The organism is Spirulina sp. LEGE 11439, from assembly GCF_059821285.1.
Genome location: NZ_JCAMRX010000013.1, coordinates 3,005 through 60,675, shown reverse-complemented (window position 1 = coordinate 60,675; position 57,671 = coordinate 3,005). Strand labels below are relative to the sequence as shown.

Genomic DNA, 57,671 nt, shown 5'->3' with positions numbered 1-57,671 from the left:
CACAAAAGCGATCGCTTGAATTAAGCCAATATCTGGCTGTGCTAAAATTCCGAACTTAATAAATAACCAATCCAACCATCTTGTAATTTGGTTAATGACATAAAGCCAAGCATTTTCTCCAAGAAAAATCGAAATTAAAACAACGCGAAAAAAAGAACCAAATGTTCCTAAAATCGTTCCCAATAAAATTGAAAAATACCAACTTCCTCGCCGCTTCCAAACCATCCCCAATTGAACGCCCATGACCGCATAAGGAATGGTATACATAATACTGCGCGTCGGTCCCATCAAAACCGATAATAATAATCCCGAAATGAGGACCCCCATCCAAGCGGCTCTATTTCCGCGACGCAAATAGAGTAAAGCGATGGGAATGGGAAACAGAAGTTGCAGAATGGGACCGAGAGGGAAATAATAATTAATCAGCCACATTAAACTCGCCGCACTGGACAAAAAGGCCGTCTCGACCATCACCAGAGAAGTGGCGTGGCGATCGCGAGACTGAGAGGGAGGCAATCGCCGCGATCGCTCCTTTACCGACACATTTTGCGCTTCCTCTCCCGCATCAACCCAGTTCGTTTCGTCCATACAAACAAAAAACAACCCAATTATTAACTAATCGTTTTTTCTAATCTTTGCTTGTCCGGAATTCTGAGAATATCGTGATCGCGCTGAATTACCCCTTTTTTCTCTAACTTAGTGAGAACGCGAGTCACGGTTTCCCGTGCCAAACCGCTCAAACTACTTAATTCTCGGTGGGGAAGGTTGGGAATTTCAATCCCTTGCTTGCCTTCTTTGCCTTGTCCTTCCGCTAAAAATAACAGGGTATCGGAAACCCGAGACATACTATCGGCTTCTCTGAGTCTCAAGCGGCGGTTGACTTGACGCAACCGGGTGGCCATGAGTTGAGCCAAACGCACTCCGGCTAAAGGCTCTGTGGTGATGAGTGCGACAAAATCTTGAGCGGGGACGCTGCTAATTTTGGTGGTCGTCAAGGTAATCACATCCGTAGAACGCGGGACTTCTTCCAAAGCGGCCATCTCGCCAAAGACTTCTCCTTTGCCGATAATGTTCAGGGTCACTTCTTTGCCGTCGATATTGTAGGTGCGGATTTTCACCCAACCATCCACGATAAAATAGACTGAGCCGCCCCAGTCATTTTCTAAAAGAATGACTTGGTTGGGCGGGTGGCTGCGGATGACAGCATGATGAACGAGCTTATCGAGAGCATTATCCGGTAGCCCTTGAAAGAAGGGTGCGGCATCAATAAGTTCTTGAATATCGGGGTTGGTTTCGCGGGAATTAGTTCCGTCCATGAGGCAAGAGTTGAACGAGCGTAAACGTTTCGGTTGTCCTGCCCGAGGGCGAGGCGATCGCAAACGTTCACAAGTTATTATGCGCTAATTGCGCGGTTAGTGTTGCAAAAATCTGAAAATTCTCCATTTTTTTTGGAGATCTCCACCAATTCAACTTAACTTTCCTTGCTAACAAGGGATTGAATAGTATAAGAAGAGTAGCATAAAAAACAAAACGCCGAGTTTATCGATCGTTTTTGCTGAGGCTGTTGCCTTCTTTGCAGTGCTGTGAGCGATTTAATTTAAGGATTTGCGGTGATTTCATACAACGATATTCAAGCTCTTATCGCCGAAATTGACGAGGTTCTGCCTCGGCAGTCGGAACGGGTCGAGACCGCCGAGGGGTTGTTGACTGAGGATAATCGTATTGAGAGGAGCAGGCAACAGGCCGTGTTAGAGAAAGTTCGCGGGTACTTGCTGTCCCTGCGAAATCAAATCGAGGTCGCGCCTTCTGGCTCCTCTCAACTGCAAGGAGAAGAACAACAGACAGCCAATGCGATCGCTTCTGCGGTGATGGCACAGTTAAATATTCGCCGCCAAGATTGGCTGCAACCCCTCCACGCTGAAGTCGCAGACCTGCGACGGCATCGCGAATCCCTTGTACAGGAAATTCGCGCTTTAGAGGGGCAGCATTTGCAGTTAATGTCGGATTTCCTGCAAATTCTTCTCGGACGGTGTAGCAAGGCACTCCAACATGAATTCTCTCTCTCTCTCGAAAAGTTTGAGGCTCAGTTATGGCAACTGCAAGATTCTCGCGACGAGAAGGCTGCTTTTACCCCGCTCAAACACCTCGATCGCCTGCAAAAAATGCGATCGCTCCAGCAACAGGCCGATTTCCTCGTACTTAATCTCGATCGCACCTTCCACAAGGTTTTTGAGTCGTTGGAGGGGGACATGCAAAGCTATCATCAATCTCTGTCTCGGGGGATTGAGGAAATGCACGCATTGGGACAACAAGGGCAAACCGTGCTAGCTGCTTATTTGCAACGCCTCAATCCGGAGCAGGTCGGGCCAATTCAGCCGTTAGAAGAAATTGAAACCCCATTCCGCGATCGCTCTCTGGAGGAACCTTCCCCGCAACCCAGCGATTCCGAAGAGACACAAACTGCGGCCATGGCCATGTTTCCCTTCGCGGGCATGGAAATTCCGCCCGCACCCACGACACAAGCATCCCTACGAGATTGGGAATTAGACGAGGAGAATGAGGCGCTAGAGCCTGTTGATGCTCTATTCCAAGTCGATCTCGCAGGAGAGAATGATGCTGATGAAGGTCTCGAGGCATGGGAAGCATGGGACGAACATCTGTTTCATTCCGATGAGTTGATGCAGGCAGGAGAAGAGGAGAAATCGACCTCGATCGTCCTGACTCTCAAGGAGGCAGAATTAGAGGAGTTATCCGCCGAAGAGCCGCCCGTTCGCGATCTATTTGCAGGCTTGGCAGATCCGGCGATCGCGACGGAAGAACCCTCTGTTATTCCTGTTCTCTCTCCAGATGCTCCACCTCCTAGTGTTGAGGTGGAACTATTCGGCGAACCAGCACAGGAGGAAAGCGACAGCATTGCGATCGCAGCAGAGATTGCTCCAGAATTAGAACAAGAGAACTTAGACGCTGACGCTCGATCTTTAGATGAGATTGTTGGCGAGACGATTGCCTCTTTGACGGAACTTTTAGACGAAAAATCCGAACAGTCGGAGTCAGCAGAAGCCGTTGTCGAAGAGGAAACTCTCGTCGTTGGAGCAGGGGAGACATTATTGGCAACTGATGAGGTGAAACCCCAACCACAAGAAGATTTAGAAGCACTGCTCGACTCTGGACAACTGAAAACCCTGACGGAGGATTTAGCCAATTTTGAAGGAAATTCTACAGTTTCAGAGGTTGATATCTCTCCGGTAAACATTGAAGAGACGACTCTAGAACCAGAAATTCAGCCGGCTATTGACTCGAAAGAAGCGATCGCGGATTCTTCCGAGTCAGAGATTGTTGTTGAAGTAAAAGACGAAGAAGCCAGTTTAACAAGATCGGGCGATCGCGAAATTCATCTCGATTCTCCCGAAATTGATGCGGCAATGGAAATTGACGAATCTTTCGAGGCAGCCTTTGAGGAGGAAATCATTAACGAAGGGGATGAAGATTGGATGCTTCCCGAAACTGCGATCGCCACAGAAACAGACGCGATCGCACTTCCTCCCTCAGCCATCTTGACTTCTCTGGCGGATTTGCAGTGGCAAGAACAGATATCAGTCACCAGTCACCAGTCACCAGTCACCAGTCACCAGTCAACAGTCACCAGTTACCAGTCAACAGTTACCAGTCAACAGTTACCAGTCAACAGTCACCAGTCAACAGTCACCAGTCAACAGTCAACAGTCACCCCTGCTTCGGCTTCTTCTCTTGGTAAGGAAAGGGTCAACCAACAACAATTAGAAATTGTGGTTGATGATGATTTTGAGTCATTATCTTCCAAACAGGTATTGACGGCTGCAAGGACAAGCAAAAATCCCGTACCTGCTATGCGTTCTCCTAAACCAGAAAAAACGTTCTCCTCTAATGAAGATTTGTGGGATAACCCAGAAACTCATCGGGATGACGTTTCTCGGCCTCAGGACGCTAAAGAATCTGCACAGAACTCTCAAGCGATTGAGAATACCAGTCCATCGGTCACAGAAATTGTTACCGATCCTTGGGGCGAAACCTCAAATTCTTCGGAAAGGAAACAGGACAAAGGTTAAAAAATTCAATCTTCCCAACGGCAAACCTTCGTATTCAACGATCGATATTGTTCATTGTTCATTGAAATGGCTCATTCTTGGTATTTGGGGATTGATTTTAGCGCGTCGGGCATTGCGGCAATTCTGTATGATTGTCAGCACGATTGCTCTTACTCTCTTTACTGGTTGCAGTCAGAAAAATTGGGCAACTCAACTGAATCTCCTACTTTTATTTTGCCTCTTGGATCGCCAAGAGAGAAACAAGAAACGGACAAGAAAATTCTCTCTTCTTCAATAGCGATCGCACCCATTCCATCTTATTTTCAGAAGGCAATTCCCTGTTACAATCGCCAGTCGCGTCAATGGGAACCCCAATTCGATCGGGCTGGAAAAAATGTTGTTTCTCTGTATCAGTTGCAGCAATCTTTGCAAGCACTTTTAGAAACACTCTCTCCCCACCAGTCCGCGTTTTATTGCGTTGGTACGGTGGAGTTATCAGAATATAACCTGAAAGCCGCTTTACTGGCACTAGAAGGCATTGTTGTGAATTGTTCTGCGGCTTGGGGCGACACTTACCGTTTTAATCTGCGAGAAGCCATTTTAAAGGCACAATTAATTGAGACTCCCGATCGCATTTTTTTCCTCGAAGAAACGATCGCGATCGGATTATCAGTCACCAGTCATCAGTCACCAGTCACCAGTCACCAGTCATCAGTCACCAGTCACCAGTCACCAGTCACCAGTCACCAGTCATCAGTTACCAGTTCGCAGCAAGGACTATTGATTCTACAGGGAGGCACGATCGCAACTGAGTTGGCATTAGTAGAAGATATGCCCTTGGAGAGTCTAAAACGCGAGGACTGGGCATTACGCGGGGTGGAGTACGGAGAGATCGATCTTTACCATGATATTTTTTTCCAGTTGCTTTATCCTCAGTGGTTGCCAGAACAAGCATTTTTACAGAATTTAAAGCTGGAGATTCCTCAACCCGGTGCAAGCGATCGCCCTAAACGCGATCGCGCGATGGTGGAATTAGAGAATTTTTCTGAAGGGCAATATTTATTAGAAACTGCAAAACGCGCTTTATTAATTTTACAGAAACAGACTGCTTTTGCAACTCATCTGGGTCATCAGGAATGGGGGGTGACGCGATCGCAATTAGAAGAAAAAATTCTCTTGCCTCTCTACGAACAATTGAATCGACAAATTAATGAATTACTCAGTCAAAAAGGTTGGCATTCCAAGGCGATCGTTCGCGTGTTTTGCAGTGGTGAAATGCTCGCTCTTCTGATGCCTTTTGGACAATCTTGGCTATCTCAGAAATTTCCGCAAGCTGCGATCGTTCCCCTACAAAGCAACAATAATAGTACGCTTATTGCTGAGGGGCTTTCACGCTTGCCTTTATTTCCTCAAATGCTCGATCGCTTGCACCATCAATATAGCGATTATTTTCTCCTCGCGGAATTATTGCGGGATCTGAGCGATCGCTCCCTTACTTTAGAAGAAATTATCAAATCTATCGAGCGTCGAGGGATTCCTCGTGCTTGTCTCTGGCGCATTCTGCCTTTTTTATCGGGACAATTGCCTGAAGGTTTGATTCCTTCTCCTCATGCCCAAGTCCGCATGACTGCGAAATCTCGAGAATTTCTCCCCTATTCGGCGATCGCTTCTGCTCCTCTTTTTTCCTCGCAACCCCCTCTCTATCATCCCAATGCTAAACAAGGAAAGCGCCTGCAACAATATCTGGCTTTTTTGTTAGCAACAAGCGTACAAAAGTTACAAGATCCTCTGGCGATTGATTTGGTGACTAGATTTGGAGTCAACAGCGAACTATAAAGTTTTGTAAAAAAAGTTCGCCACATTTCCCAAAATCCCCTCGATCGCCCCGAGAGAGATAACAGCAACTCTCTCGAACTTGTCATGAAAAACATCCTGCACAGAATTTACCACGCGATCTTCTGGTTGTGGAATCTGGTTTTCCTAATCGTCGTCTATGTCGGCATTTTACCTAAAATCGGCGTTCCTCTCGCGAAAGCCGTTATTGCGGGGGAAGTCGAACAAGAATTTCTCGTCACCTTGGTCGGTCTGCTTCTCATTCCTGCGATTTGTACTGCGATCGGCTGGCTGCGGTTTCGCAAGCGTCCTCTCGAACTCATGCGCTTATTTTACGGGGTAGAAGCGCCCTTAATTTTGTTCTGTCTCATTCGCTTATTTATTCTACGAGAATTAACTCCAGCCAGCACTCTTCTTCTGGGAACGGCGATCGCTTGTATCTTTGCGTTTGCAGGAGAATTATTATTTGGCTATTGCGGCAAATTAAGCGATCGCAATAAACTCTTGAGAAAATTTAAACAAAGCCTGTCATGGGTGCAAATTGCTTTTCACGGTTTAATGCTCTTTGTCGGGCTATATGTTGGCATTCTACTCTTATTTTACGCCCTTCCCGTCGCCGCCGCGATCGCCGAAGAAATCATTTCATTCCGTTGGGTTGGAGATATTTGGTATAGCCTCACCCATTACTTTTTTACGAGCTTGTGGACCCTGCCAACATTGGGACTTTTCTTCGGTCTTTCGGCAACGCTTTTCATTGCAATGCCTTCTGCTTTTGCTGCTTTATACGTGCATTCAGGACAGCGCGTTTTAAGAACTGCGATCGCCCAGCGAGGACGCATTCTCATTCTCTCGGTTGTCTTGGGTATTTTAACAGCATGGACATCAATTTTTCTGGCTTTTTCTCAACAACCACAGCTTGAAGCCTTTCAACTATTAGAAAATCCTGCTACTACTGATGCTCAGCGTCAAACTCTCTTACATCAGTCCGAAGACATTCGCAAGGGTTTACTCAATGCTTATCTTTTCTCCTATCGCTATTTAAGCCCTCAAGACAAGAGCAATATTCTTGCAGAAATTTATCGCAATCAATTCGATTTGTCCGAACCTATATCTCAAACTATCCAAAATTTTCATAATTTCCTGATTTCACCATTTCTCTATCAAGGAGAATCGAGCGATCGCAAAAAAGCCCAAAAACTTTATGCTCAGTTTTTCGATACGCCTTTACAAAAAAGAGAGCGTAAAGCGATTCAAAAAGCACTGCAATCGACAACGATGTTAGATGATGCTAAGGCTGGCGTTCTCAATATCAATCAAAAGAAAGTTTTGCTGAAAAAACAAGAAATAAATTTAACCGAGCATGGTGACTGGGCTGATGTTGAAATTCACGAAGTCTATCAAAATCAAACTTTTGATGAAGAAGAAATTTTCTATTCCTTTTCTTTGCCAGAAAGTGCTGTTTTAACTGGAGTTTGGTTGGGAGATACAGATAATTTATCTGCTCGCTTTCCTTTTCAAATTTCTCCACGAGGTGCTGCTCAAAAAGTGTATAACTCTCAAGTGAATCGCATTCGTCCTGTCGATCCGGCATTATTAGAACAAGTTGGACCGCATCATTATCGCTTGCGAGCTTTTCCGATTCCTCCTAAAGTTAGAACACGGGAATGGAACAGAAATCGCCCGACAAAAATGCACCTTTGGCTGACTTATCAAGTTCTCCGTCAAGAACAAGGATTTCCTCTACCACAGCTTGGAGAAAAGCGCAATATTTTCTGGACAAATAAAACCGATCGCTTTCGTAATGGTCAAGCAATTAAAGGCTTGGATAATGATTGGTTAGAAGAATTTTTAGCTGCATCTCCTTCAGAAGCAAAGGTGCATCAATCTTCTTTTGAAGGTTATAAAATTACAGCAGAGCCTTTAAGCGATCGCGATTATATTCTCCCTCAACATCAACAGTTTGCAATTATTGTTGATGGTTCTCGCAGCATGAACAAACATCGCGAGGAATTAGATCGAGCCTTACAATGGTTGCAAAAACAAGGGTTTTCTGATGGAAAAATAGAAAATAATGAGATTGATTTATATGTTACGGCATCGACGGGCAAGCAACCTCAAGAGTACGATCGCTTAAATCAATTCAATCTCAAACAACAAGTCTTTTATGGTACGTTGCCATTAAAAGAAATTCTGCGACAGTTTGCCACATTGCAAAGCGATCGCGTTTATGATGCCATTGTATTACTTACTGATGAAGGCAGCTACGAATTAGCCAAAGATAAAGGGGATTTGCCGACAATTTCTACACCGTTATGGGTAGTGCATTTGGGCGGTGAATTTCCTCCCGCTTACGAAGATAAAACCTTAAAAATCATTCAAGATAGTAATGGTGGAGTTGCCACTCAAATCCCTCAAGTTTTACGACGCATTGCAACCACAGAAACACTGCAAAAGGATACATCTTCACAGGTTGTTACTGTGGTGGATGGTTATGCGTGGATGATGGAAGAAACGATAGATTCTGCCAATAATGACGATCCTTTTGCTCCTTTAGCCGCGAGAATGTTAGTGCGAGGGTTGAGTCGAGAAAAAACCGACGATCGCCTTGCTCAACTCGATCGCATTCACGAGATCGCCAAACAGTATAAAATTGTTACGCCCTATTCTTCTGCGATCGTTTTGGTGAATGACGAACAGCGTCAAGCCTTGCAAGAAGCAGAAGCCTCCGCAGATCGCTTTAACCGCAGTGTTGAAGATGGCAAAGAACAATTACAATCTCCCAATAACCCGCTCTCGACTACCATTCCCGAACCGGGTATTGTTGTAGGATTGGGTGCGATCGCTTTACTTTTTCTTTCTCAACGCAAAATTTTGCGATCGGGTAACGGTTAATTGATTTTAGTAACAGAAATTTTGCGGTTAAATTGGAATAGTATGCTTTAAAGTCGGGGTGCGCGATCGCACCCCTAAACCCATGTCAGATAGTCAGAGTCAAGAACTCACCGCTAAACGCTTGAGCGTTCTAGCGGGAGCTTGGGGAAACCTAAGCTCCTAACCTGACCAGTCTAAGCGAGCAATCGCTACGTTATTTGAGTCAGGAAACCTACGAATGCGTGCCAGTTTGTAGCTCTTTCGTTAGCAATTAAACATCCGTAAAGAGTTAAGGAAGTGTTGTTAACTTAACAAGCCCAGATAACATTGACGAGGCAAACTTTACCCTGTTTTCAGGAGTTAACTCATGCGAGTTTTTGTATTAGATAAAAACAAGAAACCGTTAAATCCAACTCATCCAGCCAGAGCCAGAAAAATTCTCAAATCGGGACGAGCCAAGGTATTTAAACAGTTTCCATTCACCATTATTCTGCAAGATGTAGAAGGCGGTCAGACCCCGGTCGGGTTTCCCGACCTAGGGAATGCTGACCAAGAGAGAGGAGAAACCAATGGGTATCAGCTAAACAGGGTGATTGGACATGGCGAGGCAACCTCGCCGTCCCTCACCCTCAAGATAGACCCCGGTTCAAAAACAACAGGATTGGCGATTCTGCAAGGAAATCGAGTGATTTGGGGAGCAGAACTAACCCATCGCGGACAGCAAATCCGAGATCAATTAACCTCAAGACGACAGTTAAGAAGAGGACGACGTAGCCGCAAAACTCGGTACAGAAAACCCAGATTTCTCAACCGAAAGCGTCCGGAAGGTTGGCTTGCTCCGAGTTTAATGTCGCGAGTTCATAATATCCTCACGTGGGTTAAACGGCTTTGTCGAATCTGTCCGATATCTGACATTTCTCAAGAGTTAGTGCGATTCGACACTCAAGCATTACAAAACCCTGAAATCTCTGGTATTGAATATCAGCAAGGAGAATTATTTGGGTATGAAGTACGAGAGTATTTGCTCGAAAAGTGGAACAGAAAATGTACTTATTGTGGCAGAGAAAATATTCCCTTGGAAGTCGAGCATATTCATCCTAAATCAAAAGGAGGAAGTAATCGAGTTAGCAATCTAACCCTTGCTTGTCATCCTTGCAATCAAGCTAAAGGAAATCAAGAAATCAAAGACTTCTTATCGGGTAAACCTAATATTCTCAAAAGAATCTTAGGACAAGCAAAACGACCATTAGTAAACAGCACGGCAGTGAATTCGACTCGTTGGAAACTGTACGAGGAATTGAAGAAAACGGATTTACCTGTTGAGGTTGGAACGGGAGGATTGACCAAGTTTAATCGCACTCGCCAAAGTCTATCAAAGACTCACTGGCTGGATGCAGCTTGTGTGGGAAAATCCACCCCAGAGCAGTTAAAAATAGAGGTAGAAAAACCTCTGATAATTACGGCTAAGGGTCACGGAACGAGACAGCGATGCCGTCCTGATAAATACGGTTTTCCTAAAGCACATGCGCCCAAAGCTAAATTCTTTCAAGGTTTTCAAACGGGGGATATAGTTAAAGCCTCAATTCCTAAAGGTAAATATGCCGGCAATTATGTTGGTCGTATTGCCATTCGATTTCGTCCTTCTTTTCGACTTTCTACAGTTGGGAAGAAACCTTTTGATGTTCACCCTAAATATCTCAAAACGATTCACCATGCAGACGGATATGAATACACATTCAACCAATGATTCGCTTTGCTCAGTTTCTTCTCTTGGTGGCAGTTCCTCTCCCGCTAACCCTATCGGGTCTAACGGGAGTCCCCCTGCCACATCTTTGGATGGAACATCCCCCCCAAAATACACGGATCGTGATGAATTGACCCAAGCGATCGCGCGAGTCTTAGCGGATAAGTTTAATGTTATTGTTGGCTTAGATTCGGAAGCGATCGAGGTGATAGAAATGGCAACTTATCCTCATTATTCAGAACTGATTATTGCCCGTAAAGTGATTACAGTGATTGCCATTTTTTGTCTCATTTATTCAGCGTTTAATATTTTTGAATCGATTTTAATCGATCGCTTGCTAATTATCGGCTTTTGTGTTTCGCTTTTGACTATTTTAAGCGGTTTGGGTTTAATTGTATTTTTGGTGTTTGAGATATTTCAGGGAGCAGGAGAAGATGAGGTTAAGTTATTGAAGCAAGGAAAGCATCTTTTTAATGAATATCAGTTTATTCCTTCGTTAAATCAATTTTCTTTTGTTCTCTTTTTACTGGGATTGGGATTTTTAACGATTATTTTTGGTTTTGCCAGTCTGTACACGGATCTACTACGGCAAAACCCTGATAATTTTGTCGGTTTGCAAGCTGGTTTTTTATCGATTTACTTTTCAATTGTTACCTTTTCGACTGTGGGCTATGGCGACATTCATCCTACTTCTATGTTATCTCGATGTGCGGTGATTTGCGAAATCTTCATTGCCATGTTTTTTAGTTTAATTGTCATTTCGACCACTCTATCTTGGACAATTGCCCATAAGCGATCGCAGCAGGAAATCACGATTAAAAAGCGTATTTTAGAGAGAAAAAAACAAGTTATATCATAAGACATTAAACAAGGAATCTGGTTCTCACTTAATATCAAGACCGACAGCAGAATTCTTACTGTAAAGAAGCAAATCTATTGATTTCTTGCTATTTGCTCGTATTCTTCTGATTAATTTTTGTGAAGACTAGCGATCGCTATTCAGAATAGCGAGCGTAAGATTAAAGATACAACAAAAAAATAAGAATTATTCAAACTGGGAGAGAAAGGAGATATCAGCAAAATGAAACGAGGTGTTACTATCCAGCTTAGTTGAATGCCTTATGCTCTCCTTACAAAGTTATGTAACAAAAAATCTCCGTTTCCCAAAATTCCCTCAATTGTGTCGAGAGAGTAATAGCAAGAGGATTTTATTCAATGTTTAAACAATCATTATTGTATTTTGCGGGAAGCGCGATCGCACTGCTCGCTTTGGCAAAACCCGTGATGGCTGGCTCGTTTAGCTTCAGCCAAAAACTGACTGCTCCCGACGGTGCTAGTGGTGACGTTTTCGGTCTCTCATTAGCGTTTGATGGGAAATCGACCCTAATTGGTGCATGGGGAGATGACGACAAAGGTGCTGACAGTGGTTCAGCTTACTTATTCGATACCAATAGCGGCAACCTACTACACAAATTTACCGCTCCCGATGGTGCTAGTGGTAACCAATTCGGTTTCTCGGGCGTAATTGATGGGGACTATGCCTTAATTGGCGCGACTTTAGACAACGATAAGGGTCGTAACAGTGGTTCAGCTTATCTATTTGATACCAATAGTGGCAACTTACTGCAAAAATTTACCGCTCCTGACGGTGCTAGTGGCGACCAATTCGGTCGGTCATTAGCGCTTAATGGGGACTATGCCCTGATTGCTGCTTATGCAGATGATGACAAGGGTTTTGATAGTGGTTCAGCTTATCTGTTCGATATCACCAATGGCAACCTTCTGCATAAACTTACTGCTCCCGATGGTGCTTCTAATGCCCTATTTGGCCATCACTTAGTCCTTGATGGGGACTATGCCTTAATTGGCGCTGTTAGAGATGATGACAAAGGTGCTGAAAGTGGTTCGGCTTATCTGTTCGATACCATCAGTGGCAACCTACTGCACAAATTTACCGCTCCCGATGGTGTCAGTGACGACCATTTCGGTTTCTCGGTCGCGATTGATGGGGACTATGCCTTAATTGGCGCGAATAGAACGGACGATGACAAAGGTGCTGACAGTGGTTCAGCTTACCTATTCGATACCATCAGTGGCAACCTATTGCAAAAACTTACCGCTCCCGATGGTTCTGATGATGGCGCTTTCGGTACTTCGGTAGCCCTTGATGGGGACTATGCCTTAATTGCTTCCCCTAGGGATGATGACAAAGGCATTAACAGTGGTTCAGCTTATCTGTTCGATATCAATAGTGGCAACTTACTGCAAAAACTTACCGCTCCCGATGGTGCTAGCGGTGACGCTTTCGGTTTCCGGATAGCCCTTGATGGGGACTTTGCCGTAATTGGTGCTTTTGGAGACGATGACAACGGTATTAACAGTGGTTCGGTTTACCAGTACGAGAAACAATCCGTTCCCGAACCTGCCTCGATCTTGGGATTACTAGCCATTGCTGGACTCAGTGCGAGTTCGTTGCTTAAGCGCAAAGGGAAGTAAAAAAGCGATCGCGCGGTTTATTCACTAATCGGATAAGAAACGCGATCGCAATTTCTTAAAAGTTGACCGACATGGGACTAACCTTACGATGTCCTGTTAAAAATTTAGGTCGAACTAAACTTTTGAGTAATAGCCATAAAACGCGAAGTTCTCCGGCGCAATTGTTTCGTTTCCACTGACCCGGACGACAGAAAAGGAGTTGCACGAGAGCGCGATCTTGCTCTAAAGTTGTCTTCTCGAATGTAACTCGTAAAGAATCGCGATCGCCAGTTAATATCCCAGATAATTCTAAATCTTCTCCGACAATCTCCACCGTAACAAGAGTATTTTGATCGGCGATCGCAAAAGATTCTTTTAATTCAATTTCCGCGCCAATTTCCGATAGCGTTGTCGTCACTCCAGAAACAATGCGATCGCCAATTTTTAGACGAATTAAGCGACGCAACTCAAACCAAGGAAAAGAATCCGTTTGCGGCGATTCGAGCAAGCTCAATAAAGCTACACTCAAAATCAACAAATTATAGGATCCCCAAAATAAACTCAAAGCAAAGATTGTGCGTTCTTCAGGAGAATAATTGAGAACATCGGACAATGCAGTACAAAGCACGTATAAAAGATGACCGATCCCAGCAAGATTGATGAGAAAAATCGGAATTAAAGGAATCGCTAAACCCCAGTTAAACAGAAAACGATCTTTTGCCACACCTTTAGGGGTCACTTGAAACCCTTGAGAAAAAGGATTCAACATCGTTTGGATCGCAGTGATTGACAAAGGCACGCATTGAATGACCGCATAAACATCCGAAATTAACGCTTCTCGCGATCGCTGATTTAACCAAGCAAAACTTAAGAGGTGAGAGAGATAAAAAGGTAAAAAGAAATTAAACCACTCGGCTAAAGTAGTTTGTACGGGAATAGTATCGGTGAGAAAAAAAGCGACGGGTAAAACGAGAAATGCTAGTCTCGATATCGGTAAAAACCATTGAAAGATTCCCGAAGCGTGAACAATTCTTTGGCGTAGGGTTAAATTGGGAATTGTCAGAGGATTTTCAGGAATAAATAAAGCTTGTAATGTTCCTCTGCACCAACGCTGACGTTGCGAAATATACCCCGATAAATTCTCCGCAGCTAATCCTGCGCTCAGTTCTTCATCAAGATAAATGGTTTGATAACCGAGAGAATTGAGACGAATTCCGGTGAAATAATCTTCCGAGAGGGAACTTGTCACAAAGCCGTTACTTTCTTCGAGAATATCGCGACGAATAACAAAAGCACTACCGTAACAAAGAGAAGTATTCGTCCCATCACGCAGCTTTTGATAGTGGCGAGAAAAGAACTCAATTTCAGAGCTTATTTCCTTTTCAATTCCTAAATTAACGGGAATTAAATCGCGGTTATAAAAATATTGATGAGTTTGTAGGAGTCCAATATTGGGACGTTGAAAGAAGCCAATGGTACGGGATACAAAATTTTGAGTCGGAACGAAATCAGCATCAAAAACTGCAATTAATTCTCCTTGAGATTGGGTAAGCGCATGATTGAGATTGCCGGCTTTTGCGTAACGATTGTCCGATCTCGTCACGTAATGACATCCCAATTTATCAGCGAGTTGACGGATATTTTCCCGTTTGCCATCATCGAGAAGATAGATTTCTTTGCGAGGATAATCAATCCCTTGACATCCCATAATCGTGCGTTTGAGAACGAGTTCGGGTTCGCTATAAGTGGGAATAAAAATATCCACAGAAGGCTGATATTCTCCACTGAGAACCTGCTGTTCGCATCGATCGGCTTCTTGTTTGCGATCGCGTTTGTTCAAGACTAAAAATGTTTGTAAGCCATAGTCGAGAAAAATAAGAATTTCTAGCAAAAATAGCCCTAAGCTCAAAGTACCGATAAAAGGGTTTTCAAGATTGAGGGTTGAGAAAAAGCGCCACAATAAATAACGCAGTGCAAAAGCCAGAAGAATAGGAACGACTGCGATCGCAAGGATGCGATTAGGTCGGGGAAAAATTTTCACCAGTGCGAAAAATCCCGCAAATAATCCCACTACAATTAACGTTCCATTGCGATCGGGAGTCAGAAGTGCATGAAATATTAAAGGAAGCTCATTTTCGAGTTGATAAAGTTTAGTAAAGAATTGGCTGACTGGGGCAATATCGATCGCCCATGCTGCTAAAATACAAAAAGTGAAAGTAATACAACTCAAAAAAATAATCGTAGTGAGATAAGGCTGTTTTCTCCCTTTCGCTTTGGGTTTATTCTGGGATTCTTTTCTGCCTTTCGTGTTGGTGGGGGAAATCATAAGTTTTCTCAGAAAAGTTTGCCAAAATCAGAAATCAGTATTAGAAATCGGTATTAGAAATCAGTGTTTGTATCTCGAAGTTTTTATATAAAAGCTCGAATACAAACAAATGAGCAAGAAGTTTGCGCGAATAATATTAAATTAGAGTTTACTTTTGCCTAAACTCGCGAGAAAGTTAAAAGATTATCAGTGAACTGAATCGCGAATTTGCCAAATTAAGGTAACAAGGTCAATAGTATTGACAAAGTTCCCATCAGTTTCAATTGTAAGGGAGTTCTCTGAAAATTGACTGAGAGAAGCGAATTTAATTGAGACCAGATTTTCGAGAAGCACTGCAAACCCGAAGATTATCAATTTTCAAATTAATAAAGCGTCATCATCAATTCGGGTTGATATTTTTTGGTGAGAGGATGCTGAGTCCCTAAAATCGCAAAAATAGAAGTCATTGCCTTCCTTGCACCATCGTCGTTATATTTGCGATCGGTTTCAACAATTTCTAATAAGAATTTTAAGGAATCCTCATAATTTTCCTCTAATGCCAATCGACAAGCATGGGCGTATTTCCGTCCTAACTGGGTGTTTTCAGGGCGATCGACAACTTTTTTAAAGCCAATCAAGGCTTTACAAGATTGAGCCTTATTAAAATGATCTCGATCCTCAAAACCCACAGAATCTAATAATTCTCGTGCCTTATCTAATTTATTAACACGAATGAGAAATCGAGCCGCTTCAATAATCACGCGAGGACTATTAGGAAATTGAGAAAATAAGCGATCTAAAATTTCTTTGGCTGCTTTTGCATTTCCTGCGGCGATCGCATTTTTGACTTCTTCGATGCCTAATTCTAAATCCGATTTGAGATTGTATTGCGTTAAAAGTTCCCGTAGTTTAGGTTCGGGTAAAGCGCCTACAAATCCGGGCTGCATTTTGCCGCGATCGCAAATTCTTACATCGGGAACTCCTTCGACAGCAAATTGAGAAGCTAAGTCGGGATTTTTGTCAATATCGATTTTAACTAAAATAAAACCGTATTCCCGAGATAAATTTTCTAAAATAGGTTTCAAAATTTGGCAAGGACCGCACCAAGTCGCAAAAAAATCGACAATGACCAATCGATCGCGAGATTTTTCGAGAACTTCCGTCGCGAAGTTACTACTGTTAACCTCAATTGCAGTTTCCATTGAGAACGCTCCTAGCTCTGTTGGGAATTATACCCAGTTTACCCGAAATCGAACCGTCTCAATCTCGCAAAATTGGGAGCGTCATTTAGCTGGTCATTCTCTCAAAAGTCTCTAAGGGCAAAAATCAGGAAATTTCCCAGAGACTCTTGCTCATGCGATCGCAATGTCGATACAGATCGATTAAATGATAACCACTACGACGAAAAACGCGATGATGGTCGATCCAAACGACTAAAATAGTCAGCAGGAGAAAGAGATAATGACAAGCATTACTGGCTTTTTTTTGCCACAGTTTCCGATGTTGTTCTAATCGCCTTAAATGACCGATTTGAAAGTGCAGGTGTTGATGCTCATCTTTGAGAATTTGCTCGCAAATTTTGTCTAAAAGTGGCGAATGAGTTGCTTCTTGTAGGGCTTTATAGTAAATAGTGGCAATAATTTCGGCGGTGAGGAGAACTCGTAAGGCAATTTCTAAATTAACGCCGCGACGAAAGCGACGAAAAAGGCGATCGGACCAATGTTTTTTCCTTAAAGGAATGCCTTCACACTGCATAAAATTTCCTAAATCGCGAGCATGGCGTTGCTCTTCACCAATAAAGAGTTTCATGGCTTGTAAAAATGCCATATCTCCCGATCGCTTGACATAAACCCGTGCAGCTTTCATTAAGTTTGTTCCTTCTGATTGTTCCCCGAGTTGAAAGTTTTGAATAGAATGCGCGATCGCGGCTTTCTCGTCTGAGGTTAAAAAGTAAGGACTATTCCAAGGTAGCGTTAATAAATTATGGCGATTCTGCTCAAAATATACTAGCCAGTCAGCAGAAGTTTGCGGGGTTTTGATAGCGGAAAGGGTAATGGAAGTCATACAATCACCGATTGATGGGGTTGATAGCGAACTCGATCGCCTGGGTTAACTTCTAACTACTCTCCCTACGATCGATTTTCCCCACATCAGCGAAAAAATTTTCTCATCTTTCCCAATCTCTATGAATACTCGATTTTGGTATATCAAGATTTTTCTTCTTTTTTCTGCGATCGCTGCGGGAGAAATATCTCACTCTATAGAAAATAACATACAATTGTTATAGAACAATTAAACTTCTTGTGAAGCACAAAAGTATACTCCCAATTTAGCTTATGTCTGACGCAACACCTGCCTATCGTGGCTATCGCCTTCAAACTCTATATACTCTCGCACGCATCCTTGAACCTCGCGATACAACCGATTTAATTTTTCAGCCTGAAGGCGCAGAAGATTTAGCTATTTTTGACACTAACGATCGCCTTTTAGGAGTTATTCAAGCGCCGATTCAAAATCGATCGACGACTCAAAATTTCCGGCGCTCAGTGGAATTCTGACCATGTTCCTCAAGTGCTTAAACATCGATGTGCTTATCTGAATGATAATCTCTAATCTTTTTTAGTTTATCTGTTCTTACAAAACTGACATGCACCCAAAATAAGTACGGTAATCCTGTAAATTTTAGTTCTCAAAACCTCACTACTTTCTCTGTTTATCTTCGTTAACTTAGTAAATGAAGGCAGGTCAAACAAACGCCTGAAATTATAGACAAGAGAACTTAGGAGGAAACTGTTATGAACCTGATTCGCTTTCAACCGTTCCACGAAATCGATCGCCTACACCGAGAAATGAATCGCCTTTTTGATGATGCGCGGACAATTCCCGATCGCTTGAATGGCAATTTCGTTCCGGCTGCGGAAATCGAAGAAACCGATGAAGAGATTCTCCTCAAACTCGAAGTCCCCGGCATGGAAGCAAAAGATATTGACATTCAAGTCACGGCGGATGCCGTTTCCATTAGTGGCGAACGCAAATCGGAAACGAAATCGGAAGAAGGGGGTGTAAAACGCAGCGAATTCTATTACGGTAGCTTCCAACGCGTCATTCCTCTTCCTACTCGCATTCAAAATGCTAATGCGACTGCCGAATATAACAACGGCATTCTTAATCTCACTTTACCCAAAGCCGAAGAAGAAAAAAACAAAGTTGTCAAAGTTAACCTCAACTAAAGGCAAGCGAAAATGCTGGAAATAGCAGCATTTTGATGTCTTAGTTTCAATCCAAGGGCGGGCAATGCCCGCCCGAAAACATCCCCAAAAGAAAACCATTTGGAGAACTCATTACTATGTCCAAAATTGTTGGAATTGACCTCGGAACCACGAATTCTTGCATCGCTGTTATGGAAGGCGGACAATCCACCGTTATTGCCAATGCAGAAGGAAATCGTACCACTCCTTCTGCTGTCGCTTATGCCAAAAATGGCGATCGCCTCGTGGGACAAATTGCCAAGCGACAAGGGGTCATGAACCCAGCCAATACTTTTTATTCTGTCAAGCGCTTTATCGGGCGCAAATATGACGAAATTCAGCAAGAAAGTCAAGAAGTTGCTTATCAAGTCGTGCGCGATCGCAATGGGAATGTTAAATTAAATTGCCCGCAAGCTCAACAAGAATTTGCCCCAGAAGAAATTTCCGCCCGAGTGTTGCGAAAACTGGCCGATGATGCTAGTACCTATCTCGGTGAGAAAGTTACCCAAGCTGTCATTACGGTTCCGGCTTATTTTAATGATTCCCAACGCCAAGCGACTCAAGATGCCGGGAAAATTGCTGGGTTAGAAGTCCTTCGCATTATTAACGAACCCACTGCCGCCGCCCTCGCTTACGGATTAGACAAAAAAAGTAATGAAACCATTCTCGTTTTTGACCTCGGAGGAGGAACTTTTGATGTTTCTATTCTGGATGTTGGCGAAGGGGTTTTTGAAGTGCTTTCCACTGCTGGGGATACTCACCTCGGGGGAGATGATTTCGATAAAAAAATTGTCGATTGGTTAGCACAAGAGTTTAAAGCTAGTCACGGCATCGATCTGCGCCAAGATAAGCAGGCATTGCAACGATTGACGGAAACGGCGGAAAAAGCCAAAATCGAACTCTCTAGCGCCACGCAAGCATCTGTGAGCTTACCTTTCATCACCGCAACTCCAGAAGGTCCCCAACATATCGAGACCACTCTAACGCGAGCAAAATTCGAGGAGATGTGTGCGGATCTCTTCGATCGCTGTCGCATTCCCGTCGAACAAGCTCTCAAAGATGCCAAACTCTCGGCAGACAAAATTGATGAAGTCGTTCTCGTGGGGGGATCCAGCCGTATTCCTGCCGTGCAGAACCTTGTAAAAAGAGCGATCGGTAAAGATCCCTGTCAGGGGGTAAACCCGGATGAAGTGGTTGCGGTGGGGGCAGCAATTCAAGGGGGTGTTCTCGGAGGAGAAGTGAGCGACATTCTTTTGTTAGATGTTACGCCACTTTCTTTGGGAGTAGAAACCTTGGGCGGTGTAATGACTCCGATTATTCCTCGCAATACCACCATTCCCAGCAAGAAATCGGAAGTATTTTCGACGGCGGTGGACAATCAACCTAATGTCGAAATTCACGTTTTGCAAGGAGAACGAGAATTTGCTAAAGATAATAAGAGTTTGGGAACATTCCGTTTGGATGGCATTCCCCTCGCCCCTCGCGGCATCCCGCAAATCGAAGTCACTTTCGATATCGATGCAAACGGTGTTCTGGCGGTTTCAGCGAAAGATAAAGCCACGGGTAAAGAACAATCGATTACGATTTCTGGGTCTTCCACTTTAGCTGACAAAGACATCGATCGCATGGTCAAAGAGGCAGAAATGAATGCAGTCGCAGACAAGCAACGCCGGGAACAAATCGATGCGAAAAATATGGCCGACTCGCTGGTATATCAAGCTGAAAAACAATTGCAGGATTTTGGCGATAAAGTCTCTCCCACCGATCGCGATCGCGCTGAAGATTTAATCAAACAGTTGCGAGAAGCGATTCAACGAGAAGATAGCGATCGCATCAAATCCCTCAGCAATGAATTGCAACAAGCCTTAATGCAAATCGGTAACGCCATGTATGCGAATGCCGACCGTGGAACGACACCCAATACCAAGGATGATGACGTAATTGATGCTGATTTTGTCGATAGTGCCGCGTAATCAGTCACCAGTCACCAGTCACCAGTCACCAGTTAATAGTTAATAGTAGGATGGGTTGGCGATCGCTTAACCCATCCAATCCCAAACAGCTTTAGGTTAAAATTGAGATAGGAATCGCAAAGAATCGGAGAATTGGGAGGTCATCATGAGAACAGTAATTCGCCGTCATATCACTAGCAGCGATCGCGGTACCATCGAAAATGTTTGGGTTGATGATAATGGCAAAGTCTCTCACTATACTTATACTCGCCCCGTCGAATTTGTCTCATTTTCATCGGTATTCGATCCCCTTGAGGAATTGTTTTGGGATTGGCAGATTGAACGCACCAATGGATATCTCCTCAACCATACTCCCTCAAAAAATGTAGTGAGATTTAATCCTAAATCTGCCCATATTATTGATGCAGAAGTTGTTGAAGTTTCTCCTCAGCCTTGGCAAAATAAACTTCAGAAAAAATGGAGAGAATTACAAGCTGGAGTGGGAGAAGTTGGCAAGCGTTTGCGGAAGGCAAGTCGTGCGGCTTGGTATGAACTGACGCACTGACATCCTCTCACTGCGAAACGGGCGAAGATTCCCCTAAAATAGCGCGAACTGCACGGATCTAGGAGTAGTTGACGCTTCAGGGATTGCTGCTTCTTGATATTTTGATGACTCTGGCGATCGCTAATTTGCCGCCAATTGTATAATCTGTAGTGAAATAGCAGTGGAGGCAGCTAATGGATCGCTCAGCTAAATTTTGGGACAAAATTGCAGAACGCTACTCAAAACAACCGATTGCTGATGAAGCCGCTTATCAGAAAAAATTGCAGGTCACGCGGGAATACTTTCGACCGGATATGGAAGTATTGGAGTTTGGGTGTGGGACGGGATCGACCGCCATTATTCATGCGCCTTATGTAAAACACATTCGGGCAATTGATATCTCGTCAAAAATGATTGCGATCGCCCGAGGCAAAGCCGATGCTGAAAAGATTGACAACATCACTTTCGAACAATCGACGATTGAAGCGATCGACATTCGCGATCGCTCCTTAGATGTCGTATTGGGATTGAGTATCTTGCACTTACTGGAAAACAAAGAAGCAGCGATCGCCAAAGTTTATAAAATGCTCAAACCGGGTGGCATCTTTGTCACCAGTACACCTTGCCTTGGAGATTTCATGAAATGGTTTGAGCTTGTCGCAACAATTGGTAATTTCTTGGGTTTGTTGCCATTAATCAAGGTCTTTACGACAAAAGAATTGGTCGAGAGTTTAACCGATGCGGGTTTTGAGGTTGACTATCAATGGCAACCCGATAAAAATAAGGCCGTGTTTATTGTGGCGAAGAAGGTTTGAATAGAATCATAAAGAATGGGGCTGCGATCGCAAAATTTCAGTCACAATAAAAGAAGAACTCTCAACAGCTTTTGTTATGAGCATTCTCGCAGCGCAATCCCCTCAAATTACCAGCCTCTTTCAGATAATCGAGGTCAGTAAAACCTATCTCATGGGGGAAGTCACCGTACAGGCACTAAAATCCATCAATTTACAATTAAATGCAGGAGAATTGGTGGTTTTACTTGGTGCTTCCGGTAGCGGCAAATCTACCCTACTCAATATTTTAGGGGGCTTGGACGTTCCCGATGGGGGAGAAGTGTGGTTTGGCGATCGCAATCTCACTCGTGCCAATGAAACCGCATTAACCCGCTATCGTCGGGAATGCGTGGGGTTTGTATTTCAATTTTATAACCTCATTCCCAGCCTCACCGCCCGAGAAAATGTGGCTTTGGTAACGGAAATTGCTTCTCATCCCATGACCCCGGAAACCGCCTTAGAAATGGTGGGATTAGAACATCGTTTGGATCACTTTCCCGCTCAACTTTCCGGGGGAGAACAGCAAAGAGTAGCGATCGCCCGAGCGATCGCAAAATGCCCTCAAGTTTTGCTCTGTGACGAACCCACGGGAGCCTTAGATTATCAAACGGGAAAGCGAGTTTTAGAAACCCTTGAACGAGTCAATCAAGAAATGGGAACAACCACAGCTATTATTACTCATAATGCGGGCATTGCTGCCATGAGCGATCGGGTGATTACCTTACGCAGTGGCGAAATTATTGACATTCGAAAAAACGAGGAAAAATTATCTCCCTCTGAATTAGAATGGTAAGCCCAATCAAAGTGCGATCGCAATAACAAACTTTTCGGAAAAATTACCGCGATCGCCAAGTTTATTTACAATCAATTGCATTCCCCGGCTGGTTGGGTTGACCGCCAAAAATAAAAGTTTCCCAAGCACCGGGAGGATGATAGCGATCGACGTTAACTTCTGAACCGCCTCCCCCTTCTGCACTGGCGTATTGTGCGTTAAATCCCCTCAGAGCAATAGAATCGCAAGCCTCAATCTTGGTTTTGGAAGATCCCGTGCCGACTTTAACAATAATAAACATTGCTTCAGGAGAACAAGCATCTCCTGTTGCACTCAATGTATCGCGATGGACGCGAAGATAATTGCTTTCATTTTGAGTTCTTAAACAGATAGTGTCGCCACTATTCAAGTCTCCTGCACTGAGATCGAAGAGCATAAATGTTTCCCAAGGTCCGACTGTAGGACGGTTGGCTCTGATCTCCCCGCCGCCGCCGCCTTCCGCAGTCAGATAAGTCCCCAAGGATGTTTTTAAGGACACTAGCATATCGGTGGCAAAAGCTGGGGATATTGTCAGTAATGTCCCAGCAATACCGCCGAACAACACTGTAAAAGTATTTTTGAACACAATCTAACTCCTCAATTGAAAATGCGGCTCTGTCGAATTAGCTTAACACTCCTACGGCTCAGTGCAAAACAGAGAATTATAGCAACAAAAAATAGTTTTTTATTACCATAATTTTAACGATTTTGGGTATTAAAATGACGATTTCTCTGCCAGAATTATTGATAGGTGAGTTCAAAACGGTGGGCAATTTCTATGATATCGGCTTGATAGCAACTGGGAAAAGGTCGAAATACGGTTTTGATGTTCTGGAGATGGTCGATCGCCGAGCGATCGAGGGGTGCAAAACCGCTCGATTGAACAACCTTGACCTCACTCACGCTTCCGTCTCGGTGTAAGTTATAAGTGAGCCGAACCGTCCAAATTCCCGTATGGGGAGGTCTGGGAACATCCCAAGTTTGAATTAAAGCCGCTTGCAGATTGGCTTTATAAACTTCAACCAAAGAACGACAAAGACGCTCTAACTCGGGACGAGGTTGTTCTGAAATAGGACTCTCAGTATCAGAGAGGGGAACTTGAAAATCTTGGAATAACAGACTGTCTAAAATTTGCTGGAATTCCTCTGGGGGAAGTTGTTCGACGGGTCCCCATCTCCCTGTCAAACTCACGGTTAAAACCTCTCCTTTGGCCACTTCAATGGGGAGACTCTCGGGATCGACGAGATTGGAAACGGCGATTCTACCGTCAATGACGACAATTTGTCCGCCAGCAACCTCACCCACCTCTAAGCGGTAAATCGTGCCTCGAGTCGCTGCAACAATAGAACCGAGGCATCCTTGCATTGAGCCGGAAACGACAATGCGACCCCGTTGGAGTTGTACGCATCGACTTCCTACCAAAAACGACGAATTGCGTCCGAGACGCACGATCGCATTATTCTCAAAGCGTAATCCCGCCCGGGCGGCTTCGGTGCTAATTCGCTGTCCTCGTTGGGCTATACTGCCCACACTGGCTTTTTGATTCTGAATAAAAACGCGATCGCTGTCGAGAATTTCAATAATTGTGGCTCGGCTCACTTGTTGTGCTGTTGCAGGGAGTCGAGGGAAGGCGATCGCGACGACTGTTACTGCACAAAATAAAATCGTGAAAAGAATTCGCCCGAGATGAGGTTTAAAGACCGTTTTCAATCGTGAAACAAACATCCGTTTTTCTTCCTATCCTAGCTCGTCTTTATTCTCAGTCTTACCTGCTCCCGACGAGACAACCATCTGCGACCTTCTAAAAAGCGATCGCATTCCCAGAACAATAACAAAAGCAGGGAGTGCGATCGTCAATAAGTTATTGCCCTCGAATTGTGAGGCGGTAGCGCCCTCGTCCTTCTTCTGTATAAGAATTGACAATAACACGATAAGTCCCATTGCGAGGTAAGGTCACATCAATTTGAGAATTGGTATTGCCCTCGACAGAATCATCATTTTCTGAGACTTTTTCACCATTAGAATCGAGCAAAATTAAATAAGTGTCAAAATCCGGACTTTCTAAGTTTAAACTCACCGATTGTCCGGCAGTTCCCGAAAATCGATGTTCTTCATATAAACTGCCATCTTGTAAGCGCCGTGCATTAGGACCGAGAATTCCTTGATGTTGGAGAACAAATCCGGCGCGACGGGCTGCATTAGACCGCTCTAAAACCCGTGCTTGCAAATTATAGTTTCCCATTTCACCGCGCTCGTAGGAATTGGCCACTAAAAAATATTTGCCGTCTGAGGGTAAGGTGGCTTGAATGCGAGCATTGCGTCCTCCCCCACTATCATCGTCTTGAGCAACAGGAGAACCATCAGGCGCAACTAAAATGAGAAAGGGATCGATGTCGCGACTGCTCATTTGAATTTCTACCTGCATTCCCGCTCGAGCGTCGAAGATATAAGCATCAAAGAAACTGCGATCGGCGGAGAGCATATTATCACCGCGATCTAAACTTCCTCGTATGACTTCACCATTGAGAGCTAGATTTTGGGTTGTGAGGGAGCGATCGCGGGCGGGGTTAGGATTGCGGGCGGTACGGGGGGCGCGACCTTCCCGGACGGCGGTTAAAAAGGGCTGCACTCTTTCTACGGGAATAGCAAAACCAATGCCGATATTACCGGCATTACCGCGACTGTAAATAGCAGTATTCACGCCGATTAAATCGCCTTGGGAGTTCAACAAGGGACCGCCAGAATTCCCGGGGTTAATCGCCGCATCGGTTTGAATCAATCCTTTCTCGCGATCGATGCGGCTAACAATTCCCGTCGTATAGGTGCCTTGAAAGCCAAAAGGACTGCCGATCGCAAACGCCTGTTGCCCTACCCGTATCGCTCCTGGTGGGGCAAAAGAAATGGTCGGTAAATTAGAAGCCCCGCGAATTTGCACCACGGCTAAATCTAACCCACCTTCAGCAAACCCAACCACATCCCCTTGAAATTCTCGTCCGTCAGATAAAATTACTTTAACCTCGGACATCCCTTCCACCACATGGGCATTAGTCAGGATCAAGCCATCCGATCGCACGATACTGCCACTTCCTGTCGCGTCTCCTCCTTCGAGGGAGACCACCGCCGGGCTAGCTTTTTCATAAACGCTAATACTGGTATCTTCATCAAAAATTTGCGCTCTTGCGGGAGAAATGGGCAAGAGGGGAATGAAAATACCGATCGCATTGAAGCCAAGGGCTGCGATCGCACTCAAACATCTGGCTAGGATAAGACGCTGACTTTTTCTACTCATCGGTTGATTAACGATCTCTTTCTGTCCTATTTTAGAGTCTAAATTTGAGATTGCTGTTCCAAGAAAATTTTTTGAAAGGGAATTGGGAATCGGGAATTCCGCACAACCAATCACCAATCACCAATAACCAATAACGATCTATGAACTTTTGTTACAAAACGATTTATAATATAAATTAATAGTAGAGCAAATCTTAAATCTTCCTTACAACCGGACAAAAAAGCACCATCATGTCTCTTCCCATTCGCAACGTCGCCATTATCGCCCACGTCGATCACGGTAAAACAACCCTTGTCGATGCCCTGCTCAAACAGTCTGGAATCTTTCGCGAAGGGGAAGAGATTCCGGACTGCGTGATGGATTCTAATACTTTAGAACGAGAACGAGGAATTACCATTCTCTCAAAAAATACTGCTGTTCGCTACCAAGAAACCCTGATCAATATTGTCGATACTCCCGGTCACGCAGATTTTGGCGGAGAGGTCGAACGAGTGTTAGGAATGGTGGATGGTTGCATTCTCATTGTTGATGCCAATGAGGGACCCATGCCGCAAACTCGCTTTGTGTTGAAAAAGGCATTAGAAAAAGGCTTACGTCCTATTGTTGTCGTCAATAAAATCGATCGCGAGAATGTCGATCCCGATGTGGCGATCGATAAAGTCTTCGATCTCTTTGTCGAGTTGGGCGCAGATGACGACCAATGCGACTTTACCACTCTGTATGCTTCTGGCATACAAGGATTTGCCAAAGAATCCGTAGAAGACGAAGGCGAAGATATGCAGCCCCTCTTTGAGGCGATTTTACAGCACGTCCCCCCCCCAGCCGGAGATCCGGAAAAACCCCTGCAATTGCAAGTCACGACCCTCGATTATTCGGAATATTTGGGACGTATCGTGATTGGTCGCATTCACAACGGTACGATCCATGCCGGACAACAAGCGGCTCTCACCAAAGATGATGGCTCGATCGTGAAAGCAAAAGTTGCTAAATTAATGGGCTTTGAAGGGTTGGCACGAGTGGAACTCAAAGAAGCCAGCGCCGGGAATATCGTCGCGGTATCCGGGTTTGCCGATGCGAATATCGGCGAAACGATTACTTGTCCCGACGAACCGAAAGCGCTACCGTTAATTAAGGTGGACGAGCCAACCTTACAAATGACTTTCTCGATTAATGACTCGCCTTTTGCAGGGTTGGAAGGGAGTTTTGTGACCTCGCGGCAACTGCGCGATCGCCTTTATCGCGAGTTAGAAACCAATGTCGCTTTGCGAGTCAATGATACGGATACCCCAGAGAAATTCCTCGTTTCCGGACGTGGAGAACTTCATTTAGGCATTCTCATTGAAACCATGCGTCGGGAAGGATACGAGTTCCAAGTTTCGCAGCCACAGGTCATTTACCGGGAAGTCAACGGACAACCCTGCGAACCGTTTGAATACTTGGTTTTAGATGTCCCTGAAGCTGCTGTTGGAACCAGTATCGAACGTTTGGGACAGCGCAAAGGAGAAATGCAAGATATGCAGGTGGGAGCCAACGGACGCACCCAACTCGAATTTATCATCCCGGCTCGCGGTTTAATTGGGTTTCGCGGTGAATTCCTTCGCATCAGTCGCGGTGAAGGGATAATGAACCACAGTTTCCTCGAATATCGTCCCATGATCGGGGAATTGGAAACCCGTTACAACGGGGTTATTGTGGCGTTTGAGGAAGGAGTTGCAACATTCTATGCGATGAAAAATGCAGAAGATCGCGGCGTTTTCTTCATCACTCCCGGTACGAAAGTCTACAAGGGAATGATTGTGGGAGAACACAACCGACCCCAAAATTTAGATTTGAATGTCTGCAAAACCAAACAGTTAACCAACCATCGTGCGGCAACAGGGGATGAATTGGTACAATTACAATCTCCTGTCGATATGAGTTTGGAAAGGGCATTAGAATATATTGCCTCGGATGAGTTAGTGGAAGTTACCCCCGATTCTATCCGCTTGCGGAAGTTGAAAATGAAGAAATTAGCCAAGCGCTAATTTGTTTAGGTCATGAGTTATTGGTGATGGGCAATTAGTAAGATTCCCCATCACCTTTTATTTTTGGTGATGCGATCGCATTTCTTTGAAAGTTTTTGGAGAAAAGGGTTTTACTGTTGTCACAGTATTTTCTCTCATATTAAATAGAATAAAGTTTCAACTTAAGGACATATGTTTTTAATTATCATTTAAATAATAAAAATAAGGTTGTCTTGACAAAAATCGGGTAAAACTAGACTATAATTACATTAATAATATATCAAATACAAGCAATTCTTTGTAATTGATAAATAAAAATTATCAATTGAGGTGGATTTTTAGACAACACCTTCCCTCAGTCTCACATTTTTGTGATAAATGGTTTGAATTGCTCACTTGTTGTTTTCGGAGAAATCAATTATGTCTACAGCAGTAGCAATCTTAGAACACTATCAACTTAACTTTGAGCAACTCGACAATATTAATCACCGAGTTGCTTATCCGTCCAAGTTCCGGATTCTTGGACGCAATATTAATAAAGCAACACAGAAAATTCAAGAAAACTGGTTTGATTTTTCTGAGGGCGATCGCCAAAAATTGCGAAATACTGCCTATGACTTAATTGAATCCGATCGCGATAATATCAATTTATTCGATCGAGTTTTAGCGTTTTTCTTTTATTTTGTCGTTAAAATTACAAGACAAGAAAAAGACTTAATGTACTGCGTTGAGGCATTAGATAATTTTGTCAAGGCCATCTTGGATGCTACAGAGATCGCGCAACCTACTGAAGAAACTCGCCAGAAATTCACCGATCTTGCTTCTCGATGGATTCAAGAAGTTGAAGGATTGTCCTCAACTGTTGAGATGGCAAAGCATCCTCTTTATCAAGAAATTATCGAGATGGGAGAGAAAGTAATTCCTCTATTATTGGAAGATTTACAACAAAACCCACTTTATTGGTTGTCTGCTTTGCGTCAGATTACCCAAGAAAATCCCGTTTTACCAGAACAACGTGGAAAAGTTAAACAAATGGCAGAAGCATGGTTAAATTGGGGAAGACAAAAAGGTTATATTGCTTGAGTGTTCAATGGAATAAGCCATCCATTTAGAGTTACGTTATCCGAATTTAGCACGGACGCAATATACTGTTACCAGTCCAAAATCCCAAGAATATAACTGTTTTGCTTGGGTTGCAGGCGATCGCGAAAGATGGTGGCAACCGACACCGGGTGATGAGTTTTATTGGGTAGAAGGCGTACCGAGAGAAGAAACATTATCTGCTTACATTCAAGCCTATCAAATATTAGGTTATGTACCATGCGAGAGCGAATTTTTCGAGTCAGGTTACGAAAAAATTGCACTTTATGTTGACGCTCGCGGCATTCCCACCCACGCAGCCAAACAATTACCCAATGGGAAATGGTCGAGTAAACTGGGTTGGTTGGAAGATATCGAACACGAATTAGAAGGATTAATCGGCGATCGCTATGGTCAAGTTGGGCAAATTTTACGACGAGTCAGCAGACAATAACCAATTTCTTTTTCTTATCTGTATATCTTATCTATCTGAGATCGATTACATCACTTATATACCAAGTTCCAAATTGCCCAATAACTTAACTCAAGTATAGAAAAACGCGATCGCCACATTTCTAGATTTACCCCTTGACCGACTGGTCGGTCAATCTTTAAACTGAAATAACATCCCCAGTCGTTCCCTTAACTCGTTAAGATTAACAAAAGTAAAAAAACATTAAGATTCTTTTTAAATTTCCGTTTCCCTACCCCCTCCATGTTTAAATCTACATCCTCTCCCGTGCAATGGCTCATCGGCAAACTTCCCGTTTTCATCGGCATCGGGATCGGTCTGGCGATCGCCATTCTTGTCGGGCAATTCATTTCCCCCTCGGTTTCAGAGCCGCAAACTGCATCGAACTCAACAGAAGCCCCAGCAAAGCGATCGCGAGGTAAAGCCCAGAGTATCACCGCCGCCGATGCCGAACTAACCCCCGTTAATCGCACCCTAGAGGCAACCGGGACGGTTAATGCGTTTGAACTCATTCCCGTATTATCTCAAGCCACCGGACGGCAAATCATGCAGGTTTTGGTGGAGGAAGGAGCAGCCGTTAAAGCCGGGCAAACCCTTGCCATCCTCGATAGTACCGTCCTGAGAGCGCAACTGACCCAAGCTCGAGCCAGTGCCGCCCAAGCTGAAGCGCGTTTAGCCGAATTGCGGGCAGGCAGTCGGGCAGAAGAATTGGCGCGGGGTCGAGAAGGGGTGAGAATTGCAGAAGCGGGAGTCGTACAGGCACAATCGGATTTAGATTTAATTAAACGGCGGGTGGAACGGAATAAATTTTTAGAAACCGAAGGCGCGATCGCCCGCGATCGCCTCGATGAGATCTTAAATCAAGAAAAGATTGCCGAAGCCAACTTATCCCAAGCCCAAGCACGCTTGCAGGATGCCAAAGAGACCTTGAGAGAATTGCAAAAAGGTCCTCGTCCCGAAGTGATTACCCAAGCCCAAGCGCAACTGGCACAAGCGCGAGGACAGGTACAGTTGATCTCTGCCCAACTCAAAGATACTCGCGTGGTTGCCCCTCGAAGTGGCATCGTTGCCGAACGGAATGCCCGAGTCGGGGATATTACCTCCTCTTCCGATCGCCTCTTCACCATCATCGAAAATGGTCGTTTAGAACTCCTCCTCAACATTCCCGAAACCCAGATCCGGCAAATCAAATCCAATCAACCCGTCCGCATTACCTCCGATGCCAATCCCGATTTGCGGTTGATCGGACGAGTGCGAACCCTCGATCCCCTCGTCAACGAACAATCTCGCCAAGCCACCGTTAAAGTCGATTTGCCGAGGACGGGAGGATTAAAACCGGGAATGTTCCTGCGGGGGGCGATCGTTACCTCCGCCGAGTCGGGAGTGACTATCCCCTCCGGAGCCGCCCTGCCTCAAAGTGACGGGAGTGCCGTTGTCTTTCTCATCCAAAGTGATGAGACCGTTGTTTCCCAACCCGTCACCCTCGGGTCGGTATTGCCCGACGATCGCATCGAAATCCTTGAGGGCTTAACCCCGGGCGATCGCGTTGCCGTCAAAGGCTCACCTTACCTCAAAGATGGCGATCTCGTAGAAATTGCCAGCGAATCTCTCATCACTGAATAAGTCCCCCAATCTTCCCTCGATCGGGAGAGAGCGGCAAGTCAACCTATAACCTATAACCAACAAAAGAAATGTCCTTCCACGTTTCCGCTTGGTCGATTAAAAACCCCGTTCCTACCCTCGTAATGTTCCTCATTTTGAGCATTGTGGGGCTATTCTGCTTTTTTGGTTTGGGGATCGACTCCGAACCCAATATTGATTTTCCTCTCGTGCAAGTGACTGTCACCCAACAGGGGGCGGGACCGGTGGAAATGGAAACTCAGGTCACGAAAAAGGTTGAAGATGCCGTAGCGGGGTTGGGAGATATCGACCAAATTCAATCCGTTGTCACCGATGGGCGATCCAGTACCACTATTCAATTTCTCCTCGGTACCGATAGCGATCGCGCCACCAACGACGTTCGCAATGCCATTACTCAAATTCGCTCCGATCTGCCCCAAGCTGTCAACGAACCGACGGTAGAGCGCTTGGAATTCGTTGGCGGCTCGATTATGACCTATACGGTTTCTTCCGATCGGCGCAGTGTGGAGGAATTAAGCGACTTTGTAGATCGCCAAGTCGATCGCGCCCTCTCGAGCGTCCCCGGGGTTGCCAAAATCGAACGGTTGGGGGGAGTCGATCGCGAAATTCGGGTAAATTTGAGCGATCGCCGCTTACAGGCTTATGGAATTACTGCAACAGAAGTCAATACGCAAATTCGCCGCTTTAATATCAACTTACCCGGCGGGCGATCGGAAGTAGCAGGAGGAGAACAGAATATTCGCACCCTCGGCAGTGCCAAAACCGTCGAAGATTTAAGCAATTATCCCATCGTTCTTCCTGACGGGTCTACCACTGCCCTCTCTAATTTAGGGGAAGTCGTGGATGATTTCTCCGATCCGAGACAAGCAGCATTTTTAAACAATCAACCCGTCGTTGCTTTTTCCGTCTTGCGGAGTACGGGGACGACTTTGGTTACAGTGGAAAAAGGGGTGATTAAGGAACTCGCCAAATTTGAGAAAACCATCCCAGAAGATATTCAATTTCACCTCAATTTTACGCGAGGGGATGAGATTCGCATTTCCTATAATTCCACCTTTAGCGCTTTAATCATCGGTTCGGTTTTGACTGTAATGGTGGTGGGAATTTTCTTGAAAAATTGGCGCATGACTCTGATCACGGGGTTAGCCTTGCCTCTCTCTATCATTCCTACCTTTTTGGTCATGCAGGTATTGAATTATACCCTCAATGGCATGACTCTGCTGGCGTTGGCGTTGGCAATGGGAAATTTGGTCGATGATGCCATTTGCATGATTGAAAACATCGATCAGCATTTGCGAATGGGGAAAACGCCCTTTAAAGCCGCGACGGATGGGGCAAAGGAAATTGGTTTGGCGGTAATTACGACCACGGCAACTATTGTGGCGGTATTCCTTCCCGTGGCATTTATGGGGGGCATTCCGGGGCAGTTTTTTCAACCTTTTGGGGTCACGGTAACCGTTTCGACCATGTTTTCGACCTTGGTGGCGACGACAATGACTCCAATGTTGAGTGCTTATTTACTTAAGCCCAAAAAAGCAACAGGTAATGGAAATGGCAATGGCAATGGCAATGGCAATGGGAAATTAAGCAATCTGCGATCGCTAGAACCTTATCGAGAGGAATTACAACAGACGATTTCTACGACTCCTCCCAAACGCCGTCGTATTTATCGCAGTATGCTCACTTGGGCGTTGCGCCATCGCATTACGACTTTACTCATTGCTTTGGCTTTCTTTATTGGCAGTTTGCAATTAATTCCTTTTATTCCTACGGGTTTATTTAATAGTGGCGATATGGGGTTGAGTCTCGTTTCGGTGGAGTTGCCACCGGGATCGACTCTCGAGGAAACATCGGCAGTGTTGCAAAAAACGACGGCTTTATTGTTAGATAATCCCGCAGTGGATAATGTTTTAGCCAGTGCGACGGATGTTGATTCCGGAACCGCTTTTATCAATTTAGTGCCGAAATCAGAACGGGTTCACCGCTTTGTTTTCGAGCAAGAAATGCGACAAATTTTTCAAAAAATACCGGGGGCGCGAGTCTCTTTTCAGTCTCAAGGGGCTGGGGGAAGTACGAAGGATTTATCGATTCTTTTAAAGGGGGAAAATCCTGAAAGTTTGGCGCAAACGTCGGAAGCCTTAGAACGACAAATGCGGGAGATTCCCGGATTGGTCGATGTCACTTCTAGTATCAGTTTAGTGAAACCGGAAATTGTCATCGATCCGAATCCCGATCGCGCGGCAGATTTGGGGGTATCTGTAGAGGCGATCGCGCAAACGGCTTCTCTGGCGTTGATTGGCGATACCGAGTCCAATTTAGCTAAGTTTAATTTAAGCGATCGCCAGATTCCCATCCGGGTTCAAATTGACTCGGATCGGCGCAAGGATCTCGAAACCTTACGAAATTTGCGGGTACCGGGTTCTAACGGTCAACTCGTCCCTCTCTCTGCGGTGGCGACCATTCGTTGGGGAAGCGGACCGGCGGAAATCAGCCGTTTCGATCGCAGCCGTCAGGTTTCCATCGATGCGAATTTAGAGGGCTTATCTTTAGGGGATGCGATCGGGATAGTACGGGAATTACCGGCGATGCAGCTTCCTCCCGATGTAACGGAAGAACCTGTCGGCGATGCGGAGATCATGCGAGATGTCTTTTCGCGGTTCTTAGGGGCGCTATTCTTGGCAGTTCTCTCGATCTATGCGATTTTGGTCTTGCTTTACAACAATTTCCTCTATCCTTTTGCAATTTTGGCTGCTTTACCGTTATCTTTTGGCGGTGCATTTTTGGGATTGTTGGTGACGCAAAAAGAGTTAGGTCTCTTTGCTTTAATTGGTATCGTTCTCTTAATGGGATTGGTGACCAAAAATGCCATCTTGTTAGTCGATTTCACTTTGGATGCCATGCACCAAGGGAAACCTCGCTTTAAGGCATTAATTGAATCGGGGGTTTCTCGTTTCCGTCCTATTATTATGACTTCGCTTTCGACGGTGGCGGGGATGACTCCCATCGCCCTCGAGTTTGGCGGTGATGGAGAGGTCAGAAGTCCGATGGCGATCGCGGTGATCGGCGGTTTTACCACTTCGACGTTATTAACGTTGGTGGTGATTCCGGTGATCTTCACCTACGTTGATAATATCGTGCAGTTTATCTTGAATCTCTTTGGACGAGGGCAAAATCCAGAACGTTCTGAAGATTTATCCGAGGAAACGCCGGAGGAAGCGATCTTGAAACAGTGAACGGTTATTCAGTTATCAGTTATCAGTTAAGTAGTTGGACTTAAATTTTGTTCTCTGTGTAAAGAAGTGTAAATAGGCTATACCCCCTTCTGTTCCCCGTTCCCTGTTCCCTGTTCCCTCCTTTACACTGTTAACTTTGGTATTGTCCAACTACTTATCAGTTATCAGTGAACGGTAGGGTGAGGAATTCTTGCCCTACAATGTTTGGGGTAAGTTAATTTCTTTGGGGTGAACCCATTTGCCGGAGAGGGCGATCGCTTTGTCTTCATCGACGGTTCTGGCTTTGGCAAAGGCGGTTTTTAATTTAATTAATTCAAATTCATCTTCTTGTCCGGCTATCAAATACACGATTAATTTCGTGGCTAAATCTTTACCGGAAACTTGAATTCGTTTTTTCAAAGGATCGTAGAGTACGCCATACCAGATCGATGCGGGAAAATCAATTTTGCTAAAACCTTCTTCGGCATCGTATTGACTGAGTTTGAGAAAAATATCGTGTAAATTGATGCGTTTTTTGTAAACTAAAAAGCCGATCGCTTGGACGAGGGCAATTTGACCCACGGGACGGAATAATATATTTCCTTGTCCTCCTCCGACATCATGATGAAAGCGTCGCAGATCGGGGGTTTCTTTGCGGGTGAGTTGTCGATAACTGGGAAGGTCTGCGAAATAATCAAAGAGGATTTTAAATTCTTTTTCTCCGTCTTTTAGTTCTTCTTCCTCGGGACGCAGAGGCAGGAGTCCTTTATCAAGGGGCTGCCAGTGGGAGAAGGGATAGGAGAGGTAGGCGCGTGCCATGTCTTGCAAGGCTTGCAGGGTGGTGAGAACGGTGGATTTGGCGGCGACGGTGGCGCTGTCCCAATTGACGCGGGGTTTGCGTCCTTTTTTAAATAAGGGGTGCTTGAGGGCGGTGCGACGGGCGACGAGGGAGAAGCCGTCATCTTCGTTGAGAAGGGCGAGTTGACCTTTACTGAGGCGGGCGGCGGTGAGGTTGACGTGAACGAAGATCGACCGGATGCGGCGGCGTGCCTCTTCTCGGGTTTCCCCTTGGATGACGGCGGGAATGAATTCGATGCCGATGGTTTCTTGGGGGAGAGTTTGCAGGTATGCGCGATCGAGTTCTTGGGAGGGGTCATCGATCGCGATCGCAACGCCGGTCGTTTTCTTACTCTTTTTATATTTTTCTAGCCTTCCCGTTTGGATCAGTTCCATTAAGCCCTGAATGCCCATGAGTCGGTGCTGGCCGTCGAGGGCAAAAATATCGATGTCTGCGTTGAGGGTGAGGAGACCGAGGTTATGGTTGCGATCGAGAGGGTCGAAGAGGGCGGCGGTTTCTCGGGCGCGTCCTTTTTCGTCCCATTGGGGGGCTTTGGGGTCGTCTGTCCAAGTGGGGTGGAGGACGGCGAGAAGGGCGGGAAATCTGTGAATTTTTCGGGTGGCGAGGTATTGGGTGAGGGGTGCCTGGCGCGACCAGTCGAGGGAACGTTGTTGCAGGTTTTCGGCGGTGTCTGAGTCGGGGACGATCGCGAAGGTTTCGGGGTCAATTTTCTGGCGGAATAGGGGGAGTTGGGCGGCAAACTGCACGCGATCGCTCAACCATTTCAGGGTGACGGTGCTGAGGTAGGCCTCGGTATTCCCCATTTGAGTTTTTTGGACGAGGAGGCGATCGCTTTGGTCTAGGCAGCGATCGAGGAGTTGGCTCAGGTTTTGGCGATCGGTATCGTTCATGAATTGGTTTTAGCACTGATTTTTATTGTTTCACGGGAGGGTTTTGAAGGGCGAAAAAGTTTTTAAAAACTTAATGACAACGAAATATAAATTTGACTTGACTTTTTGGTAATTTTGTGTTGCGAGTTGGTTTTGTTGGTAAGGAATGCGATCGTAGGAAAGAGAAAGGGATATTCTCGATAATAGGCTATACTAAGTTCCTCTCAATGTTTTTCCGGCTTTCATGTCCGATCTTTTTATTACAATTCGCAATCAAAATGGCACGGCGATGTCTTCTGTCGAAGAAACGATATTTGTTGCTATCCTGACAAAAGAAGGAACGACGATTGCTCAAAAACCCGTTCATTGGCTTTGGGCAGATGCTCAATTTCCAGACCTTCCTCCTGACGAATATACTGCGCTCGCATTTCATCAATCTGTCAATCCACCAGAAGCAAGATATAGTGTTACATTGGAGGTAGGAGAACTCCTAGAAGTTCGATTTATTTATCTCGAACCAGAACGACAATTACTTCGAGTGCAAGTGAATCGCTTTCCTTTAGATAGTTAATCGAGCAATGAATACCGAGTTATTAGATTTTATTAATGATTCTGAGTCTCTTCGCGCTTATCGCCATCGCGTCCGCATTTTTGTTCGGGATCTCGAAGGAGAAAAAGACCCTAAAAAACGGGCAAAATTTGCCAGATATTTAGCAGAAGCAGCAACAACTTTGGCAAGATTGGAAACGGAAGCCGCAGGGGAGTAATTGACAAGCGATCGCTAGAAATTTAGTTATTATTGTGGTTTTTGTCGTGCTAATAAGCGATCGCGGTAAGGAAAAGGCGATCGCACTTCTGTTAAGAAATGAAACAATATCTTGCTTTTTGGGCGATTTTGTGTTGCGAGTTTGCTTTGTTGGCAAGAGATGCGATCGTGTTGAATAGAAGGCGATCGCATCCCTTTCTAATTCTTCAGCTAGAAAGGATTTATCTCAAAGGAAGAAATCTAATTTGTCCTTCCCATTCTTCTGCAAAGCTACACTCGGAAATTAGGAGAATTTCCTCAATTGCTAGACCCACTGAAACGCGACGGTTAATTTCAAAAACTCCAGGCATTGATAGCTCTGCTGCAATGCGATCGTAAGCAAAACTTATCATTGTTGCGACATCATGAGTTAGAACAATTCGTCCTTGTTGTGCTGCCCATTCTAAGACAGTTGGATCGTCTGCACCAGACAAGTTTACATCTTGAACGCGAACAATATCGATATTGGGATTTTGACGAAGAATACCGCGAATAATTTGATTATTCAAATTCTCGTCAGCGAGGAATTTTATCATTGAAGATCATCCTTGCTGTTTTTTTCGTGCAAGTAGGCGATCGCGAACTCCGACAGGATTAAAACGGTTTTCAGCTTCTTGATGAATTTCGGCAGCAAGGTGTTGGCGTTCTAATAAATAAGCATCTACTTCTGTTTTATGTTTCAGGTAATAAGCAATCGTAAAATAAACATCGGCAAGTTGCAAAACAGGATATTGAGTGACAATTTCTTCGGCGGTTGCTCCTTCAAGAAAGGTATAAATCACGGTATCTAAGGTAACGCGAGTTTGACTGACGCGCACGACTCCATCTAGATTCATTTCAAGGGGAGTCGATTCGTTAACAATGGCTAGATTCATTGGCGATCGCAGGTTCTTTGTTCTCTATCCTAACAAATTGGCGATCGCACTTCTGTTAAGAAAAGAAACAATATCTTGCTTTTTGGATGATTTTGTGTTGCGAGTTGGTTTTATTGGGCAGGGATGCGACTATTTTTATGAGAAGACAGCCTCACAGAATAAGGAAGCAGAAAGAAAATACGCAGCTTCTTTTTTAGTCTTTATTTTTGCGCTTGCAGTCGTTATTAGGGCTGCAAATATAAAAATCAGTCTTTTTTTTGATTTTTTGTTGACAAAACGAGAAAATAAAGAGTAGACTAACTATAGTCAGTAAAAATAAAAGCAAGTTTTTCTGAGGAATGTACTTCAATGTGAAACTCGGAGACTCTGTGTGTATTCAAAAAATAGTGAGGTAATCAATGCTACAAACAGAACTACCTACAATGACGATCAATAACGGTCATCAAAAATCGTCTGCTGCTCATATTATTACTATGCCTAATCAAAAGGAAGCCCAAGAGCAAGCCTTTGCAGATGCTTCAACTTCTGGTGCACCTGTTTTTCTTTGTCATATCTATGAACAAGGGAATCGAAAGCATTTAACTTTTTCTTTGCCTTTTAACCAATTATTACAAATGGCAAAATTAAATAGTGCGAAAACTAAAGAGAATAAAAATGATGCAGAGCAATATGTCAATCGACCTCTAATTCGTCAACATGTTGATGATATTGCAAAATATTTATTAGAAACAGAGAATTATATTCTCCCACCTTTTGTTTTTAATTCAAGTACACCAATCAAAGTTTTTGCTTTTGGCACAGGAGCAGTACAATTTGGTTATGCAATTATACCCAGTAACGTTATGTTGTATGTTACTGATGGACAACATAGACTCAAGGCAATTGAAAAAGCAATTGAAGAAAGAGACTCTTTACGAAATGATAGTGTAACTGTTCTAGTTGTTCAAGAAGAAGATATCGAGCAAATCCATCAAGATTTTGCAGATTGTGCAAAGAATAAGCCTATTCCACCTGCACTTTTAGCAACATTTGATACTAGCAATATTTTGTCAAAACTAACGCGACAAATCAATAAAACTTTAGTGGTTTTTAATGGACGAATTGATAAGATTTCTAAAAGTGTTGGAAAAGATCCTAACAATTTATTTACGATGAACCAACTGCGTGTTGGAATGGCTGAGTTTTTATTTGGCTCTTCACGTAAACAAGTCATTGAATCTCGATCTGAGCAGAGTAAAGAACAATATAAATTTCTTTTGGATCAAGCCCAAAAATTTTATATGGAATTTGCTCAACATAATGCAACATGGAAACTGCTATTAGAGCCTGCTTCAGAAACTGTCAATCTTGATCTATATAGCTTGAGGCAAGAGAGAATTGATTTTAACACCGTTGGGTTTCAAATTATTAGTCGTGTTGGTCACTATATCTTTTTTAAAAATTCCTTTGATGAATATAAAAAAAAGATGTTGATTCAAACACTTGCTAGTCTGGATTTTCATCGAGATGCTTCTTTATGGCAAAATAGTGTTGTCATAGAAGACGATAAAGGTAAAAAAAGAATAGTTGCACAAATGGCCGCTATTAATCGAGGAGTAAAAGAAACACTTGCAGAAGTTGAAAGATTAAGTGACGTACTTTTAGTTCCTTAACTTTTTTTGTCTTATTACTCCTTTCTTTTGCGATAAGGTTAGCTAACCTTATCGCTTTGTCATCATCAAATCCTAAAGGTTTCCGTTAATGAAATATGACTACTAATCAATTGTCACTATTACCTCAGCGCTCTGTTGCAGAATTTTTTGAAAACATTAAAAAATTAACTGAAGAAATCAAGCAATTTTATCTTCAAGACGAAATCCCTTTTGTTGTGGGATGGAGTGGTGGAAAAGATAGCACTGCAACTCTACAACTTATTTGGTATTCTATTGCAGAACTTTCTGTAGAAAAACGCAAAAAGCCTATTTATGTTATGACTACCGACACACTTGTAGAAAATCCTATTATTTCTACTTGGGTACAACATTCTATTAAGCGAATGAAAAAAGCAGCTATAGAGCAAAAAATGCCAGTAAAGCCTTATTTGTTATATCCAGAGTTAAAAGAGAGATTTTGGGTTTGCCTTATTGGTAAAGGGTATCCTGCGCCTAGAAATAGATTTCGCTGGTGTACGGATAGATTAAAAATCCAACCATCTAATCGATTTATTCGTAATGTTGTGCGTGCAAATGGTGAAGCAATATTAATTTTAGGAACTCGAAAAGCTGAAAGCTCTAAACGAGCAGCAACAATGGAAAAATATCATACAGATAGACAGCGAGATCGAATTAATTCAAATAACGCTAGTTTACCAAATTCATGGATTTATAGTCCTATTGAAGATTGGCGAAATGATGAAGTATGGATTTATCTTATGCAATTAAAAAATCCTTGGGGAAACAACAATGACGATTTATTATCTTTGTATCAAGGTGCAACAGCAGATAATGAATGTCCATTAGTTGTAGATAGTTCTACTCCAAGTTGTGGAGGTTCTCGATTTGGTTGTTGGGTCTGTACAATGGTTAGTAAAGATAAATCAATGGCAGCAATGATTCAAAACGATGAAGAAAAGGAATGGATGAAACCTCTTCTAGATATTCGGAATAAACTAGAGCTTAAAAATGATCGAGAACGTCGAGATTTTCGTCGTATTCATGGTAATGTAGAACTTTTCGGTCAAGAAACAGTTGAACCAATTCCCGGACCCTATACTAAAAAATGGCGGGAAAAATGGTTGCGAAAGGTTCTCGAAGCACAAGTACAAATTCGTGAGACTGCACCGCCGGAAATGCGAGATATTACCTTAATTACACCAGAAGAACTGAGCGAGATCCGGCGGATCTGGCTCGAGGAGAAACACGAATTCGATGATAGTTTGCCGCGTATTTATGAGGAAGTAACCGGAGAAAAGTTTAACGATCGCAGCAACACAACCTCTCAAACCGATACCCCCCTCCTAGGAGCCGACGAATGGAGTATCCTCAAAAACCTGTCGGAGGACGACGATATGCACTTTGAACTCACTACCCGACTTCTCGACATCGAACGCCAATATTACACCAAATCCAAACGTAGCGGCATTCTCAAAGACCTCGAAAAATGCTTTGATACCAGTTCGCGATCGCGAGAAGAAGCCATCCAAAACGCCTACCACCAACGAGATATCAAAGAAGCGATCGACAACGCCGACGTAAACACCCTGCAAAAACTCACCAGCGAACAGTTACCAGTGAATCATGAATCATCCCTAGAAGAGAAACAACAAACATGGGCAGACTTTAAATTTCCCCCACAACTCCCCACTGATAACTGATAACTGATAACTGAAATGAACTTACCTCTCTTTCTCATCGCCGCGATCGCCCTCATTATCACCCCCGGTCCCGATATGCTGTACGTCATCGCCCGCAGCACCGGACAAGGGCGCAAAAGTGGCATTGCCTCAGCCTTTGGGGTCTCTACCGGCATCCTCGTGCATACCTTTACCGCCGCCATCGGCCTTTCCAGTCTCCTCATGACCTCCGCGATCGCCTACAACACCATCAAATATATCGGAGCCGCTTATCTCATTTACCTCGGCATTCTTACTCTCACTGCAAAAAGCAAGCATCACCTTAACCAGCAAAGCTCGAAATCGGACTTAAAAACCAACTTTTTCCAAGGCTTCCTTTCCAACATCCTGAACCCCAAAGTTGCCCTCTTCTTCCTCGCCTTCCTCCCCCAATTCGTCAATAGCGATCGCGGCAACATTACCCTCCAGATCCTTAGCCTCGGCGCACTATACATCCTCCTTTCCACCCTCTGGCTCATCCTCACCGCCCTCATTTCCAGCACCGCCAGCACTTGGTTACAACAGCGATCGCACTTCCAAAAATGGCTCACCGGCTCCATTTTCATTAGTTTAGGCGCTCGTTTGGCCATTCCCGAAACGCGATGAAGAGTTGAGAGTTGAGAGCTTTTAATTCAATGAAAGTTCAGGGATTATTCCAGTAATTTCGATTACTTTCTCAGTTCCGATCCACCGGGGAATCAAATTCCCCGTCTCATACAAGAAGTCCTCTTCAGAGGACTGTAATCATAAACTCTAGCTGATTTTGCGCGATCTTAATCCATTTCAATGGATTTTTCGTATGAGACAGGGATTTTCAATCCCTGACGGATCGACAATGAAAAAGATAATTTCATTACCGATTTATTTTCTTAAACTTCATATCATTAAAGCAATGGATCTAGACCTCTGGACGCGCACGAATGGCACTTTGATCAATGTAATAACTGTCCTCCTCGGTACATTTCTCGGGCTGCTGCTGCGAAACCGCCTGCCCCTAAAAATGCAGCAAATTCTCACTCAAGCCCTCGGATTGCTCACACTTTGGCTAGGGGCAACCATGGCCGATCGCCTTACCCAGGCACAAGGTGGCAAAATTGACGGCGTGATTCTCGGTTTAATCTCCCTTGCGATCGGCGGTCTCCTCGGAGAAGCCCTGCAACTGGAAGACCGCCTCGGGAAAATGGGCGACTGGCTGCAAAAAAGATTTCGCGGACAAGGACGCTTTACCGAAGGCTTCGTCGCCAGCAGCCTCCTTTTCTGTATCGGTCCCCTCGCCGTCCTCGGCAGCCTCAACAACGGCTTAACCGGAGATAATACCCTCCTCGTCCTCAAAGCCGTCATGGACGCGATCGCCGCCCTCGCCCTTACCAGTACCTACGGCATCGGAGTCAGCTTTTCTACCCTCTCCATCCTCCTTTATCAAGGCAGCATTTCCCTTGCCGCCGGTAGCCTCGTCACCCTCATCCCCGACCCTCAAACCGATCCCCGCATCTTCCTCGTCACTGGCGTAGGCGGCCTCACTATTCTCGGTCTCGGTTTGAACCTTTTAGAAGTGACTCGCATTCGTATCGCCTCCTTCCTCCCCGCCATCGCCCTTGCCCCCTTCATCTATTGGTTAAGCGATCGCTTGAGTTAAAATAACCGAGTCAAGAATGGGGAAAAACCAATGGCTGAGAACTTGCTAGACCAACTGCAAACCATGACCGAGATCCTTCCTGATGTCGGCGACCTGCAAGCGATCGCGCAATATACCCCCCCAGAAGCGATCGTCGATCCCTCCTTGCTGACCAACGCCGTGCAAATGCAACAATATCAAGAAGCCACCCACAACATTCTCCGTCGGGCGCGAGAGGAATTGGGGGCGAGTGCCGCTGTCTCAGAAGTTATCACCCTAGCGAGAGATCTCCTCAGCGTGTTTTTTGGCTGTGAAATCTTACAACATATCCCCGGTCGCCTTGCCGCAGAAGTCGATACGCGCCTCGCCTACGATACCAATGCCATCTTAATCAAAGCCCGCTATCTCATCGCCGAATACGAAGCCAAAGGCGCATCTCGCGATCGCATTTTGCTCTCCATTCCCGCCACTTGGGAAGGCATTCGCGCCGTAGCCGTCTTAGAAAAAGAAGGCATTCACTGTAACTTAATCCTCGTTTTCGGCCTCCATCAAGCCGCCGCCGGTGCCGAAGCTGGGGCAACCCGCATCTCTCTTTTAGTCGGTAGGGTTTTGGACTGGTACAAAGACGAAGGCATTCGCGAGAACTTTTACCCCGATGAAGATCCAGGCGTTTTTGCCCTCACTCGCATCTATAACTACTGCAAAAAATTTGGCTACAAAACCGAAATTCTCGGCTCCAGCTTTCGCAACATTGACGAAATTACCGAATTGTCAGGATGCGATTTTCTCATGATTCCCCCCAAACTTCTCGAAGAACTGCGAGCCACCCAAAGAGACTTACCGCGCAAACTTTCCCCTCAACTGGCCAAAGAGGCTCGACTCGAGAAAATGCTTGTCGATCGCGACACTTTCGATCGCCTGCACATGGAAGACCCCATGATCGCCAGCAAATTACATGAAGGTATTACCGGCTTTTCTCGTGCGATCGAAGTCCTCGAAAAACTGCTTGAAGAGAGACTGGCTTTGAGTGAAGGGGAAACAAAAGTGAAAAATGCCGCCCGAGAAATCTTTCAAGTCTACGATCTCGACGGAGACGGGTTCATCACTCGCGAAGAATGGGCGGGTAGCGATGCCGTCTTCGATGCCCTCGATATTAATGGCGATGGGAGAATTTCCCCCGAAGAAATGGCGATCGGCTTGGGGGCAGCTTTTCGCTTGGTGAAAGAAGAGTAACGATTCAGAAATTCCTTGATAACTGATAACTGATGACTGATAACTGTAAAATGCCAGAGTACCTATTATTAATTCGCGATCGCCCGAGTTGAGGAGTGAGCTTTGAGCGTTTCTAATTCCCCCGAATGGCACTGGCAAAACTGGGAAGGGCTGCCCTATTTAACTTGCAGCCTCTTACAAGATTGGCAGCACGGCTTTTTTAGCCAGCAGTTTTATCCCCGTCCTCCCGTTGACTTGGCGAAAGTATTACACCTTCAAGCCTCAGCTTATCGCCTCAAACAGGTTCACGGCAATCGAGTTTTAACCCCCAGCGAGATCGATCGCGAAATGGGAGAGTTAGAAACAGAATTTCCCCCCGCAGATGGAGCGTTAACAGAAGCGGAAAATCAATCGGTTTGGGTCGCAAGTGCCGACTGTACCCCCGTTTTAATTGGTGATGTTACCACGGGACGAGTGGCCGCCCTTCATGCCGGTTGGCGCGGAACCGCCCAAAAAATCATTCCTGAAGCTGTTTCTCGCTTAATTGAGCAAGGTAGTCATCTCAAAGATTTGCGCTTTGCCCTCGGGCCTGCGATCGCTGGCGAAGTCTATCAAGTCACAGAACACGTTGCAGCAGAAGTTGGGGCAAGTTTAGTCAAAAAAGAGACAACAGACACCCCAGAGGCAATTTTAGCCGCCTTAGAGAACATGAACAATCCCCCTATCCATTCCGATCCTCAACCCGGACGAGTGCGCCTCGACGTGCGGCGGGTGAATGCCCTGCAAGCCGAACAATTGGGAGTCCTCCCCAAACACATTGCGATCGCCCCCTTTTGCACCTATCAACATCGCGATCGTTTCTTCTCCTACCGTCGCACCAAAGAGAAAAAGGTGCAATGGTCTGGCATTGTCAATTAGAAAAAAATTGATTGTCTCCCTCTTCACTGATAACTGATAACTGATAACTGATAACTGATAACTGATAACTGATAACTGTTCACTGAAAAGATGGATGTTGAATTTCACTACTATATAACCTATTTGGTGGCAGCGCGATCGGGTTTTTCGCCAACGGAGGCGCAAACGATCGCCTATTCTTCTCAGTATGTCGATAATAATTCCCAAGGTTTTAAAATCAACGCCGGGAAAAGGAACGAATATTACAACCAAATTACCCAAACTTTTAATATTCTTAAATCCCAAAATGAATTATTGAAAATTTATTCCGTCTTTCATTTTATCCCGGGAGATCCGTTTGCGATTAGCGCTCAGCGAAAAGATGGTCAGCGCCATTTTCTCAATACGACCCCCAATAGCGAGAATGCCAATCTGATTATCAATGATGCGTTAGCCAGTAAAAATCTCTATCGTATTGGCATTGCCTCTCATAGTTATGTCGATACTTGGGCGCATCAAAATTTTGTCGGGTATTATGATGAATTCAATGCTGTTAAAGGAGTATTCAAATCAGCTTTACCTCATGTCGGCCATGCAGATGTGAAACGCTATCCCGACTGGCCGGCCTTGATTTGGAAAGACTATCGCCTCATTTCTCCCCATGAAAAAGTCAATAACAAATCCCGTTTTCTCGAGGCAGCCAAACACTTATTTTATCAGTATTGCTTTTATTTAGAAGGAGAATATCCTCGCGATCGCCGCGAAAAAGATGCCCTTGAATTAATTAACGATCTCGATCGCGCTATTGGCAAGCTCGATCCTAAAAATCGTCACAAACGCGATCGCCTTCAACGCTATATTGCACTGAGTCAGCAAAAAAACTATGGCGGAGAAATACTTCCCATCTATAACAAGCATCTCTGGTTCGATTGCGCCGTCTGTCGCAGGAAAAATGAAGGGAGCGATCGCAAAAAAGGCTTATTTTCTAATTTAACTTCCTTTAAAGATCCTCGTTTTTGGCAAGAAAACTATCAACACAGTCATTGGTATCGCTTCCAAGAAGCTGCCAAAAAACAACAAAAAGCCGCTTGGAATATTTTATATGAAACTAAATTTCGCTATTTAGAAAATCACCCCCATTTTTATCATAATTCTTCCCGAAAAAATGATTATGCTAAAATTTAAAATTGGAAACATTAAATACTATTTTATTTTCAGTATTATTATTGGTTTATTATTGAGCCTTTTTTTGAGTTTATCTCTACGATCGACAAGCGCTCAAACGACTTCAGAGTCAAACTATACAATGAGTCGGAAAGCTCCTTTTAATCATCCTGAATATTACCCTTTAGACTCATCAATAGACGAGACACTCTATCATTCAACAGGAAATTGGGTCGGGCGCTTGATTTTACCAACCGTAGAAGAGAAACAGAAAACAAAAACCTATTCGAGTTTACCAGATTGGGTTTGGTTAGAAGTTTATAATACCCCTCCAGAACAGCAAAACTTAATCGGAAAAATCTTGCGTTTGGAATGGCAAGGAACGGGTTCAAATCGCTTTTATGTTACTGCAACGACCACAGATATCAACTTCTCAGAAGCAGCGCAGAAAAGTCTCGAAAATGGTAATATTAACCCCGTTCGTTTGCGCGATCGCGATCGAGTCGGACCCCTAGAATCTCTCGCCGGGGCAAGACCTCAAGACGATCTGATCGTCAGTTTAGAAAATATCAATGTAGTTGAAGATAAAGTCGGAGCATTCATCCTACAAACCGATCGCGAACCCATCCAAGTCACCGGACGCTATTATGCTCTCGTCGATATTATCGAACCCAGAGAGAGAAAAGAGAAAACTTGTCTCGAAAATACATCTTGTTTGCCAGACTATTTTCACGTCCGTCACTATAATCAAAACAGTCAAAAATTTGATGGAGTTGAAGAGATCGTTCGCATTCCTCAACAACCTCAAACTCGAGGCGATCGCGTTTTTTCCACACCCAAAAAGCTCGAAAACTCTCCCGCAGGAAAAGCAGGCTGGTATATTTATGGAGCCAAAGATCGAGACGGAATTTTTACCGTCCAAGCCATTAAACCTCGCGCTCTTTTTCAACTTCAGCCCGATCGTACTATTCTCGGAAAACAAGCAGGATTCAATTATATTAATACGGAAAATTGGCACAATCTCAAACCTGCAAAAGGAACAATTCAGACTGTTTTAATTGACCCCAAAGCCAGTAATCCAAAAACTGCAAATGACTCATGGAAAGAAGGAGATAAAGCGTTAGTTCTGCACGTATTTGGCGGCATTGGTGGCAATCAAAGCGAATCCCATCTCCCCCACACGATAACAGGACATTTTTCCTATGGAATTGCCGAAATTGTCCGCGATCGTTTTACCAATGAACTACAATGGGATATTCAATACCAACAAGTTTACGCTCATAATCCTGATGGCATTGTCGCCGGAAGATTATCATGGGAAACCTATATGGGCAACTTACAACGAGGATGGCTGGGAACTCGCCCTGTTGCCGATATTCTCATTAAATTAGATGCCTTCACCCGCGATTATCTCTTTGACACAACTCGCCTTTCTTTATTTCAAGAACTGCGCTTACAAACGCAAATTATGATGGCACGATATCGCACGGGAGACGGCACCGGAAATACTGCCGTTACTCCGGCAACCTCTTGCGTTCAAGATTCCAGTCAGGCTCTTTATATTGCCATCAAACAGATCGAACATCAAGCCGCGATCGATCCAGCGATTCAAACATGGCGAAAAAACCATCCCAACCACCCACAAACGCAAAAAATCGCTGAATTTATTGCCCTTGCCCGAGACTTAATCCAAAATTTAACCCCACGGGGTACAGTGCGACCAGATTGGCGACAAAATGCCGAATATTTAGCAGGAGTAAATAATCGCAATGGATTTGTGGCAAGCAGTAGTACAGTTAATGCTATTTTAAGTTGGCGTTCCCTTTTTCCCCGACGATTTCACGATGAAATTGCCCAAATTTTCCTTGACAATGGGGCGACTTTATGGGTACTTCGCAGTAACCAAGTCGGAGGATTCGATCGCGATATTTTGCCCCTTGCACCTACAGTTTTATTCGGTCAAATTCCTTTGCTTGCGATCGCGATCGAACGTCTCGCCTCTGCTTTCACAAAACTTAATCTTAGGGATAGTGGGGTAATTTTAGGCACCTTAGCAATTTATGGTGCGATCGCCATTCCTCTCGCAAAATCTGCAAATTTTATTCACCCGAGTTTTACCCAGCATCGTCCCTTGCAACAAGGACTGGGTTTGATTTATATCTTCTTTTTTCCCGCCTTCTTTGAAGAATTAATCTTTCGCGTTTTATTGCTTCCCCATCCTGTCGAACGAGTTTCAGTATTGACATGGGGATTGTGGGCGATCGCGAGCCTCATCGGGTATATTATTTACCATCCTCTCAACGCCCGTAGTTTTTATCCTGCTGGCTATCCCACCTTTTTCCAGCCTATCTTTCTTATTTTAACAGGATTATTAGGCATTGCTTGCACGATCGCTTATTATCTTACCTATTCAATTTGGGTGGCTGCGATCGTTCACTGGATTGTTGTTGCAGTTTGGCTATTTACTTTGGGAGGCAAACAAAAACTCCTGCAACAATAAACCCAGAATATTAACAATTAATAATGTAAAATTGTGATGAGCTATCAGAAAAATATTGGCATGATTTTTGAGGAGAAAATGCAGTGAAATTTGGCAATTGGATCGGCTTCTTTTGTTTAATTGTTTCCTTGATTATCTTATGGCAATTTCGGCAGATCGTGCTACTTATTTTTACATCTGTCGTTCTCTCAGTTGCGCTTAATAGTTTAGTACGCTGGCTACAACAAATCGGTAAGCACAAAGGAATCATCATTCCGCGCGGTCGTGCAGTTCTGATTTCTTTAGCTTTAGTTTTATTGTTTAGTCTCTTATTTTTAGGCTTAGTTTTACCGCCTTTTCTCTCTCAATTTCAGAAACTAATTGCTTTAGTTCCCATTGCGGTTGATGAAGTTTTAGAATGGCTGGATTTTTTCTTTGACAATCCTCCCAGTTGGCTGCCTTTAAATCAAATTGATTTAGAATTGCCCAATCTTGCAGAGATTACTCAACAATTTGCACCGGTCGCCCAAGATCTTTTGGGGAACTTTTTTGACTTTTTTAGTAACTCGATTGTCGTCTTGCTGCGAGTCTTATTAGTCATCGTGTTCACGGCGATGCTTCTCGCCAATCCCTTCGCCTATCGTAAACTATTTCTGACTTTATTTCCGTCCTGTTATCGACGGCGAACCGATGAAATCCTCGATCGCTGCGAACTCGCTTTAATCAGTTGGATGCGAGGAATTTGTATTAACTCTTTATTTGTATCAATTTTCTGTGGAATCGGTTTAGTCTTTATCCAAATTCCCTTTGCGTTTACCCATGCACTGTTAGCCGCAGTGTTTAATTTTGTTCCTAATATCGGTCCCGCAGCCAGTGTCATTTTCCCCCTCTCCGTCGCCCTCCTTGAATCCCCTTGGCAAGCGATCGCAGTTATAATTCTCTACGTCATCGTGCAGAACTTGGAAAGTTACTGGTTTAGTCCGATGGTGATGCAAAAACAAGTTTCTCTCTTACCGGCTGCAACCCTAACCGCACAACTCTTTTTTGCCACCTTCCTCGGTTTTTTGGGACTGGTATTAGCACTTCCCCTCGCTGTCGTAACCAAAACATGGATTGAAGAAGCATGGGTTAAAGATGTCTTAGATCGTTGGCAAGATACCCCTCGTCTTCAAATTGAATCTATCAAAAAAAGTAAAATTCCGGTAGAATCAATAGCAGCCGAAAAAACGAGCCAATCTTAAGTTTAAAGCACAATATTCTTTCTTATTTTCTTGTCTTGTGAATTCAGAATCCTCGGAACCCAAAAGTAAATTAAAAATGTGGTGGGAATCCCTCTCCCCGCTATCTCGCTTGTTAGCGATCGCCTTAGCCGCCCCTCTGATGGTTTTAAATGCTTGGGCATTTTCAACTATTTTTGGCTATTTCCACTCTTTATTTATTATTATCTTAGTTGCTGCTCTCTTGGCATTTTTACTAAATTATCCAACCAGTTTATTAGAACGCATCGGATTAAAACGAGGACAATCTACTTTTGTTGTTATTTTTGTTGCCTTACTGACAGTGATTTCCGTTGGGATCACTCTCCTTCCCCCTGTCATTTCTCAGGCTCAACAATTAGTTGCCCGCTTGCCCGAGTTAATTGACTCGGGACAATATCAACTCACGATTTTAGATGAAAGATTTGAGAATTTAGGCTTGTCAATTAGTCTTGATGGATTGATCATTCCTGCCAAAAATACCATTAAATCACAACTGCAAAAACTCGCCGGACAAACTCTCGACTTGGCAGTAAATATAACTTTATTTACCGTTGTTAAAGTTCTGGATATCGCGTTAACTTTCGTGATTACTTATTATTTACTTTTGCATGGTGATGATATTTGGCGAAGTTTACTCGATTGGTTGCCGTCGAGAATCCAAAAACCCTTTTCTTTAACCTTGCGATCGAGCTTTCGCAATTATTTTATCGGACAGTTTATTTTAGCAATCTGCATGGGTACGAGTTTAACTTCAATCTATTTATTGCTCCAAGTTCCCTTCGGTTTATTATTTGGTTTAACTATTGGTTTAATGGCAATTGTTCCCTTTGGGGGATCTGTTGGGATTGCTTTGGTCACATTTTTATTAGCATTACAAAATATTGGCATTGCCATTCAAGTCGTTGTGGTGTCGGTTATTATTCAGCAAGTTCTCGAAAATATTATTGCCCCGAGAGTCTTAGGGCGAGTGACGGGATTAAATCCCTTTTGGGTCTTTATTTCGATTCTCACTGGGGCAAGAGTGGGCGGCTTTTTAGGGGTTGTTGTTGCCGTCCCTACAGCCGTAATTATTAAAGAAGCCTTAAATGCCATAAAATCTCTCAAAATTCAAGCAACCGAAGCGGAAGAGATGCAGATTATCTCCTCAAAATCCGAACCCATTCCCCCTTCTCAAAGCTTAAGCGATCGCGAACCTTCTCCTAATTAAAAATAGAGAGGCGAGAAGTTGAGAAAACTCGAGAATTCTCTGATGACAAGTTAAGGCAACGCATCGGGTATGATAAGAAAGGCGACAATCTTGAAGTCATGCCAGATTGGGTAAAGCGATGGAAAAGAAGAGCGATCGCGGGGCTAGTCTGTCTCTTTTGTGCGATTTTCGGTATTTGGGGACTTGGGGGGAAAGCCACAAGCGCTCAATTTGTGGCATCTTTGGATTTGCTACAAGATTGGCAACAGGATCTCGATCGCGAACAAGTTGAAGTGGTCGAACAACAAAACCGCCTTTCGAGTGTGGAACAAGATGCTCAACGATATCTTCGTAGCTTGCGGCACACCGTTCAAGTGATGAATTTACAACTCAAGTATTATCAAAAAGAATATGAAACAGCGAGTAAAAAATTAAATGCGATCGCAGTAGAACTGAATAAAGAGCGCAAAACTTATGCCCCCAAATTAACCGCAACTGTCGCTCGCCTGCGATTTCTTCAACGCCAATCTTTGACCAGCCAAGGATGGCGATTTCTCCTCAAAAGTGACGATCTCAACGAATTTTTCGATCGCCGTACTCGTCTCAAATTAGTCTATCAAGCCGATCGCCAGCACTTAGAAGCCTTGCAAGTTGCTGCTAATAAAATCAAACAACAAAAACAAACCATTGAGGAAAAAAAACAGCAAATTACTCACCTGCAAGCCCAAATCCACACGCAAAAAGCCGATCTGGAAAAACAAGTGCAAATTCAACAGACCTTAATGGCTCAGCTTAACGGCGATCGCTCGAATTTAGAAGCCGTCCGCAGGAAATTGGCTGAAGATTCCCAAGGTATCGGCTTGACGATCCAAAAACGCATGGCCAATCGCGATCGCAACCTTTTTGGCAGCACGCAAACCTTTATCGCCCCCCATCAAGGAAAAGTTTCTAGCAAATTTGGATTGCGACGACATCCCATTTGGGGAGGAAAGCGCCTCCATAGCGGCATTGATTTTGCTGGCGAATATGGCAGCCCCATCCAAGCGGCCGATAGCGGGACGGTAATTTTGGCTCAATGGTATGGTGGGTATGGAAAAACCGTTGTTATCGAACACGGACGAGGAATGACAACCCTTTACGGTCACGTCAGTAAATTTTTCGTTCGCGAAGGACAGCCCGTCAAACAAGGAGACGCGATCGCCGAAGTCGGATCGACGGGTTTTTCTAACGGACCTCATCTTCATTTTGAAATTCGCCAAGAAGGTCAACCCGTCGATCCCTTGAAATATTTATCAATCAACACCGAACAATTATCAATGATTAATGAGGAAGCTCGAAATAACCAATAACCAATAACCAATAACTAATACCAAAATCTCAGTGAATCTCAATCAATTACTGATTTGGACAATCTGCCTTTCCTGTTTTTCCTTGCTCGTCCGGACATTGCTGGATCGTCGCGGTCGAGGTTGGAGCATTGTCTCGGGCAGTATTTTATTCATCACGGGTGCTTTATTTTATCGGAATCCTCATCTTGCTGGCTTAGTGGGAGGAAGTCTTTGGGTATTATTTCTCATTCTTCCCGTTTTGGGTTGCGCGTGGGTGAATCAACTGATTTATCAAGAGCGATACACAGAAGCGCGGAGATTAGCCAATTACTTACGCTGGCTGCATCCGGCTGATGGCTGGCTTGAACAACCTTTTATCCTGCAAACCCTAGAAATGGGAAAACAAGGCAAGATTGCCGAAGCCATTAAACGCTTGCATCCCTATGAAACAACAGTAACGCCGATGGGTCGCAATGCCACGGCTTTACTGTTTATTATGGGGGCGCGGTGGCAGGAACTTTTACAATGGATCGAGCATCATATTCCCGAAAGCACGTTAATTGACGACCCTCATTTGGTCACCAATTATTTGCGCGCTCTGGGGGAAACGGGAGATTTAAACGGCTTATTATGGGGGTTGGAGCGTTACGAAGGCGCTTTGACCAAGGCAGGAAACCCCATTCCCCTTAATTTAGCGAGATTGTTCGCCTTTGCCTTTTGCGGTCGAGTCGATCGCGTCTGTCACTTGCTGGCTGAACCTTTAGCAGCTTATCCCTCACCCATGCAAAAGTTTTGGCGCTTGACGGCACAAATGGCCGCCAACCAAAATCCCAAAGCACGAGAACAATTATTGGCATTGCAAAATAGCACGAGTGATTCTATTCTCGAAGCCGCGATCGCTTGGCGTTTATCCCATCCTCCCCAGAATCCGCAAACAATTCTCATCCCTTTCTCCCAAGCTATGTTACGACGGCTTAAAGGCTCATTAAAACAGGAAACGCGCTATGGTCGGTTACTCAGTTTCTCTCCGAGTCGCGCTCGAGTGACTTATGGGCTGATTTTTCTCAATTTCCTCTTTTTCCTGCTGGAAATTGCTTTAGGGGGCAGTAAAAATCCAGAAACTTTAGATCGCTTGGGGGCCTTAATGCCCTCTGCTGTTTGGCAAGGAGAATGGTGGCGATCGATCTCGGCGAATTTTCTGCATTATGGGGCGCTGCATTTATTTTCTAATATGGTGGGACTCTATTTTCTCGGTCCTTTTGTAGAAGCGATCGCCGGACGATGGCGCTATCTTTTCATTTACTTTGGCAGTGGCATTGGGGCAATGTCTGCGTTTAGTGCCATTGCCATCGCTCAAGGAATGCCTGCTCAACGTTTGGTGGGGGCTTCGGCGGCAATTATGGGAATTTTAGGCGCTATTTTAGCCATTCTTTTACAAGGTTGGTTACAGGAAAAAAGTCAGATTGCCGCCAAGCGGTTGCGCTTATTTTTAGCAATTGTTGTCTTGCAGGTTGCTTTCGATCTGCTCATTCCTGAAGTGAGTTTTTTAGCACATGCGTTAGGATTGGGTTTTGGCTTTACGATCGCAATGCTTTTATTTCCGAAAGGAATTAGTAATGGATAATGAGTCATTGGAGGACTGCATGAACAAAAAAATAGCGATCGCTTTCATTCTCGTGCTGGGTTTAATGGGTAGTTTTGCGATCGAATCCGTGGGAATTTTATCGGCTTTGGCACAAGAAGAGGAAGAAGAAAAAATCGAGCCTTTAGAAATGAGAGAAGATCCGCTCATTCGTTCTAATATTGTCGAAAATCCCCTGAGCGAAACAGAAAAACAAGAATTAATTCCCGTCTTGGATCGACTGGCTTTAGAGGCGGAAGCTGAGTTTTTAGCTGAAGATGGAGATAAAGATAGAGCTTTTACCATTTGGTATCGAGAATTGCGCTTGCGACGTTTTTTAGGGGCAATTGCTGAAGTTGAAGCCCTCGGAAGGGTGGGGAAAATTGCTTGGGAAAATAATCGCAATGAAGATTTATTTTTCCTGCGGGAACGACTCACAGAAATTCAAACCAATGCCGAAGAACAGCAAACCCTCAATGCTCAATTGGCGAATACATTAGCGATCGCTTACGATAAAATTCGCTTTTATCCCCAAGCCTTGGCGATGTATGAGTTTGTTTTAGCCCATATTCGCGAAACCGGAGATCTTAACGCCCTAGAGCAGATTTTAAATACTATTGCCCAACTGCATTTAGAATGGTTCAAATATTTTGCTGCCGAAGCTGTTTATCAAGAATTATTAGAGTTAGCGCGATCGCAGTTTGATGATGCCAGTATCCTACGCTACTTAGAACAGATGGCATATATTTATACTCGCGCCAAACAACCGGAAAAAGCGATCGAAACGAAACTTGAATTGTTACAAGGATATTTAAAAAAAGAACTCTTAGAAAAAATTCCTCCCCTACAAATTTCTTTAGCAGAAGATTATGAAACGATTGGAGAAGGCGAAACCGCCAGCGAAACCTATCAAGAAGCCTTTACCCTCGCTTGGGCCAATCAATACTATGCTTATGCCAGTACCGCCTTAAAAAAATTAGCAGAATTATATTATACCTACGACCAACTCGACTATGCTCTAGAAATTTATCAAGAACAAATCAAAGCCGCAGAATATGCTACCGATGAATTTTCAATTATGGAAATTTACGAACGGATGGGACAAATTTATCTAGAATTAGAAGACTATTCCCAAGCCTTAAACGCTTTCCAAGAAGGCTTAAAATTGGCTCGTTCTCTCGGTCATAAAGAAGAAGATTTTTTGGAGAAAATTGCTGAAGTTCAAGAATTCTTTTAATTAACTGATTTGTTATTGTTGACTCCCTCATTCTGATAAAATGTAGTAGACGATACAACATAAAGGTTTTTTGCTTACCACGAGAGCGCATTTTCTTCAAGAGATGTCTCGGAAAACTTGCAACATTTCTTTACAAGTATTACAACTAAAGTAAAGAAGAACAGACAACTCTACTGCCCCAGATGCGCGATCGCGGTCGAGTTGCCATTTATCCTCCCACCCGCACCAGTTATCATGGAAAATCAGCGATCGGTATTCCAACGTTTAAAACAGGATTTAAAAAACGACTTAATTGCAGGTCTTTTAGTTGTCATTCCCTTGGCAACAACAATTTGGTTGAGTTTTACTATCTCTCGATGGGCGATCGCCTTTTTAACAGAAATCCCCAAACAAGTTAACCCCTTTCAAGGATTAAATCCTGTTTTAACCAATTTTTTAAATCTTTCGATCGGATTTGCCGTGCCATTAGGGTTTATTTTGTTGATTGGCTTAATGGCCAGAAACATTGTCGGACAATGGTTGCTAGACTTGGGAGAACGCATTTTACAAGGCATTCCCCTCGCTGGCTCCGTTTATAAAACCCTCAAGCAAATTTTGGAAACCCTACTGCGAGATTCCAAAAGTAAATTCCGACGGGTCGTAATGATAGAATACCCACGACAAGGTGTATGGAGTCTCGGATTTGTCACGGGAAAACTCAGCGAACCTTTACAAGTTCATCTGGCTCAACCCATGTTAAGCGTCTTTATTCCTACAACCCCCAACCCGACTTCGGGGTGGTATGCCATCATTCCCGAATCCGAAGCGATCGATTTACCGATTTCTATTGAAGATGCCTTTAAAGTTCTCATTTCTGGGGGAATTGTGAGTCCGACGGTTTTTCCCTCTTCGGCTCCCATTGCGATCGCCTCTTCTCCAGATCCCGAGCCTTATCCTCCCTCGCATCCAGATAGAGAGATCGAAGCCTCGACAGAAAAACAGCAGGCTTTACCCATTGAACCCGAAAACGTAAAATTGTAACTTCAAGTTTACCGATTCTTTTCTTGCACTCTACCTACAATTATGCCTCGCCAACAGCCTCGCCAAACTTCACGAGAACTCGCACTTTTAAGCCTGAGTCAAATTCGGGGCAGTTCGGAAAAAATCCAACAACAAACCCTCAATGACTTAATTTTAGCCGCCATTCGTACCCTTGTTGCCGAAGCGCGAGATACACTCTCCACAGCAAGCGAGGAAATCCACAGAGGAGCCGATCGCCTAGAAAGTAGCGAAATTCGAGCGACAGACGTACAAAGTAGTAAGACAATGGTGAAAGAAGCCATTGCATTAACGGAAACGGCTCTCAACCGCGTCGGCTATGCCGTAGATTTGCCAGAATTCATTCATCTTGCCGATCGCCAAGAAGTGCGAGAATATGCCCTAGAACTGATCGGTACCGTCAAGCGTCGCAAAGCAGAAATTACCAAGGCGATCGAAACTTCTCTAGTCGATTGGAGTTTTACTCGCATTCCTCAAGTCGATCGCAATATTCTTTCCCTAGCTGTTGCCGAGATTGTCTTTTTAGAAATTCCCACTCGCGTTGCGATTAACGAAGCGGTAGAATTAGCAAAGCGATATTCTGATGAAGAAGGAGCGCGTTTTATTAATGGTGTCTTACGCAAAATTATAGAGGCAGAAAAGAGTGGTGAAAAAATAAAGGATCGACAAGTTGCCAAGGAAGCAAGCATGGAAAATAACAATGAAACAAGCGTGGAAAACAACGTAGAAAACATCAATAATTAATAATTGAAAAAAATGGTATTTAATTGGTTTAATCGAAAATTCAAAAAAGACGATCTCGAAAAAACGCAAGAGAAGGAGCAAAAGCAACCTCAATCTCAAGAAGCGAAATCGACTCCAACTCAAAAGCAACCTCAAGAAATCAAACAAGAAGAGGTTAAAACAGATTCTCCTCAAACTACCCAAGAGGATTATTTGCAATGGGCAAAAGCGGCGTATCAACAGATTCAACAGCGCCAAGCTGAAGAAAAAGAGGAATCTTCCGAACTTGTTGAAGAACCTGAAAGTGAAGTTAAAGAATCTGAAAGTGAAGCGCTAATCTCGCCAGTAGAATCCGATCGCGAGGACGTGATTTCCGAAACAGTTGACGAGGCAGAAATCACCCCAGAACATGAAGAGGAAACAGTTTCCGAAAGTCCTCTCGAAACGCCATCAGAACCCGATACAGTATCCGCCGAACTTCATCCAGAACTTGTCGTTGAACCCGTAGCTGAATCTGTATTAGAGGTTGAGGAAGAAACTCTTGCCGAAAATATTCCCGCAACAAGTCTAGAAATTCTTCCCGAACCCGAAGCAAATCTTCAAGAATCGACCATAATTGCTGAATCCGAACCCGAACTCGAAATTGTTGCCGAAACTGCCGTCACGAGTCCGGAAATAGACGCAGAACCCGTATCTGAACCTGTTTCAACTCCAGAAATAGACGTAGAACCCGTATCTGAAACCGTTTCAACTCCAG

The 57,671-nt window shown here is 44.2% G+C and carries 47 protein-coding genes and 1 pseudogene (1 of these 48 cut by a window edge); 36 read left to right on the top strand and 12 right to left on the bottom strand.

The window, feature by feature from the left end; genetic code table 11:
- Positions 1–588, bottom strand: partial view of a DUF2232 domain-containing protein gene (locus AC6RV6_RS11475; RefSeq protein WP_500240974.1) — the 5' portion only. 132 nt of this gene lie to the left of the window's left edge; the window shows 588 of its 720 coding nt (coding positions 1–588); it begins with the start codon at positions 586–588; its stop codon lies off the left edge, out of view.
- A gap of 23 nt (positions 589–611) precedes the next feature.
- Positions 612–1,316, bottom strand: a complete 705-nt coding sequence (locus AC6RV6_RS11470; protein ID WP_500240973.1) for a Crp/Fnr family transcriptional regulator — start codon at positions 1,314–1,316, stop codon at positions 612–614.
- Between the two features lie 294 nt (positions 1,317–1,610).
- On the opposite strand from AC6RV6_RS11470, the gene AC6RV6_RS11465 reads away from it, so the two are divergent.
- The 6 genes from AC6RV6_RS11465 (at position 1,611) to AC6RV6_RS11440 (ending at position 13,008) form a co-directional block, all read left to right on the top strand.
- Positions 1,611–4,085 carry a hypothetical protein gene (locus AC6RV6_RS11465; protein ID WP_500240972.1) on the top strand — a complete coding sequence of 825 codons (2,475 nt, stop codon included), beginning with the start codon at positions 1,611–1,613 and terminating at the stop codon, positions 4,083–4,085.
- Positions 4,086–4,151: 66 nt separating this feature from the next.
- A complete protein-coding gene (locus AC6RV6_RS11460; RefSeq protein WP_500240971.1) occupies positions 4,152–5,900 on the top strand; it encodes a hypothetical protein in 1,749 nt (582 codons plus the stop codon).
- 84 nt (positions 5,901–5,984) lie between these two features.
- The gene (locus tag AC6RV6_RS11455; RefSeq protein WP_500240970.1) at positions 5,985–8,789 is read left to right on the top strand and encodes a TIGR02921 family PEP-CTERM protein; all 2,805 of its coding nucleotides are present in this window, start codon (positions 5,985–5,987) and stop codon (positions 8,787–8,789) included.
- Between the two features lie 346 nt (positions 8,790–9,135).
- Positions 9,136–10,515, top strand: a complete 1,380-nt coding sequence (iscB, locus tag AC6RV6_RS11450; protein WP_500240969.1) for an RNA-guided endonuclease IscB — start codon at positions 9,136–9,138, stop codon at positions 10,513–10,515.
- Entirely contained in the window at positions 10,493–11,371 is an 879-nt protein-coding gene (locus tag AC6RV6_RS11445) for a potassium channel family protein (protein WP_500240968.1), read from the top strand. Before iscB ends, AC6RV6_RS11445 begins: the two co-directional genes overlap by 23 nt.
- 356 nt (positions 11,372–11,727) lie before the next feature.
- Positions 11,728–13,008: a PEP-CTERM sorting domain-containing protein gene (locus AC6RV6_RS11440; RefSeq protein ID WP_500240967.1), complete on the top strand. Its 1,281-nt coding sequence runs from the start codon at positions 11,728–11,730 to the stop codon at positions 13,006–13,008.
- 55 nt (positions 13,009–13,063) lie between these two features.
- Here AC6RV6_RS11440 and AC6RV6_RS11435 read toward each other — a convergent pair whose 3' ends face one another.
- The 3 genes from AC6RV6_RS11435 to AC6RV6_RS11425 all read right to left on the bottom strand — a co-directional run bounded on the left by AC6RV6_RS11435 (position 13,064) and on the right by AC6RV6_RS11425 (position 17,356).
- Positions 13,064–15,313 carry a glycosyltransferase family 2 protein gene (locus tag AC6RV6_RS11435; protein WP_500240966.1) on the bottom strand — a complete coding sequence of 750 codons (2,250 nt, stop codon included), beginning with the start codon at positions 15,311–15,313 and terminating at the stop codon, positions 13,064–13,066.
- Positions 15,314–15,675: 362 nt separating this feature from the next.
- A complete protein-coding gene (locus AC6RV6_RS11430) occupies positions 15,676–16,494 on the bottom strand; it encodes a tetratricopeptide repeat protein (protein WP_500240965.1) in 819 nt (272 codons plus the stop codon).
- 124 nt (positions 16,495–16,618) lie between these two features.
- Positions 16,619–17,356 (bottom strand): ferritin-like domain-containing protein, encoded by a 738-nt coding sequence (locus AC6RV6_RS11425; RefSeq protein WP_500240964.1) that lies wholly within the window; start codon positions 17,354–17,356, stop codon positions 16,619–16,621.
- Positions 17,357–17,628: 272 nt separating this feature from the next.
- Between AC6RV6_RS11425 and AC6RV6_RS11420 the strand changes: the two genes are divergently transcribed.
- The 6 genes from AC6RV6_RS11420 (at position 17,629) to AC6RV6_RS11395 (ending at position 22,662) form a co-directional block, all read left to right on the top strand.
- Positions 17,629–17,850 carry a hypothetical protein gene (locus tag AC6RV6_RS11420; protein ID WP_500240963.1) on the top strand — a complete coding sequence of 74 codons (222 nt, stop codon included), beginning with the start codon at positions 17,629–17,631 and terminating at the stop codon, positions 17,848–17,850.
- Positions 17,851–18,087: 237 nt separating this feature from the next.
- Positions 18,088–18,522 carry an Hsp20/alpha crystallin family protein gene (locus tag AC6RV6_RS11415; RefSeq protein ID WP_500240962.1) on the top strand — a complete coding sequence of 145 codons (435 nt, stop codon included), beginning with the start codon at positions 18,088–18,090 and terminating at the stop codon, positions 18,520–18,522.
- A 116-nt stretch (positions 18,523–18,638) separates the two neighbouring features.
- A complete protein-coding gene (dnaK, locus tag AC6RV6_RS11410) occupies positions 18,639–20,513 on the top strand; it encodes a molecular chaperone DnaK (protein ID WP_500240961.1) in 1,875 nt (624 codons plus the stop codon).
- A gap of 145 nt (positions 20,514–20,658) precedes the next feature.
- On the top strand, positions 20,659–21,057 hold the full coding sequence (locus AC6RV6_RS11405) for a hypothetical protein (protein ID WP_500240960.1): 399 nt from the start codon (positions 20,659–20,661) through the stop codon (positions 21,055–21,057).
- 173 nt (positions 21,058–21,230) lie between these two features.
- Positions 21,231–21,851: a class I SAM-dependent methyltransferase gene (locus AC6RV6_RS11400; protein WP_500240959.1), complete on the top strand. Its 621-nt coding sequence runs from the start codon at positions 21,231–21,233 to the stop codon at positions 21,849–21,851.
- A 76-nt stretch (positions 21,852–21,927) separates the two neighbouring features.
- A complete protein-coding gene (locus AC6RV6_RS11395) occupies positions 21,928–22,662 on the top strand; it encodes an ABC transporter ATP-binding protein (RefSeq protein ID WP_500240958.1) in 735 nt (244 codons plus the stop codon).
- A gap of 61 nt (positions 22,663–22,723) precedes the next feature.
- Here AC6RV6_RS11395 and AC6RV6_RS11390 read toward each other — a convergent pair whose 3' ends face one another.
- From AC6RV6_RS11390 to AC6RV6_RS11380, 3 genes are all read right to left on the bottom strand, one after another.
- The gene (locus AC6RV6_RS11390; protein WP_500240957.1) at positions 22,724–23,266 is read right to left on the bottom strand and encodes a fascin domain-containing protein; all 543 of its coding nucleotides are present in this window, start codon (positions 23,264–23,266) and stop codon (positions 22,724–22,726) included.
- Between the two features lie 155 nt (positions 23,267–23,421).
- The gene (locus AC6RV6_RS11385) at positions 23,422–24,405 is read right to left on the bottom strand and encodes a TonB family protein (protein WP_500240956.1); all 984 of its coding nucleotides are present in this window, start codon (positions 24,403–24,405) and stop codon (positions 23,422–23,424) included.
- Between the two features lie 136 nt (positions 24,406–24,541).
- Positions 24,542–25,969 (bottom strand): trypsin-like peptidase domain-containing protein, encoded by a 1,428-nt coding sequence (locus tag AC6RV6_RS11380; protein ID WP_500240955.1) that lies wholly within the window; start codon positions 25,967–25,969, stop codon positions 24,542–24,544.
- 230 nt (positions 25,970–26,199) lie between these two features.
- On the opposite strand from AC6RV6_RS11380, the gene typA reads away from it, so the two are divergent.
- The 5 genes from typA (at position 26,200) to AC6RV6_RS11355 (ending at position 34,398) form a co-directional block, all read left to right on the top strand.
- Positions 26,200–27,993, top strand: a complete 1,794-nt coding sequence (gene typA / locus AC6RV6_RS11375) for a translational GTPase TypA (RefSeq protein ID WP_500240954.1) — start codon at positions 26,200–26,202, stop codon at positions 27,991–27,993.
- A gap of 399 nt (positions 27,994–28,392) precedes the next feature.
- Entirely contained in the window at positions 28,393–29,055 is a 663-nt protein-coding gene (locus AC6RV6_RS11370) for a hypothetical protein (protein ID WP_500240953.1), read from the top strand.
- 19 nt (positions 29,056–29,074) lie between these two features.
- Positions 29,075–29,506, top strand: a complete 432-nt coding sequence (locus AC6RV6_RS11365; RefSeq protein ID WP_500241032.1) for a DUF7689 domain-containing protein — start codon at positions 29,075–29,077, stop codon at positions 29,504–29,506.
- A gap of 261 nt (positions 29,507–29,767) precedes the next feature.
- Complete coding sequence (locus AC6RV6_RS11360; RefSeq protein ID WP_500240952.1) at positions 29,768–31,147, top strand: efflux RND transporter periplasmic adaptor subunit; 1,380 nt, start codon at positions 29,768–29,770, stop codon at positions 31,145–31,147.
- A 68-nt stretch (positions 31,148–31,215) separates the two neighbouring features.
- Positions 31,216–34,398, top strand: coding sequence for an efflux RND transporter permease subunit (locus AC6RV6_RS11355; protein WP_500240951.1), 3,183 nt, complete (start codon positions 31,216–31,218; stop codon positions 34,396–34,398).
- Between the two features lie 195 nt (positions 34,399–34,593).
- Here the strand turns inward: AC6RV6_RS11355 and AC6RV6_RS11350 are convergent, their stop codons facing one another.
- Positions 34,594–36,126: a DGQHR domain-containing protein gene (locus AC6RV6_RS11350; RefSeq protein ID WP_500240950.1), complete on the bottom strand. Its 1,533-nt coding sequence runs from the start codon at positions 36,124–36,126 to the stop codon at positions 34,594–34,596.
- 223 nt (positions 36,127–36,349) lie between these two features.
- On the opposite strand from AC6RV6_RS11350, the gene AC6RV6_RS11345 reads away from it, so the two are divergent.
- Entirely contained in the window at positions 36,350–36,676 is a 327-nt protein-coding gene (locus tag AC6RV6_RS11345) for a hypothetical protein (RefSeq protein ID WP_500240949.1), read from the top strand.
- Between the two features lie 7 nt (positions 36,677–36,683).
- Positions 36,684–36,872 (top strand): hypothetical protein, encoded by a 189-nt coding sequence (locus tag AC6RV6_RS11340; RefSeq protein ID WP_500240948.1) that lies wholly within the window; start codon positions 36,684–36,686, stop codon positions 36,870–36,872.
- A 29-nt stretch (positions 36,873–36,901) separates the two neighbouring features.
- Here AC6RV6_RS11340 and AC6RV6_RS11335 read toward each other — a convergent pair whose 3' ends face one another.
- Genes AC6RV6_RS11335 through AC6RV6_RS11325 form a run of 3 tightly spaced genes read right to left on the bottom strand, consistent with a single transcriptional unit; the run spans position 36,902 to position 37,785 of the window.
- The gene (locus tag AC6RV6_RS11335) at positions 36,902–37,063 is read right to left on the bottom strand and encodes a hypothetical protein (protein ID WP_500240947.1); all 162 of its coding nucleotides are present in this window, start codon (positions 37,061–37,063) and stop codon (positions 36,902–36,904) included.
- Positions 37,064–37,092: 29 nt separating this feature from the next.
- Complete coding sequence (locus tag AC6RV6_RS11330; protein ID WP_500240946.1) at positions 37,093–37,446, bottom strand: DUF5615 family PIN-like protein; 354 nt, start codon at positions 37,444–37,446, stop codon at positions 37,093–37,095.
- A gap of 6 nt (positions 37,447–37,452) precedes the next feature.
- Positions 37,453–37,785 (bottom strand): DUF433 domain-containing protein, encoded by a 333-nt coding sequence (locus AC6RV6_RS11325; protein WP_500240945.1) that lies wholly within the window; start codon positions 37,783–37,785, stop codon positions 37,453–37,455.
- Positions 37,786–37,822: 37 nt separating this feature from the next.
- Between AC6RV6_RS11325 and AC6RV6_RS11320 the strand changes: the two genes are divergently transcribed.
- The 17 genes and pseudogenes from AC6RV6_RS11320 to AC6RV6_RS11240 form a co-directional block, all read left to right on the top strand.
- Positions 37,823–38,080 carry a hypothetical protein gene (locus tag AC6RV6_RS11320; protein WP_500240944.1) on the top strand — a complete coding sequence of 86 codons (258 nt, stop codon included), beginning with the start codon at positions 37,823–37,825 and terminating at the stop codon, positions 38,078–38,080.
- Positions 38,081–38,183: 103 nt separating this feature from the next.
- The gene (locus AC6RV6_RS11315; protein WP_500240943.1) at positions 38,184–39,437 is read left to right on the top strand and encodes a DNA sulfur modification protein DndB; all 1,254 of its coding nucleotides are present in this window, start codon (positions 38,184–38,186) and stop codon (positions 39,435–39,437) included.
- Between the two features lie 95 nt (positions 39,438–39,532).
- Positions 39,533–41,137: a DNA phosphorothioation system sulfurtransferase DndC gene (gene dndC / locus AC6RV6_RS11310; protein ID WP_500240942.1), complete on the top strand. Its 1,605-nt coding sequence runs from the start codon at positions 39,533–39,535 to the stop codon at positions 41,135–41,137.
- A 15-nt stretch (positions 41,138–41,152) separates the two neighbouring features.
- The gene (locus AC6RV6_RS11305) at positions 41,153–41,761 is read left to right on the top strand and encodes a LysE family translocator (protein ID WP_500240941.1); all 609 of its coding nucleotides are present in this window, start codon (positions 41,153–41,155) and stop codon (positions 41,759–41,761) included.
- Positions 41,762–42,047: 286 nt separating this feature from the next.
- The gene (locus AC6RV6_RS11300) at positions 42,048–42,791 is read left to right on the top strand and encodes a DUF554 domain-containing protein (RefSeq protein WP_500241031.1); all 744 of its coding nucleotides are present in this window, start codon (positions 42,048–42,050) and stop codon (positions 42,789–42,791) included.
- Between the two features lie 30 nt (positions 42,792–42,821).
- Positions 42,822–44,003 carry a transaldolase gene (locus AC6RV6_RS11295; RefSeq protein WP_500240940.1) on the top strand — a complete coding sequence of 394 codons (1,182 nt, stop codon included), beginning with the start codon at positions 42,822–42,824 and terminating at the stop codon, positions 44,001–44,003.
- A 102-nt stretch (positions 44,004–44,105) separates the two neighbouring features.
- Positions 44,106–44,900 carry a peptidoglycan editing factor PgeF gene (pgeF, locus tag AC6RV6_RS11290; RefSeq protein WP_500240939.1) on the top strand — a complete coding sequence of 265 codons (795 nt, stop codon included), beginning with the start codon at positions 44,106–44,108 and terminating at the stop codon, positions 44,898–44,900.
- Positions 44,901–44,990: 90 nt separating this feature from the next.
- The gene (locus AC6RV6_RS11285; protein WP_500240938.1) at positions 44,991–46,064 is read left to right on the top strand and encodes a DUF6765 family protein; all 1,074 of its coding nucleotides are present in this window, start codon (positions 44,991–44,993) and stop codon (positions 46,062–46,064) included.
- Positions 46,065–46,185: 121 nt separating this feature from the next.
- On the top strand, positions 46,186–48,543 hold the full coding sequence (locus AC6RV6_RS11280; RefSeq protein ID WP_500240937.1) for a CPBP family glutamic-type intramembrane protease: 2,358 nt from the start codon (positions 46,186–46,188) through the stop codon (positions 48,541–48,543).
- Positions 48,544–48,626: 83 nt separating this feature from the next.
- Positions 48,627–49,763: an AI-2E family transporter gene (locus AC6RV6_RS11275; RefSeq protein ID WP_500240936.1), complete on the top strand. Its 1,137-nt coding sequence runs from the start codon at positions 48,627–48,629 to the stop codon at positions 49,761–49,763.
- A gap of 76 nt (positions 49,764–49,839) precedes the next feature.
- Positions 49,840–50,988, top strand: coding sequence for an AI-2E family transporter (locus AC6RV6_RS11270; RefSeq protein ID WP_500241030.1), 1,149 nt, complete (start codon positions 49,840–49,842; stop codon positions 50,986–50,988).
- A 98-nt stretch (positions 50,989–51,086) separates the two neighbouring features.
- The gene (locus tag AC6RV6_RS11265) at positions 51,087–52,316 is read left to right on the top strand and encodes a murein hydrolase activator EnvC family protein (protein WP_500240935.1); all 1,230 of its coding nucleotides are present in this window, start codon (positions 51,087–51,089) and stop codon (positions 52,314–52,316) included.
- A gap of 31 nt (positions 52,317–52,347) precedes the next feature.
- Positions 52,348–53,919 (top strand): rhomboid family intramembrane serine protease, encoded by a 1,572-nt coding sequence (locus AC6RV6_RS11260; protein WP_500240934.1) that lies wholly within the window; start codon positions 52,348–52,350, stop codon positions 53,917–53,919.
- Between the two features lie 19 nt (positions 53,920–53,938).
- On the top strand, positions 53,939–55,153 hold the full coding sequence (locus tag AC6RV6_RS11255; protein WP_500240933.1) for a tetratricopeptide repeat protein: 1,215 nt from the start codon (positions 53,939–53,941) through the stop codon (positions 55,151–55,153).
- 234 nt (positions 55,154–55,387) lie between these two features.
- Complete coding sequence (locus AC6RV6_RS11250; RefSeq protein WP_500241029.1) at positions 55,388–56,173, top strand: DUF502 domain-containing protein; 786 nt, start codon at positions 55,388–55,390, stop codon at positions 56,171–56,173.
- A gap of 39 nt (positions 56,174–56,212) precedes the next feature.
- Positions 56,213–56,935 carry a transcription antitermination factor NusB gene (nusB, locus tag AC6RV6_RS11245; protein ID WP_500241028.1) on the top strand — a complete coding sequence of 241 codons (723 nt, stop codon included), beginning with the start codon at positions 56,213–56,215 and terminating at the stop codon, positions 56,933–56,935.
- A gap of 12 nt (positions 56,936–56,947) precedes the next feature.
- Positions 56,948–57,671: pseudogene (locus AC6RV6_RS11240) on the top strand (hypothetical protein); the annotation flags it as partial.

Coding starts and splice junctions, on each gene's coding strand:
- AC6RV6_RS11470 (WP_500240973.1), bottom strand. CDS start 1,316: ATGGACGGAACTAATTCCCGCGAAACCAACCCCGATATTCAAGAACTT.
- AC6RV6_RS11460 (WP_500240971.1), top strand. CDS start 4,152: ATGGCTCATTCTTGGTATTTGGGGATTGATTTTAGCGCGTCGGGCATT.
- AC6RV6_RS11455 (WP_500240970.1), top strand. CDS start 5,985: ATGAAAAACATCCTGCACAGAATTTACCACGCGATCTTCTGGTTGTGG.
- iscB (WP_500240969.1), top strand. CDS start 9,136: ATGCGAGTTTTTGTATTAGATAAAAACAAGAAACCGTTAAATCCAACT.
- AC6RV6_RS11445 (WP_500240968.1), top strand. CDS start 10,493: ATGAATACACATTCAACCAATGATTCGCTTTGCTCAGTTTCTTCTCTT.
- AC6RV6_RS11440 (WP_500240967.1), top strand. CDS start 11,728: ATGTTTAAACAATCATTATTGTATTTTGCGGGAAGCGCGATCGCACTG.
- AC6RV6_RS11435 (WP_500240966.1), bottom strand. CDS start 15,313: ATGATTTCCCCCACCAACACGAAAGGCAGAAAAGAATCCCAGAATAAA.
- AC6RV6_RS11430 (WP_500240965.1), bottom strand. CDS start 16,494: ATGGAAACTGCAATTGAGGTTAACAGTAGTAACTTCGCGACGGAAGTT.
- AC6RV6_RS11425 (WP_500240964.1), bottom strand. CDS start 17,356: ATGACTTCCATTACCCTTTCCGCTATCAAAACCCCGCAAACTTCTGCT.
- AC6RV6_RS11420 (WP_500240963.1), top strand. CDS start 17,629: ATGTCTGACGCAACACCTGCCTATCGTGGCTATCGCCTTCAAACTCTA.
- AC6RV6_RS11415 (WP_500240962.1), top strand. CDS start 18,088: ATGAACCTGATTCGCTTTCAACCGTTCCACGAAATCGATCGCCTACAC.
- dnaK (WP_500240961.1), top strand. CDS start 18,639: ATGTCCAAAATTGTTGGAATTGACCTCGGAACCACGAATTCTTGCATC.
- AC6RV6_RS11405 (WP_500240960.1), top strand. CDS start 20,659: ATGAGAACAGTAATTCGCCGTCATATCACTAGCAGCGATCGCGGTACC.
- AC6RV6_RS11400 (WP_500240959.1), top strand. CDS start 21,231: ATGGATCGCTCAGCTAAATTTTGGGACAAAATTGCAGAACGCTACTCA.
- AC6RV6_RS11395 (WP_500240958.1), top strand. CDS start 21,928: ATGAGCATTCTCGCAGCGCAATCCCCTCAAATTACCAGCCTCTTTCAG.
- AC6RV6_RS11385 (WP_500240956.1), bottom strand. CDS start 24,405: ATGTTTGTTTCACGATTGAAAACGGTCTTTAAACCTCATCTCGGGCGA.
- AC6RV6_RS11380 (WP_500240955.1), bottom strand. CDS start 25,969: ATGAGTAGAAAAAGTCAGCGTCTTATCCTAGCCAGATGTTTGAGTGCG.
- typA (WP_500240954.1), top strand. CDS start 26,200: ATGTCTCTTCCCATTCGCAACGTCGCCATTATCGCCCACGTCGATCAC.
- AC6RV6_RS11370 (WP_500240953.1), top strand. CDS start 28,393: ATGTCTACAGCAGTAGCAATCTTAGAACACTATCAACTTAACTTTGAG.
- AC6RV6_RS11360 (WP_500240952.1), top strand. CDS start 29,768: ATGTTTAAATCTACATCCTCTCCCGTGCAATGGCTCATCGGCAAACTT.
- AC6RV6_RS11355 (WP_500240951.1), top strand. CDS start 31,216: ATGTCCTTCCACGTTTCCGCTTGGTCGATTAAAAACCCCGTTCCTACC.
- AC6RV6_RS11350 (WP_500240950.1), bottom strand. CDS start 36,126: ATGAACGATACCGATCGCCAAAACCTGAGCCAACTCCTCGATCGCTGC.
- AC6RV6_RS11345 (WP_500240949.1), top strand. CDS start 36,350: ATGTCCGATCTTTTTATTACAATTCGCAATCAAAATGGCACGGCGATG.
- AC6RV6_RS11340 (WP_500240948.1), top strand. CDS start 36,684: ATGAATACCGAGTTATTAGATTTTATTAATGATTCTGAGTCTCTTCGC.
- AC6RV6_RS11335 (WP_500240947.1), bottom strand. CDS start 37,063: ATGCGATCGCCTTCTATTCAACACGATCGCATCTCTTGCCAACAAAGC.
- AC6RV6_RS11330 (WP_500240946.1), bottom strand. CDS start 37,446: ATGATAAAATTCCTCGCTGACGAGAATTTGAATAATCAAATTATTCGC.
- AC6RV6_RS11325 (WP_500240945.1), bottom strand. CDS start 37,785: ATGAATCTAGCCATTGTTAACGAATCGACTCCCCTTGAAATGAATCTA.
- AC6RV6_RS11315 (WP_500240943.1), top strand. CDS start 38,184: ATGCTACAAACAGAACTACCTACAATGACGATCAATAACGGTCATCAA.
- dndC (WP_500240942.1), top strand. CDS start 39,533: ATGACTACTAATCAATTGTCACTATTACCTCAGCGCTCTGTTGCAGAA.
- AC6RV6_RS11305 (WP_500240941.1), top strand. CDS start 41,153: ATGAACTTACCTCTCTTTCTCATCGCCGCGATCGCCCTCATTATCACC.
- AC6RV6_RS11300 (WP_500241031.1), top strand. CDS start 42,048: ATGGATCTAGACCTCTGGACGCGCACGAATGGCACTTTGATCAATGTA.
- AC6RV6_RS11295 (WP_500240940.1), top strand. CDS start 42,822: ATGGCTGAGAACTTGCTAGACCAACTGCAAACCATGACCGAGATCCTT.
- AC6RV6_RS11285 (WP_500240938.1), top strand. CDS start 44,991: ATGGATGTTGAATTTCACTACTATATAACCTATTTGGTGGCAGCGCGA.
- AC6RV6_RS11280 (WP_500240937.1), top strand. CDS start 46,186: ATGAGTCGGAAAGCTCCTTTTAATCATCCTGAATATTACCCTTTAGAC.
- AC6RV6_RS11270 (WP_500241030.1), top strand. CDS start 49,840: ATGTGGTGGGAATCCCTCTCCCCGCTATCTCGCTTGTTAGCGATCGCC.
- AC6RV6_RS11265 (WP_500240935.1), top strand. CDS start 51,087: ATGCCAGATTGGGTAAAGCGATGGAAAAGAAGAGCGATCGCGGGGCTA.
- AC6RV6_RS11255 (WP_500240933.1), top strand. CDS start 53,939: ATGAACAAAAAAATAGCGATCGCTTTCATTCTCGTGCTGGGTTTAATG.
- AC6RV6_RS11250 (WP_500241029.1), top strand. CDS start 55,388: ATGGAAAATCAGCGATCGGTATTCCAACGTTTAAAACAGGATTTAAAA.